Origin of the sequence: Sphingomonas anseongensis, assembly GCF_023516495.1 — a bacterium.
GTDB classification, from domain to species: Bacteria; Pseudomonadota; Alphaproteobacteria; order Sphingomonadales; family Sphingomonadaceae; genus Sphingomicrobium; species Sphingomicrobium anseongensis.
The window spans coordinates 1-55,347 of sequence record NZ_JAMGBC010000001.1 but is presented as its reverse complement, the minus strand read 5'-3'; the positions used below and the strand labels follow the sequence as shown (position 1 = coordinate 55,347).

At 64.1% G+C, this 55,347-nt stretch carries 57 protein-coding genes and 1 tRNA gene (1 of these 58 only partly in view); 36 read left to right on the top strand and 22 right to left on the bottom strand.

The features are described 5' to 3' along the window. Together LZ519_RS00290 and LZ519_RS00285 are read left to right on the top strand one after the other, a co-directional pair. Positions 1-222, top strand: partial view of a tetratricopeptide repeat protein gene (locus LZ519_RS00290; protein WP_249866755.1) — the end only. The gene continues 1,308 nt to the left of window position 1, outside the view; 222 of the gene's 1,530 nt are visible here — the last part of the coding sequence; the start codon falls outside the window, past its left edge; the stop codon is at positions 220-222. Positions 223-329: 107 nt separating this feature from the next. Further along, positions 330-1,862, top strand: a complete 1,533-nt coding sequence (locus tag LZ519_RS00285) for a tetratricopeptide repeat protein (protein ID WP_249866754.1) — start codon at positions 330-332, stop codon at positions 1,860-1,862. On the opposite strand, the gene LZ519_RS00280 is transcribed toward LZ519_RS00285, so the two are convergent. Together LZ519_RS00280 and LZ519_RS00275 are read right to left on the bottom strand one after the other, a co-directional pair. Continuing rightward, positions 1,859-2,917 (bottom strand): bifunctional transcriptional activator/DNA repair enzyme AdaA, encoded by a 1,059-nt coding sequence (locus tag LZ519_RS00280; RefSeq protein ID WP_249866753.1) that lies wholly within the window; start codon positions 2,915-2,917, stop codon positions 1,859-1,861. The genes LZ519_RS00285 and LZ519_RS00280 overlap by 4 nt on opposite strands. After that, on the bottom strand, positions 2,911-3,372 hold the full coding sequence (locus tag LZ519_RS00275; RefSeq protein ID WP_249866752.1) for a DUF1203 domain-containing protein: 462 nt from the start codon (positions 3,370-3,372) through the stop codon (positions 2,911-2,913). Before LZ519_RS00275 ends, LZ519_RS00280 begins: the two co-directional genes overlap by 7 nt. Positions 3,373-3,568: 196 nt before the next feature. On the opposite strand from LZ519_RS00275, the gene LZ519_RS00270 reads away from it, so the two are divergent. The 11 genes from LZ519_RS00270 to LZ519_RS00220 all read left to right on the top strand — a co-directional run bounded on the left by LZ519_RS00270 (position 3,569) and on the right by LZ519_RS00220 (position 15,159). Next, the gene (locus LZ519_RS00270; protein ID WP_249866751.1) at positions 3,569-4,123 is read left to right on the top strand and encodes a F0F1 ATP synthase subunit delta; all 555 of its coding nucleotides are present in this window, start codon (positions 3,569-3,571) and stop codon (positions 4,121-4,123) included. 9 nt (positions 4,124-4,132) lie between these two features. Then, positions 4,133-5,662 carry a F0F1 ATP synthase subunit alpha gene (atpA, locus tag LZ519_RS00265; RefSeq protein WP_249866750.1) on the top strand — a complete coding sequence of 510 codons (1,530 nt, stop codon included), beginning with the start codon at positions 4,133-4,135 and terminating at the stop codon, positions 5,660-5,662. A gap of 1 nt (position 5,663) precedes the next feature. Next, positions 5,664-6,542: a F0F1 ATP synthase subunit gamma gene (locus LZ519_RS00260; RefSeq protein WP_249866749.1), complete on the top strand. Its 879-nt coding sequence runs from the start codon at positions 5,664-5,666 to the stop codon at positions 6,540-6,542. 24 nt (positions 6,543-6,566) lie between these two features. After that, positions 6,567-8,081: a F0F1 ATP synthase subunit beta gene (atpD, locus tag LZ519_RS00255; RefSeq protein ID WP_249866748.1), complete on the top strand. Its 1,515-nt coding sequence runs from the start codon at positions 6,567-6,569 to the stop codon at positions 8,079-8,081. Next, positions 8,082-8,267, top strand: coding sequence for an eL24 family ribosomal protein (locus tag LZ519_RS00250; RefSeq protein ID WP_249866747.1), 186 nt, complete (start codon positions 8,082-8,084; stop codon positions 8,265-8,267). Then, the gene (locus LZ519_RS00245; RefSeq protein ID WP_249866746.1) at positions 8,267-8,530 is read left to right on the top strand and encodes an ATP synthase F1 subunit epsilon; all 264 of its coding nucleotides are present in this window, start codon (positions 8,267-8,269) and stop codon (positions 8,528-8,530) included. Before LZ519_RS00250 ends, LZ519_RS00245 begins: the two co-directional genes overlap by 1 nt. A 103-nt stretch (positions 8,531-8,633) precedes the next feature. Beyond that, positions 8,634-10,151, top strand: coding sequence for a TadA family conjugal transfer-associated ATPase (locus LZ519_RS00240; protein ID WP_249866745.1), 1,518 nt, complete (start codon positions 8,634-8,636; stop codon positions 10,149-10,151). Positions 10,152-10,302: 151 nt separating this feature from the next. Continuing rightward, positions 10,303-10,704: a BlaI/MecI/CopY family transcriptional regulator gene (locus tag LZ519_RS00235; RefSeq protein WP_249866744.1), complete on the top strand. Its 402-nt coding sequence runs from the start codon at positions 10,303-10,305 to the stop codon at positions 10,702-10,704. Next, complete coding sequence (locus LZ519_RS00230; RefSeq protein ID WP_249866743.1) at positions 10,701-12,200, top strand: M56 family metallopeptidase; 1,500 nt, start codon at positions 10,701-10,703, stop codon at positions 12,198-12,200. Before LZ519_RS00235 ends, LZ519_RS00230 begins: the two co-directional genes overlap by 4 nt. An 11-nt stretch (positions 12,201-12,211) precedes the next feature. Further along, the gene (locus LZ519_RS00225) at positions 12,212-13,405 is read left to right on the top strand and encodes a YncE family protein (RefSeq protein ID WP_249866742.1); all 1,194 of its coding nucleotides are present in this window, start codon (positions 12,212-12,214) and stop codon (positions 13,403-13,405) included. After that, positions 13,402-15,159: a serine hydrolase domain-containing protein gene (locus LZ519_RS00220; protein WP_249866741.1), complete on the top strand. Its 1,758-nt coding sequence runs from the start codon at positions 13,402-13,404 to the stop codon at positions 15,157-15,159. The genes LZ519_RS00225 and LZ519_RS00220 overlap by 4 nt, the downstream gene beginning before the upstream one ends. A 6-nt stretch (positions 15,160-15,165) precedes the next feature. Here the strand turns inward: LZ519_RS00220 and crcB are convergent, their stop codons facing one another. The 3 genes from crcB to cpdR form a co-directional block, all read right to left on the bottom strand. Then, entirely contained in the window at positions 15,166-15,549 is a 384-nt protein-coding gene (gene crcB, locus LZ519_RS00215) for a fluoride efflux transporter CrcB (RefSeq protein ID WP_249866740.1), read from the bottom strand. A gap of 13 nt (positions 15,550-15,562) precedes the next feature. Beyond that, positions 15,563-15,637 (bottom strand) — tRNA-Val (locus LZ519_RS00210). Positions 15,638-15,732: 95 nt separating this feature from the next. After that, on the bottom strand, positions 15,733-16,110 hold the full coding sequence (gene cpdR / locus LZ519_RS00205; RefSeq protein ID WP_249868814.1) for a cell cycle two-component system response regulator CpdR: 378 nt from the start codon (positions 16,108-16,110) through the stop codon (positions 15,733-15,735). A gap of 101 nt (positions 16,111-16,211) precedes the next feature. Here cpdR and LZ519_RS00200 point away from each other — a divergent pair, with 101 nt between their 5' ends. Further along, positions 16,212-17,045 (top strand): N-formylglutamate amidohydrolase, encoded by an 834-nt coding sequence (locus LZ519_RS00200; protein ID WP_249866739.1) that lies wholly within the window; start codon positions 16,212-16,214, stop codon positions 17,043-17,045. A gap of 164 nt (positions 17,046-17,209) precedes the next feature. Here LZ519_RS00200 and LZ519_RS00195 read toward each other — a convergent pair whose 3' ends face one another. Beyond that, positions 17,210-18,004 carry a SapC family protein gene (locus LZ519_RS00195; RefSeq protein ID WP_249866738.1) on the bottom strand — a complete coding sequence of 265 codons (795 nt, stop codon included), beginning with the start codon at positions 18,002-18,004 and terminating at the stop codon, positions 17,210-17,212. Between the two features lie 208 nt (positions 18,005-18,212). Between LZ519_RS00195 and LZ519_RS00190 the strand changes: the two genes are divergently transcribed. Continuing rightward, positions 18,213-18,644, top strand: a complete 432-nt coding sequence (locus tag LZ519_RS00190; protein ID WP_249866737.1) for a hypothetical protein — start codon at positions 18,213-18,215, stop codon at positions 18,642-18,644. Positions 18,645-18,739: 95 nt separating this feature from the next. Then, positions 18,740-20,116: a DEAD/DEAH box helicase gene (locus LZ519_RS00185; protein ID WP_249866736.1), complete on the top strand. Its 1,377-nt coding sequence runs from the start codon at positions 18,740-18,742 to the stop codon at positions 20,114-20,116. On the opposite strand, the gene tgt is transcribed toward LZ519_RS00185, so the two are convergent. The 8 genes from tgt to LZ519_RS00145 all read right to left on the bottom strand — a co-directional run bounded on the left by tgt (position 20,113) and on the right by LZ519_RS00145 (position 26,373). After that, the gene (gene tgt, locus LZ519_RS00180) at positions 20,113-21,219 is read right to left on the bottom strand and encodes a tRNA guanosine(34) transglycosylase Tgt (protein ID WP_249866735.1); all 1,107 of its coding nucleotides are present in this window, start codon (positions 21,217-21,219) and stop codon (positions 20,113-20,115) included. The genes LZ519_RS00185 and tgt overlap by 4 nt on opposite strands. Beyond that, on the bottom strand, positions 21,216-22,253 hold the full coding sequence (gene queA / locus LZ519_RS00175) for a tRNA preQ1(34) S-adenosylmethionine ribosyltransferase-isomerase QueA (RefSeq protein WP_249866734.1): 1,038 nt from the start codon (positions 22,251-22,253) through the stop codon (positions 21,216-21,218). The genes tgt and queA overlap by 4 nt, the downstream gene beginning before the upstream one ends. A gap of 8 nt (positions 22,254-22,261) precedes the next feature. Beyond that, on the bottom strand, positions 22,262-22,912 hold the full coding sequence (locus tag LZ519_RS00170; RefSeq protein ID WP_249866733.1) for a peptidylprolyl isomerase: 651 nt from the start codon (positions 22,910-22,912) through the stop codon (positions 22,262-22,264). Positions 22,913-22,925: 13 nt separating this feature from the next. Next, the gene (gene coaD / locus LZ519_RS00165) at positions 22,926-23,417 is read right to left on the bottom strand and encodes a pantetheine-phosphate adenylyltransferase (RefSeq protein ID WP_249866732.1); all 492 of its coding nucleotides are present in this window, start codon (positions 23,415-23,417) and stop codon (positions 22,926-22,928) included. After that, entirely contained in the window at positions 23,418-24,332 is a 915-nt protein-coding gene (locus tag LZ519_RS00160) for a polyprenyl synthetase family protein (protein WP_249866731.1), read from the bottom strand. After that, complete coding sequence (locus LZ519_RS00155) at positions 24,322-24,567, bottom strand: exodeoxyribonuclease VII small subunit (RefSeq protein ID WP_249866730.1); 246 nt, start codon at positions 24,565-24,567, stop codon at positions 24,322-24,324. Before LZ519_RS00155 ends, LZ519_RS00160 begins: the two co-directional genes overlap by 11 nt. Positions 24,568-24,599: 32 nt before the next feature. After that, positions 24,600-25,283, bottom strand: coding sequence for a DUF1013 domain-containing protein (locus LZ519_RS00150; RefSeq protein WP_249868813.1), 684 nt, complete (start codon positions 25,281-25,283; stop codon positions 24,600-24,602). A 109-nt stretch (positions 25,284-25,392) separates the two neighbouring features. After that, on the bottom strand, positions 25,393-26,373 hold the full coding sequence (locus tag LZ519_RS00145) for an NAD(P)H-quinone oxidoreductase (protein ID WP_249868812.1): 981 nt from the start codon (positions 26,371-26,373) through the stop codon (positions 25,393-25,395). A 69-nt stretch (positions 26,374-26,442) separates the two neighbouring features. Between LZ519_RS00145 and LZ519_RS00140 the strand changes: the two genes are divergently transcribed. Next, positions 26,443-26,643, top strand: coding sequence for a DUF1192 domain-containing protein (locus LZ519_RS00140; protein WP_249866729.1), 201 nt, complete (start codon positions 26,443-26,445; stop codon positions 26,641-26,643). 141 nt (positions 26,644-26,784) lie between these two features. Further along, positions 26,785-29,109, top strand: a complete 2,325-nt coding sequence (gene clpA, locus LZ519_RS00135) for an ATP-dependent Clp protease ATP-binding subunit ClpA (protein WP_249866728.1) — start codon at positions 26,785-26,787, stop codon at positions 29,107-29,109. 33 nt (positions 29,110-29,142) lie between these two features. Here the strand turns inward: clpA and LZ519_RS00130 are convergent, their stop codons facing one another. After that, entirely contained in the window at positions 29,143-29,613 is a 471-nt protein-coding gene (locus LZ519_RS00130; RefSeq protein WP_249866727.1) for a hypothetical protein, read from the bottom strand. A 46-nt stretch (positions 29,614-29,659) separates the two neighbouring features. Next, a complete protein-coding gene (locus tag LZ519_RS00125; protein ID WP_249868811.1) occupies positions 29,660-30,310 on the bottom strand; it encodes a helix-turn-helix transcriptional regulator in 651 nt (216 codons plus the stop codon). 110 nt (positions 30,311-30,420) lie between these two features. Between LZ519_RS00125 and LZ519_RS00120 the strand changes: the two genes are divergently transcribed. The 7 genes from LZ519_RS00120 to LZ519_RS00090 all read left to right on the top strand — a co-directional run bounded on the left by LZ519_RS00120 (position 30,421) and on the right by LZ519_RS00090 (position 37,210). Further along, positions 30,421-30,774, top strand: a complete 354-nt coding sequence (locus LZ519_RS00120; RefSeq protein WP_249866726.1) for a hypothetical protein — start codon at positions 30,421-30,423, stop codon at positions 30,772-30,774. Between the two features lie 8 nt (positions 30,775-30,782). Further along, positions 30,783-31,208: a DUF2231 domain-containing protein gene (locus LZ519_RS00115; RefSeq protein WP_249866725.1), complete on the top strand. Its 426-nt coding sequence runs from the start codon at positions 30,783-30,785 to the stop codon at positions 31,206-31,208. A gap of 106 nt (positions 31,209-31,314) precedes the next feature. Then, positions 31,315-33,393, top strand: coding sequence for an alpha/beta hydrolase family protein (locus tag LZ519_RS00110; RefSeq protein ID WP_249868810.1), 2,079 nt, complete (start codon positions 31,315-31,317; stop codon positions 33,391-33,393). Between the two features lie 75 nt (positions 33,394-33,468). Next, positions 33,469-35,187, top strand: coding sequence for a M28 family metallopeptidase (locus tag LZ519_RS00105; protein WP_249866724.1), 1,719 nt, complete (start codon positions 33,469-33,471; stop codon positions 35,185-35,187). Then, positions 35,184-35,696 carry a CinA family protein gene (locus LZ519_RS00100; RefSeq protein ID WP_249866723.1) on the top strand — a complete coding sequence of 171 codons (513 nt, stop codon included), beginning with the start codon at positions 35,184-35,186 and terminating at the stop codon, positions 35,694-35,696. The genes LZ519_RS00105 and LZ519_RS00100 overlap by 4 nt, the downstream gene beginning before the upstream one ends. Before the next feature lie 13 nt (positions 35,697-35,709). Further along, positions 35,710-36,345, top strand: coding sequence for a glutathione S-transferase family protein (locus tag LZ519_RS00095; protein WP_249866722.1), 636 nt, complete (start codon positions 35,710-35,712; stop codon positions 36,343-36,345). A gap of 4 nt (positions 36,346-36,349) precedes the next feature. Further along, the gene (locus tag LZ519_RS00090; RefSeq protein WP_249866721.1) at positions 36,350-37,210 is read left to right on the top strand and encodes a dienelactone hydrolase family protein; all 861 of its coding nucleotides are present in this window, start codon (positions 36,350-36,352) and stop codon (positions 37,208-37,210) included. Positions 37,211-37,270: 60 nt separating this feature from the next. On the opposite strand, the gene LZ519_RS00085 is transcribed toward LZ519_RS00090, so the two are convergent. From LZ519_RS00085 to ppk2, 3 genes are all read right to left on the bottom strand, one after another. After that, entirely contained in the window at positions 37,271-38,026 is a 756-nt protein-coding gene (locus tag LZ519_RS00085; RefSeq protein ID WP_249868809.1) for a Bax inhibitor-1/YccA family protein, read from the bottom strand. Positions 38,027-38,187: 161 nt separating this feature from the next. Continuing rightward, on the bottom strand, positions 38,188-38,847 hold the full coding sequence (locus LZ519_RS00080) for a DUF4956 domain-containing protein (protein ID WP_249866720.1): 660 nt from the start codon (positions 38,845-38,847) through the stop codon (positions 38,188-38,190). A gap of 18 nt (positions 38,848-38,865) precedes the next feature. After that, on the bottom strand, positions 38,866-39,693 hold the full coding sequence (gene ppk2 / locus LZ519_RS00075) for a polyphosphate kinase 2 (protein WP_249866719.1): 828 nt from the start codon (positions 39,691-39,693) through the stop codon (positions 38,866-38,868). Positions 39,694-39,864: 171 nt separating this feature from the next. On the opposite strand from ppk2, the gene thpR reads away from it, so the two are divergent. From thpR to LZ519_RS00035, 8 genes are all read left to right on the top strand, one after another. Next, a complete protein-coding gene (thpR, locus tag LZ519_RS00070) occupies positions 39,865-40,410 on the top strand; it encodes an RNA 2',3'-cyclic phosphodiesterase (RefSeq protein ID WP_249866718.1) in 546 nt (181 codons plus the stop codon). Positions 40,411-40,552: 142 nt separating this feature from the next. Continuing rightward, positions 40,553-41,110, top strand: coding sequence for a hypothetical protein (locus tag LZ519_RS00065; protein ID WP_249866717.1), 558 nt, complete (start codon positions 40,553-40,555; stop codon positions 41,108-41,110). A 104-nt stretch (positions 41,111-41,214) separates the two neighbouring features. Next, on the top strand, positions 41,215-41,661 hold the full coding sequence (locus LZ519_RS00060; RefSeq protein ID WP_249866716.1) for a hypothetical protein: 447 nt from the start codon (positions 41,215-41,217) through the stop codon (positions 41,659-41,661). Next, entirely contained in the window at positions 41,658-44,159 is a 2,502-nt protein-coding gene (locus LZ519_RS00055) for a TcfC E-set like domain-containing protein (RefSeq protein ID WP_249866715.1), read from the top strand. Before LZ519_RS00060 ends, LZ519_RS00055 begins: the two co-directional genes overlap by 4 nt. Further along, positions 44,156-44,854: a fimbria/pilus periplasmic chaperone gene (locus LZ519_RS00050; RefSeq protein ID WP_249866714.1), complete on the top strand. Its 699-nt coding sequence runs from the start codon at positions 44,156-44,158 to the stop codon at positions 44,852-44,854. Before LZ519_RS00055 ends, LZ519_RS00050 begins: the two co-directional genes overlap by 4 nt. A 188-nt stretch (positions 44,855-45,042) precedes the next feature. Continuing rightward, complete coding sequence (gene uvrA / locus LZ519_RS00045) at positions 45,043-48,024, top strand: excinuclease ABC subunit UvrA (RefSeq protein WP_249866713.1); 2,982 nt, start codon at positions 45,043-45,045, stop codon at positions 48,022-48,024. A gap of 56 nt (positions 48,025-48,080) precedes the next feature. Then, positions 48,081-50,507, top strand: a complete 2,427-nt coding sequence (locus LZ519_RS00040; RefSeq protein WP_249866712.1) for an SIR2 family protein — start codon at positions 48,081-48,083, stop codon at positions 50,505-50,507. A 166-nt stretch (positions 50,508-50,673) separates the two neighbouring features. After that, positions 50,674-50,871 (top strand): hypothetical protein, encoded by a 198-nt coding sequence (locus LZ519_RS00035; protein ID WP_249866711.1) that lies wholly within the window; start codon positions 50,674-50,676, stop codon positions 50,869-50,871. 14 nt (positions 50,872-50,885) lie between these two features. Here the strand turns inward: LZ519_RS00035 and LZ519_RS00030 are convergent, their stop codons facing one another. Together LZ519_RS00030 and LZ519_RS00025 are read right to left on the bottom strand one after the other, a co-directional pair. Beyond that, entirely contained in the window at positions 50,886-51,539 is a 654-nt protein-coding gene (locus LZ519_RS00030) for a lipocalin/fatty acid-binding family protein (protein WP_249866710.1), read from the bottom strand. 83 nt (positions 51,540-51,622) lie between these two features. Beyond that, on the bottom strand, positions 51,623-52,156 hold the full coding sequence (locus tag LZ519_RS00025; protein ID WP_249866709.1) for a dihydrofolate reductase family protein: 534 nt from the start codon (positions 52,154-52,156) through the stop codon (positions 51,623-51,625). Between the two features lie 111 nt (positions 52,157-52,267). Between LZ519_RS00025 and LZ519_RS00020 the strand changes: the two genes are divergently transcribed. The 3 genes from LZ519_RS00020 (at position 52,268) to LZ519_RS00010 (ending at position 54,622) form a co-directional block, all read left to right on the top strand. Beyond that, the gene (locus LZ519_RS00020; protein ID WP_249866708.1) at positions 52,268-53,014 is read left to right on the top strand and encodes an Hcp family type VI secretion system effector; all 747 of its coding nucleotides are present in this window, start codon (positions 52,268-52,270) and stop codon (positions 53,012-53,014) included. A gap of 101 nt (positions 53,015-53,115) precedes the next feature. Then, entirely contained in the window at positions 53,116-53,829 is a 714-nt protein-coding gene (locus LZ519_RS00015) for a type VI secretion system tube protein Hcp (protein ID WP_249866707.1), read from the top strand. Between the two features lie 142 nt (positions 53,830-53,971). Next, complete coding sequence (locus tag LZ519_RS00010) at positions 53,972-54,622, top strand: hypothetical protein (protein WP_249866706.1); 651 nt, start codon at positions 53,972-53,974, stop codon at positions 54,620-54,622. 43 nt (positions 54,623-54,665) lie between these two features. Here the strand turns inward: LZ519_RS00010 and LZ519_RS00005 are convergent, their stop codons facing one another. Continuing rightward, positions 54,666-55,178 (bottom strand): superoxide dismutase family protein, encoded by a 513-nt coding sequence (locus LZ519_RS00005; RefSeq protein WP_249866705.1) that lies wholly within the window; start codon positions 55,176-55,178, stop codon positions 54,666-54,668. Positions 55,179-55,347: the final 169 nt, after the last annotated feature.

Genomic DNA, 55,347 nt, shown 5'->3' with positions numbered 1-55,347 from the left:
CCTCAGGATGACACGCTCCGGCTGATGGCCGTCAGGCAGCTCCTAGCCGAAGGGAGGCTCGAGGAGGCCCGCAAGGACTTCGGGCCGCTGGCTTCAAATCCGCACGCGGACAGCTTCCGCAGCACTGCAAAAGCAATCGTCGTCGCGATGCACGCCTCCGACGCCTCTACGGCCATCGCACTGATCGATGCCTGGAACAGCAAACATCCCGATGATGATTAAGGTATTTGGCGTCGCGTAGGCTGGTGCTGCTAAGTCGAGCAATTTCATCGCCTTGAAGCGCGCGCGATAGCTGCTTAGGCTGCGCCCCGCCGAGAATGGGGGAGTTCATGTACCGTATGTTTTTGGCCCTGGCGGCGCTCGTCGCCAGCGTTGCCGCGAGCGCCGAGCCCGTGTGGCAGGCGGCTGAGACCAAGCATTTCGTTATCTACAGCAAGAGCTCGAACCAGCGGATCGAGGAGCTCGCCACCGACCTCGAGAAGTATGACAAGCTGCTTCGCATGGCGACCGCGATCGACGAGGAGGTGAAGCCGGTTAGGGTCCGTATCTACGAAGTCGACGACATGAGCGACGTCCAGAAGGCACTGGGCATGGACTACACCACGGGGATCGGCGGCTTCTACACCAGCAACTCGCTCGGCCCGTTCCTGGTGACCCCGCGCAAGACCGGGCTGGAGCCAGAGCACTTCACTCCCGAAATCGTCCGCCACCACGAATATTCGCACCATTTCATGCTTCAATATTTCCCGGCCACCTATCCGGGTTGGTACGTTGAGGGCTTCGCCGAGCTGATCGGCTCTAGCAAGGTCATGGACGACGGGCGGATCGGCTACGGAATGCCGGCGCGGACCCGGGGGAACGACATCGCTGTCGACTGGGTCCCGCTCCAGGAGCTGATGACCAATGAGTCTGTCAAATATCTCGATACGTACGGCCAAGGCTGGGCACTCACCCACTTCCTCACCTTCGACAAGGAGAGGTCGGCGCAGTTTCGGCAATATCTTGCGCAGCTAACCGCCGGAAAGAGCTTCGCCGAGGCAGCGAAGGTCTTCGGCGATCTCAACGAGCTCGACCGCGAAGCCAGGCGCTACGTCACCGCCGGCACCTTCACCTACCGACCGGTCAAGGTCGAAATCGCAAAGCCGGTCATCATGTCCATGCGGCGGCTGTCGGCTGGCGAAGCCGCGCTGGTCCCGCAGGTCATTTCCTATGACGACGACGACCTGGACGCGATCAAGAAGACCGGCGTGCGCCAGCATGAGCTCGCCCGGCGCGAGCGCAACCTGCAGCGGATTCGGCAGGTCGTCGCACAATATCCCGGCGATCCGTTCGCGCTGCACTTCCTGGCCGAGGCGGAATATGCGTCAGGCAATTACGCGCAGTCAGAAGCTGCGGCGGACCGCCTGCTCGCGATCCGACCCAACGATGTCGATGGCCTCGCCCGCAAATCGCTTGCCATGTCCATGGGGCTGGCGACGCTTAGTGCCGGCAAGGCTTCCGCGGCGGCCGCGGCTCGGGCGCTGGCGGTGAAGGCCAACCAGCTCGATCACGACAATCCGCTTCCGTTGCTCGCTTATTATCAGAGCTTCCACGAAGCGGGCGAGAAGGCGCCAAAGCTGGCGACGGAAGGGCTGATGCAGGCGGTGTCGACTCTTCCGGCAAATACCAGCGCCCGGGAGCTGCTGGTCGACGAACTGGCCTCCGAGCATCGCTGGAACGAGGCTATGGCCTGGCTCGCGCCGATCGCCAACGACCCGCACGATTCACCGCTTCGCGACAGCGCCCGGGACAAGATGGACTGGCTGAAAAAGCAGCTCGCCGCCGATCCGAAGACGAAGCAGGCGGAGCAAGCGGCGAACTAGAGTGGGAGGCGCTCCTGCGCTTCCCGCGCGATCACGCCTTCGGCGGCCAGCAGCTTTTTCTTGTTCGGGAGCCCGCCGCCATAGCCGCCAAGGGTTCCGTCGCTGCGGATGACTCGGTGGCAGGGAATCAGGACCGAGACGTGATTGTCGCCGTTGGCCGTGCCGACCGCTCGAACCGCCTTCGGGTGGCCGATTGCAGCGGCGATCTGGGCGTAGCTGCGGGTCTCACCGAGCGGGATCTTCCGAAGCTCGCGCCACACCGCTTCCTGGAAGGCCGTGCCTGCAACGTCGATGGGAAGCTCGGGTGCCGCCGACGGGCGCTGCATCGCGACAAGCGCGCCCTCGATCAGCTCGCGCATTCCGCCTCCGTCCTCGACGATCGTGGCATTAGGAAACAGCCGGCGGAGCGAGGCTTCGCTGTCGTTGAACGTCAGCCTGCAAACGCCTTTTGAGGTCGCCGCGATCAGCATTGGCCCAAGCGGACTGTCGAAGGTCGTCCAGCGGATCGTTTCGCCGCGACCGCCGTCGCGCCACGCCGACGGAGTCATTCCCATCCGTTCCTTTGCGTCCGCATAGAAGCTGCTCGGCGCTGAATAGCCCGAATCGTAGATCGCATCGGTCACTCGCCCATTCTCCTTGAGGTTCTTTTCGGCGCGTTTCGCACGAAGCGCGCGGGCATATTCGGCGGGGGATACTCCGAGGTCCCGCTTGAACAGCCGCTGGAAGTGGTGCGGGGCGTAACCTACGGCCGCTGATATCTCGTCGAGAGTCGGTGCTTCTTCGGCCGCTTCGATAAGCTTCACCGCTTTGGCCACGGCCTCGCGGTCGCGGCTCACCTCGTCGGGCTTGCAGCGCAGACAGGCGCGGTAGCCGGCAGCGCTGGCCTCGCTTGCGGACGCGAAAAACTCGACGTTTTCTCGCTTGGGACGCTTGGCCGGACAGCTCGGCTTGCAATAGATGCCGGTCGTCTTGACGGCGCCGATCACTCGGCCGTCCCAGCTTCGGTCCCGTCGCTCGAATGCGGCCCAGGCTTCCTGGTCAGCAATCATCAGCATCTGTCGATCCTCGCCGAAAAGCAGCCGCGGGCGGCGTTGTGCGCATGAATGTAGGCGATGTCCGGATTGTCGAACAGCTTGCGAATGCCGGAATCCGCCTCTCCCGGCTGCGTGATCAAGGCATCCGCCATCATGCCGTCGGCGTCGAATGCCCGGAGCGAGAGAATGCGCGGCTCGAACACCGGCGGCACCTCGTCGACATATTCCCCCTGCGGCGCATCGGCGACGAAGATCGCGTGGGAGGCGCGGTATGGGTTGGCGACGTCGTGGCTGACGTGGTTGAAAAGGATGACCGTCTCGCCGATCTCTCGGTCGAGCAGGCTGACCCGGCACGGAAAGCTCGGCTTCGTTGTGACCGTCATGCGTCGCATGCCGCGGCTCTCCAGCTCCGCGTCAGAAAGATCGAAGAGTGGGCGATAGGGCGTCGGATCCAGTCCGGTGATTCGGTATGTCATGCGCCGCTTTTACGTTCGCGCGCTGCAGCCCGCTTCCGACAGCTTGCGTTCAAACCAAATCTAGTGGTCTACCCGCCTTGCATCGCCCTGCACCCGCTGCTACGGGCGCGCCAACCCATGAGGGGCGTGCAGCTAACTGGCTGACAAGCGCCCCATTTTCGCATGGGGGCAATTCCAGTTCTGGAGCTTTGGGCGCGTGGAGACATCCGGCGGCATTCAGGCCAGCTTAGCAGGACGATACGCGTCCGCGCTGTTCAGCCTGGCGCGCGACGAAAAGCAGATCGATGCGGTAAGCCGCAGCCTCGATTCGCTCGGCTCGGCGCTCGTCGATTCCCGTGAGTTCGCCCAGCTCGTAGCCTCGCCGCTCGTCGACCGCGGCGACGCTGGCAAGGCGTTCGCTGCGGTGGCCGCCCAGCTGAAGCTGGACCCGATCACCGCCAATTTCCTTGGAGTGCTCGCCAGAAACGGCCGCAAGGGCAGGCTGGCCGAGGTGGTCCGGCTATTCCGGAGGCTGGCAGCGGATCATCGCGGCGAGACGACCGCCGAAGTTGTCTCCGCGCGCCCCCTGAGCGACAACCAGATCGCCGCTCTCAAGGCAAAGCTGAAGTCCCGCGCCGGCCGTGACGTCACGGTCGATGCCAAAACCGACCCCACCATCCTGGGAGGCCTGATCGTCAAGCTTGGAAGCGAGATGATCGACGATTCCCTGAGGACCAAACTCAACAGACTCGCCCAGGCGATGAAAGGCTAAGGCAAGACGATGGATATCCGCGCCGCTGAAATTTCCCGCGTCATCCGCGACCAGATCGCGAATTTCGCAGCCGACGAGGAGGTCGCCGAGGTCGGCACCGTCCTTTCCGTCGGCGACGGAATTGCGCGCATCTACGGCCTCGACAACGTCCAGGCCGGCGAGATGGTCGAGTTCGAAAACGGCGTTAAGGGCATGGCTCTCAACCTCGAGGCCGACAACGTCGGCGTGGTCATCTTCGGCTCCGACGAAGACATTCGCGAAGGCTCCAGCGCCAAGCGTACCGGCACCATCGTCGACGTTCCGATCGGCAAGGGCCTGCTTGGCCGTGTTGTGGACGCTCTTGGCAACCCGATCGACGGCAAGGGTCCGATCCAGTCCACCGAGCGCAGCCGGGTCGAGGTCAAGGCGCCGGGGATCATCCCGCGCAAGTCGGTCCACGAGCCGGTGCAGACCGGGCTCAAGGCGCTCGACGCGCTGGTCCCGATCGGCCGCGGCCAGCGCGAGCTGATCATCGGCGACCGCCAGACCGGCAAGACCGCCGTCGCGATCGATGCCTTCATCAACCAGAAGAACATCAACGCGTCCGGTGACGAAAGCCAGAAGCTCTACTGCATCTATGTGGCAATCGGGCAGAAGCGTTCGACCGTCGCCCAGATCGTCCGCCAGCTCGAAGAGAATGGCGCGATGGATTACACGATCGTCGTCGCCGCGACCGCTTCCGAGCCGGCTCCGCTGCAGTTCCTGGCCCCCTATGCCGGCTGCGCGATGGGCGAATATTTCCGCGACAACGGAATGCACGCGGTCATCGTTTATGACGATCTGTCCAAGCAGGCCGTCGCCTATCGCCAGATGTCGCTCCTCCTTCGCCGCCCGCCGGGCCGCGAAGCCTATCCGGGCGACGTTTTCTATCTTCACAGCCGCCTTCTCGAGCGCGCCGCCAAGATGAACGAGGACAATGGCTCCGGTTCGCTGACCGCGCTCCCGATCATCGAGACCCAGGCGGGCGACGTTTCCGCCTACATCCCGACGAACGTCATCTCGATCACGGACGGCCAGATCTTCCTTGAGACGGATCTGTTCTACCAAGGCGTCCGCCCGGCGATTAACGTCGGCCTGTCGGTCAGCCGAGTCGGCTCGGCCGCTCAGACCAAGGCGATGAAAAAGGTCGCCGGGTCGATCAAGCTGGAGCTCGCCCAGTATCGCGAAATGGCGGCGTTCGCGCAGTTCGGTTCGGACCTCGATGCCTCGACCCAGAAGCTGTTGGCTCGCGGCGCCCGCCTGACCGAGCTTCTGAAGCAGCCGCAGTTCAGCCCGATGCCGGTCGAAGAGCAGGTCGCGTCCATCTATGCCGGCACCAACGGCTTCATCGACACCATCGATGTCGCCGCGGTCACCCGCTACGAGGCAGCGATGCTGAGCTTCCTTCGCTCCGAGCATCCGGAAATCCTCAAGACGATCCGAGACACCAAGACGCTCGACGACGATACCGCCGCCAAGCTCAGGGACGCGCTCACCGGGTTCGGGAAAACGTTCGCATAAGATGGCTTCCCTCAAGGCCCTCAAGCTCCGCATCGGCTCGGTCAAGTCGACGCAGAAGATCACCAAGGCGCTCAACATGGTTGCGGCGTCGAAGCTTCGGCGCGCCCAGCAGAATGCGACCGCCGCGCGGCCTTATTCGGAGCGGATGCGCTCGGTTGTCGCTTCGATCGCGGGCAAGGTCGTCGTCGGGCCAGAGAGCCCGAAGCTGCTTGCCGGGACCGGCAAGGACGACAGCCACCTGATCATCGTCGTCACCAGCGACCGAGGTCTTGCCGGCGCATTCAACAGCAACATCGTGCGCGCCGTCCGCCGCAAGGCCGACGAGCTGATCAACGGCGGAAAGACCGTCCGTTTCTACATCGTCGGCCGCAAGGGCCGCCCGGTTCTCCAGCGGCTCTACCCCAAGGCAATCATCGGGCAGTACGACACGACCGAGATGAAGAACCCGGGCTACGAGGTTGCATCGGCAATCGCCGAGGAAATCGTCGATCGTTTCAACAGCGGCGACTTCGACGTGGCCCACCTCGCCTACGCCAACTTCCGCTCGACGCTGGTTCAGGAGCCGACCGTCGACCAGATCATCCCGGTCGCCGCCGGAGAGGCCGGCGAGGCCCAATCTGGCAATGCGATGGTGGAATATGAGCCGGAAGAAGAGGAAATCCTCTCGGTTCTCCTGCCGCGCAACATCGCCGTTCAGATCTACCGGGCGCTGATCGAGAACCAGGCCGGCTTTTACGGATCGCAGATGACCGCGATGGACAATGCGACCCGCAATGCCGGCGACATGATCAATCGCCTCACCATTCAGTACAACCGCACCCGCCAGGCCGCGATCACGACCGAGCTGGTCGAAATCATTTCCGGCGCCGAAGCGCTCTAGAGTTTGAAAGAGGACCGCAAGACGATGGCTACCGCCGCCCCCGCAAAGCCCCGCACCAAGAAGCCCGCCGGTTCGGCCGAGAAGCCGAAGGCGCCGGTGCAGACGCACAATTTGACCGGCAAGGTCGCCCAGGTCATCGGCGCAGTCGTCGACGTCTCATTCGAGGGAGAGCTTCCGCCGATCCTCGGTGCGCTCGAGACCGACAATCATGGCAACCGCCTGGTTCTGGAGGTGGCACAACACCTCGGAGAGAATCTTGTGCGTACGATCGCCATGGACTCGACGGAGGGCCTCACCCGCGGCCAGGACGTCCGCGCCACCGGTTCCCAGATCCGGGTCCCCGTCGGCCCCAAGACTCTCGGCCGGATCATGAATGTCATCGGCGAGCCGATCGACGAGCGCGGGCCGATCGGCAGCGACACCACCGCTCCGATCCACGCGGAAGCTCCCGCCTTCGTCGACCAGTCGACCGAAGCAAGCATCCTCGTCACCGGAATCAAAGTCATCGACCTCCTCGCTCCCTACGCCCGAGGCGGCAAGATCGGCCTGTTCGGCGGCGCCGGCGTTGGCAAGACGGTGCTCATCCAGGAGTTGATTAACAACATCGCCAAGGGCCACGGCGGCGTGTCCGTCTTCGCCGGAGTTGGCGAGCGCACCCGCGAGGGCAACGACCTCTATCACGAGTTCCTCGAGGCCGGCGTTATCGCCAAGGACAAGGACGGCAACCCGACTCCGGAAGGCTCCAAGGTGGCGCTCGTATTCGGGCAGATGAACGAGCCGCCGGGAGCGCGCGCACGCGTCGCACTGTCCGGCCTCGCCCAAGCCGAATATTTCCGCGACGTCGAAGGGCAGGACGTGCTGTTCTTCGTCGACAACATTTTCCGCTTCACCCAGGCGGGCTCGGAAGTGTCGGCCCTTCTCGGCCGCATTCCCTCGGCAGTCGGCTATCAGCCGACCCTGGCGACCGACATGGGAACGCTCCAGGAGCGGATCACGTCGACCAACAAGGGCTCGATCACCTCGGTTCAGGCCATCTATGTGCCTGCCGACGATTTGACCGACCCTGCGCCGGCGACCTCGTTCGCCCACCTGGATGCGACGACGACGCTCAGCCGCGCGATCTCGGAGCTGGGCATTTACCCGGCCGTCGACCCTCTGGATTCGACGAGCCGCGTTCTGACGCCGGCGATTGTCGGGCAGGAGCATTACGAGACTGCCCGTGCCGTCCAGGAGACGCTGCAGCGCTACAAGAGCCTGCAGGATATCATCGCCATCCTGGGCATGGATGAGCTCAGCGAAGAAGATAAGCTGGTCGTCGGCCGCGCCCGCAAGATCCAGCGCTTCCTCAGCCAGCCGTTCCACGTCGCCGAAGTTTTCACCGGAATCCCCGGCAAATTCGTTCAGGTCGAGGACACCGTCCGCTCGTTCAAGGCGGTGGTGAACGGCGAATACGACCACCTGCCGGAGAGCGCCTTCTACATGGTCGGCGGGATCGACGAGGCGGTGGCCAAGGCCGAGAAGCTGGCGCAGGAGGCCTGATTGAGCGGGGAGCTGCGCCTGGAGGATTGCGTCAACGACACCTGCCCCTGGTCGGGCAAGCCGGTCAGCGACGACAGCCTGACGCGCTATCGCGGGCAGGTCGTGGGCTTTTGTAACACCGGCTGCCGCGACAAGTTCGAGGCAGCGATCGGCGCTTTTGACAACGCGATTAAGGCTAAGGGCTGATGGCCGACCTGCACCTGGAACTCGTCACGCCGGAGAAACTGGTGATGAGCGAGGACGTCTACATGGTCGTCGTCCCCGGCACTGAGGGCCAGTCCGGCATCATGGCGGGGCACGCTCCCTTCATGACCGTATTGAAGGATGGCGACGAGGTGGCGGTCTATCGGACCGCGGGATCTCAGCCTGAGAAAATCCCCGTCAGCGGCGGCTTTGCCGAGATGAGCGCCAACGGCCTTACGATCCTCGCCGAGAAGGCCGGCGCCTGACTAGTCCCATCTTGGGACAAATTTCTAAACGCGGTTAGCTTTTCCTAAAACATTCGACCGTAAGCCCGACCGTGGTCTTTCCGCGAATTATGTCGGGGTTGTAATGAACGCATTCGGCAAGCGAGGCAGTCTAGCTGCGGGTCAGCGGTCGAGCTTCGGCGTGGCCAAGCCGATGAAGGGCAGCCCGGGTTCAGGCTCCGCAGCGCCGGACGGTGGCGAGCAATTCCCACCCGTCGAAGAGCTCGAGCCCGTCGTCGAGGGTGAACCGTCCGAGCCGCACATTCCCGGCGGAGCGATGGACCGCCTCACCGCGCGGCAAAACGCGAGCGGCGAAGCGGCAAGCAGCAAGACCGAAGGTTTCGAAGCCTCGGTGCACAAGATCAAGGAGCAGGTGCTCCCCCGCCTCCTCGAGCGGGTGGACCCGGAAGCGGCGGCAACGCTCAGCAAGGACGAGCTTGCCGAGGAATTCCGTCCGATCATCTCGGAAGTGCTCGCCGAACTTAAGATCACGCTCAACCGGCGCGAGCAGTTCGCCCTCGAAAAAGTCCTCGTCGACGAGCTCCTGGGCCTCGGCCCGTTGGAAGAGCTTCTGGCCGACCCGACCGTCAACGACATCATGGTCAACGGTCCCAGCCAGACCTTCGTCGAGCGCAAGGGCAAACTCGAGCTCGCGCAGATCCAGTTTCGCGACGAGGAGCATCTGTTCCAGATCGCCCAGCGGATCGTCAATAAGGTCGGCCGCCGCGTCGACCAGACGACTCCGCTCGCCGACGCACGCCTCCAGGACGGAAGCCGCGTCAACGTCATCATTCCGCCGCTGTCGCTTCGCGGCACCGCCATCTCCATTCGTAAGTTTTCCGAAAAGCCGATCACCATCGACATGATGCGCGGCTTCGGATCGATGTCCGAAAAGATGGGCACCGTTCTGAAGATCGCCGGCGCCAGCCGCATGAACGTCATCATCTCCGGCGGTACGGGCTCGGGTAAAACGACGATGCTCAACGCCTTGTCGAAGATGATCGACCCGGGCGAGCGAGTGATCACGATCGAAGACGCGGCCGAGCTTCGGCTGCAGCAGCCGCACTGGCTGCCGCTCGAAACCCGGCCCGCCAACCTCGAGGGCCAGGGCGCAATCACGATCCGCGACCTGGTCATCAACGCCCTGCGTATGCGTCCCGACCGCATCATCCTGGGCGAGATTCGCGGCAGCGAGTGCTTCGACTTGCTCGCTGCCATGAACACGGGCCACGACGGTTCGATGGCGACGCTTCACTCCAACTCCCCGCGCGAATGCCTCGCTCGTATGGAGAACATGGTGATGATGTCGGACATCAAGATCCCCAAGGAGGCGATCAGCCGCCAGATCGCGGATTCGGTCGACCTCATCGTCCAGGTGAAGCGCCTCCGCGACGGTTCGCGCCGCACGACCAACATCACCGAAGTGATCGGCATGGAGGGCGACGTGATCGTCACCCAGGAGCTGTTCAAGTTCGAGTATCTCGACGAGAGCGCGGACGGGAAGATCGTCGGTGAATATCGCTCGATGGGCCTTCGTCCGTACACCCTGGAGAAGGCCAAGCAGTTCGGCTTCGACCAGCCGTACCTGGAGGCTTGCCTCTAGGCATTGCCTGGGCGCGGCTGACGCCCTCGGTACCGGACATCCACGCTCTCCCGCGGGATCGCTGCAATCGCGCAAGCAAATCATCCATTGCTAACTGATTAGCATAGTGCTAATCGATTCGCATGCGGCCGCTCGCCGCTGGGAGTCCCCGATGGTTCGAGGTCACTCGTCCGATCCTGCGGCCCGGCTGGGCAAGCGCGAGCGCCAGATCATGGACATTCTCTACAGCCTCGGCCGTGCCACCGTCGCCGACGTGCTGGAAGCGCTTCCGGACCCGCCCTCCTATTCGTCGGTACGCGCGATGCTCCGGTATCTGGAGGACAAGGGCCAAGTGCGCCACGACGTCGACGGCCCGCGCTATATCTACGCTCCGACCGCCGCCAAGACAGAGGTGCGCAAGTCGGCGCTCGGGCACGTTGTGAAGACCTTCTTCGACGGGTCGATCAGCAGCGCCGTCGCGACACTGATACAGGCCGGCCCGCTCAGTCCAGAAGACCATGAGAGGCTGACAAAGCTGCTCGACGAAGCGGCCAGCAAGGACAGCCAGAAATGATCGCCGGCAGCCTCGTCGAGCTGCTCATCCGCTCTGCGGCGCTGCTTGCGATCGCCTGGACAGCGGCCGAAGCGGTTCGCCGGTCGGGCGGTTCGGCGGCGATGCGGCATCTCACCTGGATGCTCGGCTTCGCCGGGGTTGCGATGCTGCCGCTCCTTGCGGCCGTCCTGCCGGCGCTGCCGCTGCCGATACTGCCCCCGGTGCCGGCGATTTCCACTTCCCCGGCGGAAGTAGCGCTCGTGGCCACTCCCATCGAGGACTCAGGCGCCTCAGCCGCGAGCCTGCTTCAGATCGTCTATTTCGGAGTGATGCTCGGGCTGGTCGCACGGCTGGCGACAGGCCGATTCCTCCTCCGCCGGATCTGGAAGCGTGGCCGCCCGCTCGGCAAGCCACGCCAACTCAAGCTCGTCGCTCAGCTCGCGTCGGCCTTGGGCGTTCGCAGGCCGGTCGAGGTGCGCATTAGCGACGAGGCAATCATTCCGATGACCTGGGGCACGTTCCGGCCGCGAATCCTCCTTCCTGCAACGACAGTCGACTGGAACGCCGAGCAATGGCGCGTGGTCCTGCTTCACGAGCTGGGGCACGTCACCCGCCGCGACAGCGCGGGCCGGACTGCGGCCGCCGTGATCTGCGCCTTCTACTGGCTCAATCCCGTCGCCTGGATCGCCGCCGATAGAATGCGGCGGGAGCAGGAGCATGCCTGCGACGACCTCGTCTTGTCCCACGGCGCCGAGGCGACCGTTTACGCCCGAAACCTCCTGGTCGCGGCACGGTCGTTCCACAGCTGCGGCCGCTGCTTGGCTCCGGCGATGATCGGCAAGTCGGATCTCGAATCGCGGCTCATCGCGATCGTCGGCGACGTCCCGCGGCGGCGTCCGGGCGGAAGTTTCGTGACCGTCGGCGCGGCGATTGGCTTGGTCATGGTCAGCCTGGCTGCCGCGGTGCTGCCGGTCGCGTCGACGATCGCCGAGCCCCCGCCGGTCGGCCATGCACCACCTTCGCCGGCTAATCTTGTCCAAGCCGAGCAGATTGCCGTCTCGCCGCCGGTGCTCGCCAAGCCCGCGCAAGCCTCGGTCCAGCCGATCCCGCAATCCATGCCCTCACGCTTCGCTCGATCAGCGTTTCTTGCCGAGGCTGCGGTGCAGAGCGGCACTCAGCAGGCGATTCCCCAAGAAGCGGTCGACCTGGCGAACTATGACGCAGCGTTGCGCAGCTATCACGCGCGACTTGCCGATTATCACGCGCAGCTGGCCGAATATCGCTCGAGGGTCGCCGATTATCGACAGCGCGTCGAGGAATATGAGCGGGCGAAGGACCGCTATCGCGCCGAGGTCGCGGAATATGACCGCCTCGTCGCGATTGTCCGGGCGATGCCGCGCGGCGATCCCAACAGAATCTTCCCGGTAGCTCCGGTGGCGCCCGTCGCACCCGTGGCCCCTGTCGCCCCTGTCGCGCCGGTGGCTCCCGTGGCGCCGGTGCATCCGACGACCGCCTGATGAGGCGACTCATGTATGGGCGCATCCTTCTGGCTCTGACCCTGGTTTTGGCAATCGCGGCGGCTCCCGCGGCGACCCAAGCACAAAGCTGCACCGCCAAGGTCCGCCGCTCGGAGGTCGCCCTGCCGATGGGCGCCTTCGCCATGGTCGAAGTCCCCGGAACATGCCAGTTGCTCGCCACTCTCGGCACGGACGACGATAAGCAGGGCGGGCTTGCTCTCATCGACCTTCGCGATTCGAAACCGGTGCTCGTCCGCACCGTTCCCCTGGCCACCGCCGCTTATGGGCTGGTGCTGTCGCACGACCGCCGCCTGGCTGTCGCAGCGGGCGGCGATCGAATCTATGTTTTCGATGTTCGCGCACTGGTTGCGGGCAAGACCTCCGGCCTCGCGGCAACGCTCAAATATGCCGATCACCCAGGCACGGTCTCGCTGGCATTCACGGCCGACGAGAAGCTCCTGTTCGCGAGCGACGAGCAAGCGGGGAAAATCACTGCGCTCGATTTCTTCGCAATGCGCAAGTCCGGCTTCAGCAAACCGAAAGTCGTCGCTTCGATCGCCGTCGATTATGCGCCGACGGTGCTTGCGGCCTCGCGGGACGGCCGGTTCCTCTACGTGCCGGTGCAGGGCCTGTTGCGCCGCCACAATCCGCCGATCGCTTGCCGGTCGGAGGGCGGGAAGCACCCGACGCCAATCAATCCGGTGGGCGGGATTCTCACTGTCGACGTCGCGAAGGTCAGCAGCGATCCGGACCATGCAGTCGTCAGCCGCGCTTATGCGGGCTGCTCGCCTGTCCGGCTGGCGCTTTCGAGAGACGGCCGCACGATGTGGGTGACGAACAGGCTCGGCGACACTGTCAGAGCTTTCGACGTCGCCAAGCTGGCTGCCGATCCGCAACATTCGCAAATTGCCATCGTCAACGTCGGCCATCAGCCGATCGGCGTTGCGCTCCTGGACGGCGACAGGATCGTCGCCGTCGCTAACGCCTGCCGCTGGGACTGCCCTGAGGGACCGAAAACTGTCAGCGCGTTCATCGCGGCCGATGCACTGCGCGGTGCGGGCAGTCCCAGATCGACCGAGGTCGGAGCGTTTCCGCGTGACCTGGGCGCGTCCGCCAACGGCGAAGCCCTATACGTGTCAAACTTCGGATCAAAGTCGATCAGCATCATTCCCGCATCCCAGCTTTTGAAGGAGGCCGGGCAATGAAGTTCGTCAGTCCGCTCATGGTTGCGCTGCTGCTGTCGTCGGGTACCGCCGAGGCACAGAGCTCGACCAGCCAACCCACGAGTTCGCCGGATCTCACAGGCCTGTGGGTAGCTGAAGTCCGCAACGGGCCAGATATCCGCGGCACTTTGATCCTAATTCCTCGCGGTGGCGGTCTGACGGCCGACATCGCCGGCTTCACCGTTGCAGTGAAGCAGCAGGGCAAGGCGCTTTCCTTCGATCTGCCGGACGGCAAGGGCAGCTTCCGCGGCATCCGGAGCGGCCGAACGATCGACGGCCAGTGGATTCAGGCAACGACGATGAGCAGCGCGACGCGCTATGCGGCGCCCGTCGCACTTCGGCTCGACGAACGCGGGAATTGGCGCGGCCAGGTCGTCCCCGATGACGACCACATGACCTATTACCTGCCGGTCAGCCGCGGCGCCGATGGGCGCTATTCGACCTACTTGCGTAATCCGGAGCGCAACCAGGGCGTCTTCATCGGGGTCAGCTCTGCGGAGTTGGACGGCGACGTGGTGCGCCTCATCGGCACCCGCCGCGGCCAGAAGAAGGAGGAGGTCATAGCGACCGGCCGCCGCGACCCCGAAACCGGAATCCTGTCGATCCCGATCCAGGGAACGACGTTCGATTTTGCTCCGGACACGACGGTCAGCAGCCCCTTTTATCCGCGCGGCAAGACCCCCGAGCGATATCATTACTCGCCGCCCGTCCAGCTGGACGACGGCTGGCCGGTTTCGACACTCGAGAAGGAGGGGATCGATCGCGCGGCCATCGAAAGGTTCGTGCAGAAACTGATCGACATGCCGCAGGACGGTGTGAGCACGTCACAGGTCCACAGCCTGCTGATCGCACGTCACGGCAAGCTCGTGCTCGAGGAATATTTCCACGGCTACGACCGCGACACGCCCCACGACCTGCGGTCCGCATCGAAGAGCTGGACCAACGCCCTCATCGGCGCGGCCATGCAGTCAGGCGTCCCGATCCGGCTCGATACACCCGTCTATCAGACAATGCTGGGCTCGGTCCCCGCGGACCTCGATCCGCGCAAGAAGAGCATGACGCTCGAACACCTCATCTCGATGACGGCGGGGTTCGATTGCGACGACAGCGGCGATCGACCGGGCGACGAGGACGTGATGCAGCAGCAGAGCGAGGAGCCGAACTGGTACCGTTACGCCCTGAACGTCCCGATGGCTTGGAACAGCGGCGACAAGATCGTCTATTGCAGCATGAAGCCCAACCTTGCCGGCGGAATGCTCGAGAAGATCGCTCGCGAGCCCCAGCCCGAAATGTTCTACCGGCTGCTCGCCAAGCCGATGCACATGAGCAACTACCATCTGTTCCTGCAGCCGACCGGCGAAGCCTATGGCGGCGGCGGCCACCGGTTCACGTCGCGCGATTTCAGCAAGCTGACCCAGCTCTACATGAACAACGGCAAATGGGAGGGGCGCCAGATCGTCAGCCCGGAATGGGTGCGCAAATCGACGGCGCCCCTGAGGGTGCTATCGCCGACCAGCGGCCAAACCTACGGCTATCTTTGGAACTCGGTCACCTACGACCTCAACGGTCGCAAGCTGTTCGCCTACTTCCCAGGCGGCAACGGTGGCCAGGTCGCGATGGGGATTCCCGACCTGGACCTCGTCATCACCTTCACCGGCGGCAATTACGCCGACGCAGTGCTCTTCCGGTCGCAGCGGGAATTCGTGCCCAAGGACATACTCCCCGCGGTTCATTGACGGGCGTCAGGGCAGATGTCCGCCGGTCCGGAACAGCGCCAGGCCGACGAAGACTGCAGCGATGCTGATGATGACGGACGTAAGGACGTAGGCGGCGGCCTGGCCGTAGGCGTGGCGTTCGATCAGCACGGCCGTATCGAGGCTGAAGGCGGAGAAGGTGGTGAAGCCGCCGAGAACCCCGGTCGTGAGGAACAGCCGCATGTGCTGGCTGACGCCGGTGCGGTAGGCAAAATAGCCCGCCAGCAACCCCATCGCGAAGGATCCGGCCAAGTTGACGAACAGGGTCCCGAGCGGAAAGCCGTAGCCGAACAGTCGCGCCGCGCCGACGTTCGCGCCGTGGCGCAGGGCTCCGCCGATTCCGGCGCCCAGGAAGACGATCAAATACAGCATCGACTGGGAAAAATGGTGGGCGTGGCAAGGATTGAACTTGCGACCCCTGCGATGTCAACACAGTGCTCTACCACTGAGCTACACGCCCACTCGGGGGCCATTTAGGGGTGGCTTGCGGGGGGCGCAAGCGCTGCGGCGACTAAAGGTGACGGCGGCGCTCTCCAGACGCGGCCGAGCACGGCCTTAGAGGCGGCCGTGCTGGTCCTCGGTCTGGAAGATGCGGTCGACTTCGGCCACCAAGTCCTTCAAATGGAAGGGCTTTGACAGCATCTTCGCTTCCGGCGCGGCGCGACCGCTCTGGAGCGCAACCGCGGCGAAGCCGGTGATGAACATGACGCGGATGTCCGGGTCGATGGCCGACGCCTTCTGCGCGAGCTCAATTCCGTCCATTTCCGGCATCACGATGTCGGTCAGCAGAAGATCGTAGCGATCGCTCTCGAGAAGCGGCATCGCCTCGGTGCCACAACCCACGGAATCGACATCATATCCGACGCGCTGAAGGGCGCGCTGCAGATATTCGCGCATCGACGTATCGTCTTCGGCGAGCAGGATTCGCGGCATGGACTCCATCATGCGCTGTTAATTCGGCTTTTGCCAGAAGCGAATGAGCGTCCCGAGCGTTGCAGCCGCTCTACGTCGGTCCTAAACTGGGACACTTGTCAGTGCCGTCTCTCTCTCCCCCGATCGTCCATCCGCTGCGCGGCCAGCTGCCCGTCCTGCTGTCCATCCCGCACTCCGGCCGAGACTATCCGGAATGGCTGGTTGACTTGTCCCGCCACGGCCGCCAGTCGCTCCAGTCTCTCGAAGATCCATTCGTCGATCGCCTTGCCTGGCGAGCAATCGGAAGCGGCGTCGGGGCGGTGATTGCGCAGGCGGCAAGGGCGGGCGTCGACTGCAACCGCGCCGAAGACGAGATCGACCCGGCTCTGGTTCACATCCAACGGCATTCACGCCCAACCGCAAGGGCCCGCGGCGGGCTTGGCATCGTCCCCTCGCGAACCGCGACACACGGCCAGCTTTGGCGTCAGCCGATCCAGCGCGACGAACTGGAGCGGCGGCTGGACGAGGCATACCGACCCTATCACCGCGCCGTGGAGGATCAGTTGTCGCTGCTTCTGGACCGCTTCGGTTGCGCCCTCCTCCTCGACTGCCACTCTATGCCTCCGTCGAAGAATTGCGCGGACGTGGTGTTGGGCGACCGGTTCGGGCGCAGCGCTGCGCCGTGGCTGACGGCGCAGGCCGTGGCGGTCGCGACCCACTGCGGCTTTGCAGCGGCGGTCAACGACCCGTTCGCCGGCGGCCACGTCGTCGAGCGGCACGGCCGGCCGCAGAACGGGGTTCATGCGCTCCAGATCGAGATCGACCGGCGCTGCTACCTCACTTCGTCCGGCGAAGCCGGTGCCAGGTTCGACGAGGTGGCCGGGCTAATCGAAACGCTTGCCCAGCGGCTCGGGTCGGAGATGCTCGAGCGAAGGCTGCCCGCGGCGGCCGAATGAAAAACGCCGCCCCGGTTGAAGCCGAGGCGGCGCAGTTCAGGGAGGAACGCGCCCAAACAAGCGGGCGCGCAAGCCGGGCAGCCCGTGAAGGGGAAACGCGGGCGCCTGGCTGAACCCAGATGGTGAGGCGCGCTAGCAGGTCAATTCGACCCGCCGCAAACAGATCACGCTTCGGCGGGCTCGCGCTGGGGGACTGCCATCGGGCCTTTCCCCTGGGCAACCTGGCGCGCGAAGATCTCGCGGACCTGCGACAGCGAGAAGAGGTGCGCATAGATGAGAGCGAGAAGCCCGCTCTGGTTGTACTTGCGAAGCTCGTCGCCGCGCAGGTTCCTCAGCTTCTCCTCGTCGACCATGCGGAAGCCCCGATAGATGAACGGCTGGGCCGCGCCTTCGGGCTGGATGGCAACTTCGCCGTCCATCAGCAGGTCGCTCTTCACCAAATCCTCGATGAAGGCGCCGGTGCGCTGGCCGGCAGCCTCGAACTGCTCGCAAAACTCGAGGATCGCCTTGGTCGCCTTGCTCGGCTGGCCGTCTTCCTCGAACAAGGGCTCGCCGTCCTCGAACTCGCCCACCGCACCGACCGTCGGGTCGAAGCAAAGCGAAAGCTCGTCGCTATCCGGCGTCAGGCGCGCCAAAAGGAACGGATAGCGGCGGATATAGGCCGGGACGTAGAGGTTCGCCTCGAGAGCGACGCCATTGTCGTCCATGAACGCGTTGACGCCCTCAGTCAGGCCCATCAGCGCCAGCGGCACCGGATTGTCGCCGACCGCGAAGATAATCGGATAATGGCGGGCGAGCAGCGTGAACTCGTCCACCGTCGCAGGGATCGCGTGGGTCGTGCCGATCACTGGCGACTTTTCGATCGAGCGAATCTTCATCTTGCGGTGAACGTTCGAGTTCAGCGGCTCGAGCGCGTGGTAGAGGAGGGGCAACTGCTGGTTCGGCGCTTCGGTCGCCATTGCAAATGTCCTTGAGGCTAAAGTTCGTCGGTGCCGCGGCGAAGTCGTACTCACTGCCGCGAGCGGTGATGGGATTCGACATCCGGCCGGAAATCCGCCGCCGCCTTATGCAAGGGGCGGAATTTTCGCAACTGTTCTTCGGGGCGGAGGGCCTGGGCGCACAGTTCATTAAGGGTTCAACGCTTTGCTGCGAGGCGGGTATTCCTCCATGGGGCTTAGCGAAGTGACGGTCACCGCCATACTGACATTGCTGCCGATGCTGCTCGGCCTCGCCATGGCGGGCGACCTGCAGGTGCGCAGCATCGTCGTCGAGGACCAGATCATCATGCGGGTGCCGGTTCGGCCGCCGCCGCCACAGGTCCGCTGGGTCGAGCACAAGGGGCCCAAATGCATCCACGCCGACAAGATCAAGGGCGCCTTTCTGTCGGGCAACGATCATGTCGACTTCATACTGGAAGGCCGGAAGCTGCTTCGGGCCGAGCTCGACGAGACCTGCCCTGCCCTGGATTTCTACGGCGGCTTCTATTTGAGCTCGAGCGACGAGCGGGTCTGTGCCCGGCGCGACGTCGTCCGGTCGAGGATGGGCGCGACCTGCGGGATCGAGCGGTTTCGCGAGCTGAAGGCGAAAGTCCGCCGCTAGCACCCGGCTTTCCTTGAGTTTTCGGCGCGAAGGCGTCATAGCCGGGTGAAGGCTCGGGGGCTCCCCGTGACGCCTGACTTTATCCGGATTTTTGAATGACTTTTGCCGATCTCGGCCTTTCCGACCAGTTGCTTCGAGCAGTCAAGGACAGCGGCTATACCGAGCCGACCCCCATCCAGCGCGGCGCCATACCCGCGGTGCTGATGGGCAAGGACCTGGTCGGGATCGCCCAGACCGGCACCGGCAAGACCGCCGGCTTCGTCCTTCCGATGATCGACATCCTCGACCATGGGCGGAGCCGCGCGCGTATGCCGCGGTCGCTGATCCTGGAGCCGACGCGCGAGCTCGCCGCCCAGGTGGCCGAGAATTTCGAGAAATATGGGAAGAACCACAAGCTTTCGATGGCTCTCCTCATCGGCGGCGTTCAGATGGGCGACCAGGTAAAGGCGCTGGAAAAGGGAGTCGACGTCCTGATCGCGACGCCGGGCCGGCTGATGGACCTGTTCGGCCGCGGCAAGATCATGCTCAACGACTGCAACCTGCTGGTCATCGACGAGGCCGACCGGATGCTGGACATGGGCTTCATTCCGGACATCGAGGAAATCTGCACCAAGCTTCCCAAGCAGCGGCAGACCCTGCTGTTTTCGGCCACCATGCCGCCGCCGATCCAGAAGCTGGCGGCAAAGTTCCTGACTGACCCGAAGCAGGTCGAGGTCGCGCGCCCGGCCACCGCGAACGTCAACATCGACCAGCGGTTGGTCCAGGTGAAAGCGGCCGACAAGCGCGAGGTGCTCCGCAAGCTGCTCCGCGAGGAAGGCGTGAAGAACGCCATCATCTTCTGCAACCGCAAGACGACAGTGCGCGAGCTGACGACCAGCCTCAAGCGGGCGCATTTCCACGCCGGGCAGATCCAGGGCGACATGGACCAATCGGACCGGATCGCCGAGCTTGACCGCTTCAAGAGCGAGGAGATCAACATCCTGGTCGCCTCCGACGTCGCGGCCCGAGGGCTAGACATCAAGGGCGTCAGCCACATCTTCAATTTCGACGTTCCGTGGCAGCCGGACGATTATATTCATCGCATCGGCAGGACCGGGCGAGCCGGCGCCAAGGGAATCGCGATCACGCTTGCAACGCGGGAGGATTCGGACTCGATCGCGGCCATCGAGAAGTTGATCGGCACCAAGATCGCGAAGCTCGGGGCCCCGGGCGGCGAAGCTCCGTCCCAGCCTGAGAACAAAGCTCAAGCGCCCGAAGCCAAGCCGGAGAAGCAAGAGGCGGAGCCGAAGGCCAGGCGCGAGCGCCGCAGGGAACGGCCCAAGGCCGAGCCGGCCGAAAGGCGGTGCGAAGAGCCAAAGGCTGCAGCGCCGGCGGCCGAAAAGGCCGAGGAGCCGCGGCCGAAGCAGAAGGTTGAGGCCGACCCCGAGTGGAACGGGCCGATGCCGAGCTTCCTGAACGTCCGCGCCAGTTAGGCGGAGCCGTATTTCGGGAGAAAGATCTCCGCGAAGTTGCCCAGCCGCTGATCCGCGATCGCATCGCGCATCGCCTGCATCAGCCGCTGGTAGAACCAGAGATTATGTTCGGTCATCAGCATCGCGCCCAGGATTTCGCCTGAGCGGACGAGGTGGTGGACGTAGGCGCGCTCGAAGCGGCTGCAGGTGGGGCATGGGCAGCCAGGCTCGATCGGACTCCGGTCCTCGGCGAAGCGGGCGTTGCGGATGTTGATCGGCCCGTCGGCAGTGAACGCCTGGCCGGTGCGGCCGGAGCGCGTCGGAAGCACGCAATCGAACATGTCGACGCCGCGGAGCACCGCTTCGACCAAGTCGTCAGGCTTGCCGACCCCCATCAGGTAACGCGGCCGGTCGGCTGGAAGCATCGGCGCCGCGAAGTCCAGCACCCTGCACATGGCCTCCTGCCCTTCGCCGACGGCGAGCCCGCCGATCGCATAGCCGTCGAAGCCGATTGCCGTCAGGGCCTCGGCGGACTTGCCGCGAAGCTCCTCGTCGAGGCCGCCCTGCTGGATTCCGAACAGCGCGCCATCGCCGGTGAACGCGGCTTTGGAGCGCTCGGCCCAGCGCATCGAGCGCTCCATCGCCGCCGTTTGATCCTCGCAGCCGGCGGTTGCGGGAAGCAGCTGGTCGAACGCCATCGCGATGTCGGAGCCGAGCAGGTTCTGGATCTCCATCGAGCGTTCGGGCGAGAGCATGTGGCGCGAGCCGTCGAGGTGACTGGCAAACGCCACGCCCTCTTCCGTCACCTTCGTGAGGTCGGAAAGGCTCATCACCTGGTAGCCGCCGCTGTCGGTCAGGATCGGACGGTCCCAGCCCATGAACCGGTGAAGCCCGCCAAGCCTTGCGATCCGCTCGGCGCCGGGGCGAAGCATCAAATGATAAGTGTTGCCTAGGATGATGTCGGCTCCGGAAGCGCGAACCTCGTCCGGCTTCATCGCCTTGACGGTCGCGGCGGTGCCGACGGGCATGAAGGCCGGAGTCCGGATCTCCCCGCGCGCCATCGCGATCGTTCCGGTGCGGGCGGCGCCGTCCGTGGCGTGTATCGAAAAGGAAAAGGCGCTCACGCGCGCCGCTTTGGCAGCAGCAGGCTGGAATCGCCATAAGAGTAGAAGCGATACCCCTGCGCAATCGCGTGGGCATAAGCGGCCTTAATGACGTCGAGGCGCATCAGCGCGCTGACCAGCATGAAGAGGGTGGAGCGTGGAAGGTGGAAGTTGGTCATCAAGCCATCCACCGCCTTGAATCGGTATCCGGGCGTGATGAAGATCGCCGTGTCGCCTTCAAAGGGCTGGATCGTCCCGTCTTCGTCCGCGGCGCTCTCCACCAGTCGAAGCGAAGTGGTGCCGACCGCGATCAGCCGGCCGCCCGCGGCCCGGGCGCAATTCAGACGGTCCGCAGTGGCCGCGTCGATCCTGCCCCATTCGGAGTGCATCACATGGGACGAGGTGTCGTCGGCCTTCACCGGAAGGAAGGTCCCGGCGCCGACATGAAGCGTCAGCGTTTCGCGGACCACGCCGCGCGCATCGAGCGCGTCGAGCAACCGCTTGGTGAAATGAAGCGCCGCCGTCGGCGCCGCTACCGCGCCTTCTTCCCGGGCGAAGATCGTCTGGTAATCGTCACGATCGGCTTCGTCCGCGGGCCGCTTGGACGCGATGTAGGGCGGCAACGGCATTCTTCCGGCACGCTCGAGCAGCAGCTCGACGGGCTCGTCGCCGTGGAACTCGACCAGGATGCTACCATCGTCGGCGCGCTCGACGGCCGAGGCCGAGACATCGCCTTCAAAGTCGATGCGATCACCCGGGCGAACCCGTTTGGCGTTGCGGACGAACGCCCACCAGCTTCGCGGGCCCTCGCGCTTGTGGAGAGTCACTCCGACCCGAGCCTCACCACGCCGGCCTTCCAGCTGGGCGGGGATGACCTTGGTGTCGTTGAACAGGAGCACGTCCCCCCGCCTCAGCAGGTCCGGAAGGTCGAGGACCGAGCGGTCAGAGATGTCGCTTCCTTCGACGAGCAGCAGCCGCGCGGAATCGCGCGGGCTGGCCGGCCTCAGCGCGATTCTGTCGGTTGGAAGGTCGAAATCGAAGAGGTCGACGCGCACTTGGCCGCCTAGTTGCCGGGCGTCGACCCTTGCGCCGGAGCGGGAGCCGGAGCTTGTGCGGCGGGCGGAACAGCGGCGGCCGCGGGAGCCGAACCGTCGCCGAGGCTGGCGTGGACGATCTTGGTCGGCGCAGCTGGCGGCTCGCCCGGAGCGATCCTGTCGACGACATCCATTCCTGAAATCACGCGCCCGAACACGGTGTAGTTGTGGTCCAGCGAGCCCTTGGGCCCGAACATAATGTAGAATTGGCTGTTGGCGCTGTCCTCCGGCTCGGCACGGGCCGCGGCGACCGTTCCGCGAAGATGCGGGAGCGAGTTGAACTCGGCTTTCAGATCAGGAAGCTTGGAGCCCCCCTCCCCCGTGCCCGTCGGGTCGCCGCCCTGCGCCATGAAGCCCGGAATGACACGGTGGAAGATCGTGCCGTCATAGAAGCCCTGCCTGACGAGAGTCTGGATTCGGGCGACGTGGTTGGGCGCCGCGTCAGGCCGGAGCTCGATCACGACCGTGCCGCCGTTGGACAGCTGGAGCATCAGCTTGTTCGCGGGATTGGCGACCACTTCTGCCGGCGCGTTGATCGGAAGGACGCTCGGCGCCTCCACGGGGGCCGGCTTGGCTGCAAGCAAAGCGAACGCAAACAACGGGAGCGCGAGCAATTTCATCGGGATATTCTCTTCAGCTTCGGCCCAGCCGACGGGCGACGTCGGCGGCGACCGCGGGGGTGACGAACTTGTCGATCGCGCCGCCATAGCGCGCGATCTCCTTAACCAGCCGTGACGCGATCGGCTGGAGCGAGACCGCAGCCATCAGGAACACGGTTTCGACCGTGCTGTTGAGCTGCTGGTTCATTCCCGCCATCTGGAATTCATACTCGAAATCGCCCGCTGCCCTGAGGCCGCGGATGATGATCGAGGCGCCCTGCGCCTGGGCGAAATCCATCAGCAGCGAATCGAAATCGACGACCTCGATCTTGCCGTTGGCGATTCCGGCCGTCTCGCGCTGGACCATGTCCAGACGCTCTTCGAGCGAAAACATCGGCTCCTTCGACGGGTTGGTCGTGACCCCGATCACCAGCCGGTCGACCAGGTGGGTTGCGCGGCGGACGATGTCGAGATGCCCCAGCGTCACGGGGTCGAACGTTCCGGGATAAACCCCCACTCGCTCCATCTACCGGTCCCGCTCGATCGCGAAGCGGGCAATCGCCCGCAGCATGTCGGCTTCTTCGCCATGGTCGGAGAGATGGTCAATGGCTTGTTCGACGAGGACCCGCGCCTGCTGACGCGCCCGATCCGGACCGACGAGCGAAACGAAGGTCGCCTTGCCCTTCCCCGCGTCCTTGCCGGTCCGCTTGCCGGCAGCGGCTTCGTCGCCGGCGAAATCGATAAGATCGTCGGTGATCTGGAACGCCAGGCCAATGTTGCGCGCATAGCCGCGGTACGGCGTGCGCGCGTCGCGGGCGAGCCGGGTCACGATGCACGGCGCTTCCACCGCATATTCGATCAAGGCGCCGGTCTTCAGCTGCTGGAGCCGGGTGACCGCGTCCAGGTCGAGCGGCTGCCCCTCGGCGGCAAGGTCCATCATCTGCCCGCCCGCCATTCCGTTCGGGCCGGAAGCGCGAGACAGTTCGAGCACCAGCTCGGAGCGCACATGGGGGTCGCGGTGGGTCGCCTCGTGAGCGAGTATCTCGAAGGCGAGGGCGTGGAGGCTGTCCCCGGCGAGCACCGCGGTCGCTTCGCTGAACGCCTTGTGGACGGTCGGCTTGCCTCGCCTGAGATCGTCGTCGTCCATCGACGGAAGGTCGTCATGGATCAGAGAGTAGACGTGGATCGCCTCGATTGCGGCTGCAATCCGCAGCGCCTGGTCTTCGTCGATCCCGAACAGCCGCGCCGCGGCCAAGGTCAGGAGGGGGCGAAGCCGCTTCCCGCCGCCGATCGCGGCATGGCGCATTGCCGCATAAAGCTGGTCGCGGCTGTCACCCGGAGGTTGCAGCAGGGACGTAAAGAAGTCGTCGATCCGGGCGGAAACCCGGTCCGCTTCGGCTTCTAGATCGAGCCCGGCGACATCGACGAGTTCAACCGACATCGAAGGGCTTGGCCCCCGCCGGCTTGCCGTCGCTTCCGAACGCGATCTGCTCGATTCGAGCCTGCGCAGCCTTCAGCCTCGCTTCGCAATGGCGCTTGAGCTTGTCGCCTTCCTGGTAGAGCTCGATCGACTGGTCGAGCGGCGCTTCGCCCTTCTCAAGCGTGCGGACGATCTCCTCGAGCCGCGCGAGCGCAGCCTCGAAGCTCAGCTCGCTGGAGGGCTCGGGCGTGTCCATGGCTAAGAGGATGAGCCTCTAAGTGCCGCGAATCAACGCTTGAACGGGTCGCGAATGCCCGGGACGATCTCGTCCACGGCGGTCGTTTCGCCGGCCTCCGCTGCTGCAAGCGCGGCCTCGGCGTCGCGGACATGCCGCTCGCGCTCGGCACGGAGCTCGTCGATGAGTGCGCGGCGGTCCTCCTCGAAATTCTCGTCCTTGGGAGCTGCTGCGCCAGCTGCCTTCTGCGCCTTGGCAACCGCCGCATCGAGCTCGCGCTGCGAGGTCAGGCCCAGCGTCACCGGATCCTTTGGCGTGATGTTCGCCATGTTCCAGTGAGTCCGGTCACGGATGGCGGCGATCGTGGTTCGAGTCGTCCCGATCAGCCGGCCGATCTGGCCGTCACTAAGCTCGGGATGGTTGCGGATAATCCAGGCGATTCCGTCCGGCTTGTCCTGCCGCTTCGAAAGCGGCGTGTAGCGCGGGCCCTTGGTCCGGCGGACCTGGTCGGGCGCCTTCTGGATCTGGAGAGCGTAATCGGGATCCTTCTGGCCCTTCTCGATCTCTTCGTGGGTCAGCTCGCCCGAGCGGATCGGGTCGCGGCCGGTCAGCTTGGTCGCCGCGGTATCATCGGCGATCGCCTGCACCTCGAGGATGTGAAGGCCGCAGAAGGCGGCGATTTGCTCGAACGTCAGGGACGTATTCTCGACCAGCCAGGAAGCGGTCGCATGGGGCATCAGGGGCTGGGCCACTGGGAAATCTCCGGCAATCAGAAATGAATAGGGCCGCCCCTCGCGGAGCGGCCGTGTCGGAACGATCTACTCCTGCAACGGCTGATCGGCAAGATCAGGACGAAAGGTCGAGCACAATCTTTCCGATATGATCACCCGCTTCCATGCGAGCGTGCGCCTTGCCCGTCTCGGCCAGCGGGAAAGTCGAATCGATGACCGGCTTCAGCCGACCGCCTTCGACATAGGGCCAGACGGTGCGCGCGATCTCGTCGGCGACCATCGTCTTGAACTCCACCGAGCGCGGGCGGAGCGTCGATCCGGTCAGGATCAAGCGTCGGCGCATCACTTCCGGAATTGCGATTTCCGCCCTCGCTCCGCGCTGAAATGCGATCGAAACGTGCCGGCCATCGTCGGCAAGGCAGGCGATGTTGCGCGGAAGATAGTCGCCGCCGACCATGTCCAGCACGACCTGGACTCCCTTGCCGGTGAGTTCGCGCACCGCTTCGACGAAATCCTGCGTGCGGTAATTGATCGCGCTATCTGCGCCGAGCTCCTCCGCCCGGCGGCACTTGGAGTCGCTTCCGCACGTCACGATCGTCGTCAGGCCGAACAGCCTCCCCAGGGCAATGGCCATGGTCCCGATCCCGCTCGTGCCGCCGTGGACGAGGACCGTGTCGCCGTCCGCGGCGAACCCCCGCTCGAACAGGTTCGACCAGACCGTGAATAGGGTTTCCGGCATCGCCGCAGCTTCGACCAGCGACAGGCCTTCCGGAACCGGAAGGCAGGTGCCGGCCGGAGCGATGCAATATTCGGCATAGCCGCCGCCCGCTACCAGCGCGCAGACCTTCTGCCCGAGGAGCTGCTCGGCCCCCTCGCCCGCAGCGACGACTTCGCCGGAAATCTCGAGGCCGAGAATGTCCGGAGCACCGGGGGGCGGCGGATAGAGGCCGCGGCGCTGGAGGACGTCCGGCCGGTTCACTCCGGCCGCAGCGGCCCGGATCAGCACCTCGCCTTTGCCGGGCGCGGGCACCGGCCGCTCGACCAGAGCGAGCTCCTCGGCTCCATCCGGCTGCGGCGCGACGACGGCTTTCATCATGGCTGGAATGCTGCTGGTCACGGCGCAGCGGCTTATTGACTTGGCATTGTCACGGGTCAACTTGGGCCCATGGACCTCGACGAGCTATTTCCGAGCAAGCCAGGCGACCCGCTGACCGAGCTGAAAAAGCAGGACCTCGACCCGCTTTCGATCGAGGAACTTCAGGAGCGAATCGAAGCACTGAAGGAAGAGATCGCTCGGGTCGAAGCCCATATCGAGCGGGTCAACACCCACCGCTCCGCCGCCGAAGAGCTTTTCAAAAAGTCCTAGCGTTCACCCGCCGCACAGCCGGATTGACCCATAAACTGGGGATAAGCGGGCACGCGCCCCTTGATTGGGCGTTCCTCGCATATGACATTGTTGTCTCGAGAGCCCGGGGCTCACCCCGGTGCGGTGGGAGTATCAATCTAAATGCCTAGTTTCGCTCGCGAACTCGAAGAGACCCTGCACAATGCGCTCGGCGAAGCCAGCCGCCGCAGGCACGAGTATGCGACCCTTGAGCACCTTCTGGTCGCGCTGATCGACGACGAGCATGCGTCGAAGGTGATGACCGCCTGCGGAGTGAACCGCGACGAGCTTCGGGCGTCGGTGAAGCACTATCTCGACAACGAGCTCGGTGCGCTGATCGCCGACACCAGCACCGACCCGACCCCGACGAGCGGGTTCCAGCGGGTGGTCCAGCGGGCGATCCTCCACGTCCAGTCCTCCGGCCGCGACGAAGTGACTGGAGCCAACGTCCTCGTCGCCCTCTTCTCCGAGCGCGAGAGCTACGCGGTCTATTTCCTGCAGCAGCAGGACATGAGCCGGCTCGATGCCGTCACCTACATCAGCCACGGGGTCGGCAAGGGGGAAGCGGCGGCCGAGCAGCGCTCACCCGAAAACAACGAGGAAAAGAGCGACAAGGAGGGCAAGAAGGAAAGCGCCCTCAAGCAGTTCACCGTCGACCTCAACGAAAAGGCCCGCAATGGGAAGGTCGACCCGCTGATCGGGCGCATGCCGGAGGTCGATCGGACGGTTCAGATCCTCTGCCGCCGTTCGAAGAACAATCCGCTCTACGTCGGCGATCCCGGCGTGGGCAAAACCGCGATCGCGGAAGGCCTCGCCCGCAAGATCATCGAGGGCGACGTTCCGGACGTCCTCAAGAAAGCGACGATCTATGCGCTCGACATGGGCGCGCTGCTGGCGGGCACCCGCTACCGCGGCGATTTCGAGGAGCGGCTGAAGTCCGTCGTTTCCGAGCTCGAGAAGCTTCCCGACGCAATCCTCTTCATCGACGAGATCCACACGGTGATCGGCGCCGGAGCAACCTCCGGCGGAGCGATGGACGCATCGAACCTCCTCAAGCCCGCGCTTTCGTCGGGCGCGATCCGCTGCATCGGATCGACGACCTACAAGGAGTTTCGCAACCATTTCGAGAAGGACCGAGCGCTACTTCGCCGGTTCCAGAAGATCGACGTGAACGAGCCGACGGTCGAGGACACGATCAAGATTCTCGCGGGTCTTCGCTCGTCGTTCGAAGGCCACCACAACGTTCGCTACACGCCCGACGCGATCAAGAGCGCGGTCGAGCTGAGCGCCCGCTACATCCATGACCGCAAGCTTCCGGACAAGGCGATCGACGTGATCGACGAGGTCGGAGCGATGCAGATGCTGGTTCCGCCGAGCCGCCGGAAGAAGGTAATCACGCCCAAGGAGATCGAGGCGGTGGTCGCGACGATGGCGCGAATCCCGCCCAAGTCCGTCTCGACCGACGACAAGAGGGTGCTCGAGAACCTGGACGCCGACCTGAAGCGCGTCGTGTTCGGCCAGGACATGGCGATCGAGAAGCTGGCAAGCGCGATCAAACTTTCCCGCGCCGGGCTTCGCGATCCCGACAAGCCGATCGGCAACTACCTGTTCAGCGGGCCGACCGGCGTCGGCAAGACCGAGGTCGCCCGCCAACTGGCGTCGATCATGGGAATCCCGCTCCAGCGCTTCGACATGTCCGAATATATGGAACGCCACGCCGTCAGCCGGCTGATCGGCGCTCCTCCGGGCTATGTCGGCTACGACCAGGGTGGGCTTCTGACGGACGCCGTCGACCAGCATCCGCACAGCGTGCTTCTGCTCGACGAGATCGAGAAGGCGCACCCGGACCTGTTCAATATCCTGTTGCAGGTGATGGACCACGGCAAGCTAACCGACCACCATGGCAAGACCGTCGATTTCAGGAACACGATCCTGATCATGACGACCAATGCCGGAGCGGCCGACATGGCGCGCGAGTCGATCGGCTTCGGCGCGGCCACCCGCGAGGATGCGCAGGAGGATGCGGTCAAGAAGATGTTCACTCCGGAGTTCCGCAACCGGCTCGATGCGATCGTTCCGTTCGCCTACCTGCCGCCGGCTGTCGTCTCGCGAGTGGTGGACAAGTTCATCCTCCAGCTTGAACTTCAGCTGGCCGACCGCAACGTCCACATCGACCTCGACGACGAGGCCCGCAAATGGCTGGTCGCTCGCGGATACGACAAGCTGTACGGCGCTCGCCCGATGGGCCGCCTGGTGCAGGAGAAGATCAAGCAGCCGCTTGCCGAGGAGCTTTTGTTCGGCAAGCTGGTGAACGGCGGCGAGGTCAATGTCCGGATCAAGGACAATGCGCCCGCCTTCGAGATCACTCCAGCGGCGCCGAAAGCCAAGCCGAAGTCGAAGAAGAAGGCGCCCAAGAAGGCAAGCGGAGACGCTCCGGCCGCCGAGTAAGATCGGGCGCGGGTCACTGGCCCGCGCCGACGCTCAGTCCTTGTCGTGGATAACGATCTTGCCTTGCGAGCCTTTGGCCGCGGGCGCCACCTGGATCGTGAAGTCGCTTCCGTCTTTCGACTTGCCCGTGATCGTGTCGCCGTTGAGGGCTGCTTCAACGCCCTTCTTCTTGAACTCGGCGACGTAATAGGAGCGGACCTCGTCGGGCGAGGCTGGCGCCCTGAATCCAAGGTTCACGGTCGCACCCTTGTCACCGGCAAAAACACTGAAGCCGTTCACCGAGCTTCCGGGCATCAGCTTGACCCCGTCAATGTCGACGTCGCCGCTGTGCATCATCCCGGCAGGGACCTTCAGCTTGCCGCCGACGACCGGCAAGTCGAACTCGACGTTGCCGCCATCGTCAGCCTGAATCACCACATTCTCATCTCCCTTCGCCGGGGTCTTCGAATGCATGTCACAAGCGCCGAGCAACGGCAGCAGGATGAGAAAAGCGGATCGGTTCATAGCGGCCTCCTGTGTTATCTAGATAACACAGTTTCGAGCCTGCGCGTCAAGGATTCGATCCAGGGCTTTTGGGGGATTGGAAAGCGAACCGGCAGGAGCTCCCGCCGAGCGCCATGCAACGGCGATGGTCGACGTCCTTTCCCGACAGTGCACGAAGTAGCGAGAGGTCGACCTCGCAGACGGCGCTGTTGGCCATAGCGAGATCGTGGAACACGCAATTATGCGCCTCGATCTCCGGCCCGTCCTCGCCTTCGACGACGCTCGACTGGTAGCCAAGCTCGCGCATCAGCCCGGCGATCACCGCGGGGTCCGCATTCGGCCCCGCCTTGTCGGCGAGGCTGGCGGCGAGCGATCGCCCAATCCGCTCCATCGACCTGTGGAGCTCGGCCGCCGGTACGTGGCGGGTAAGCTCGGCGAGGAACTGGCGGGCGAGTAGCGCATATTGCCGGGGGAATGTCGCCTTGCCGGCGGCGCTCAGCTGGAAGCCCTGCGACGGCCGTCCCTTCGTCGGGATCGCCATGGCGCGCTCGACCAGCCCCTCGCGCTCGAGCGCCATCACATGCTGGTGGGTCGCATTGCGGGAAATCGCGAGTGAGGCGGCCAGCGCCTGGACCGGCAACGGCTTTTCCGACTTGAGCAGAAGCTCGAGAATTCGGTCGCGGCTTCGCGCCGGCTCGGTATCGGAAGCTGGAGGCACTTCGCTCAATCTAGCCTTACTCCCCGCCATGGCAACTTTGTAATCCATAACGTTGACAAAGCAGCTGCGCCGGCGGCACAACCGCGCGGGGCTCAACAGAGGGGAACGTCATGCTGAATATTGCGATTCTCGTTTTTGCCATCGGCGCCGTGGGCGGCCTGGTGCTGGCCAATTCCGTTCTTCGCGGGAAGCTTGCACCCTGGGGCCTTTCGCTGCTTCACGCGGCGCTTGGAGCGACCGGCCTGGTGCTCACCGGCATGGTCGTTCTCGGCGGCGGCGATTACGCGACGGGCGTCGTACCGATCGCGCTTCTGATCCTGGTCGTCGCTGCTCTGGCCGGCTTTTACCTTGCTTCCGTCCATCTTCGCCAGGCGACCCCGGCAAAGGGCGCCGTTGTGGCGCATGCGAGCGTTGCGGTAATCGGCTTCCTGTTGCTGGTCTGCGGCGCATTCCACTTCATCTGATCCGCACGATGTTGGGTCATCCCGTCCATCCGGCGCTTGTCCACTTCCCGCTCGGCCTGTTGCTTTCGTCGACGATAGCGGACCTGGCCTGGGTCGCAGGGATGACCCAGGATACGCACATCGCCGCGGTGCTGATGGCGGCCGGTCTGGCCGGCGGGCTGCTGGCGATGGCGGCGGGAATGGCCGACGTCATCCGGCTCGACCAGGCGCTGGTCCCGCATGCGATGAAGCATGTCGGAGCCGTCGGCCTCGCGTGGATCGGCTACGGTGTCGCGCTTTACCTGCGGCGAGCCAATCTTTCCGCGAATTTCGATCCAGGTACGGCGAGCCTCGTCATGAGCTTCGTCAGCGCGGCGCTGCTCGGCTTCGGCGGCTGGCTCGGCGGCAGGCTGGTCTACACGTTCGGGGCGAATGTGGAGAAGCGGCCGGCCTAGCCGACGCATCGGGCTTGCCGAGCGCCGCCGAAAGGTGAATCGTCCGGCCCACGTTCCGGAGGGGGAGATTCACGTGACTTCGATTCGCTTTGTTTCGCCGCTGGCGATGCTTCTTGCCGCGACCGCGCTCGGTGCGCCGGCGCTTGCAGCGCCCGCGACGGCGCCCAACCGCTATTTCACCGGCGGCGACCTGTTCAATCTCGAGGTTGCGACCGATCCGCAGATCAGCCCCGACGGGCGAACCATCGCTTACGTTCGCGAATCCAACGACATCATGACCGACAAGGCACGGCGCACCATCTGGCTCGTCGACGCGGCGACGGGGCAGCAGCGCCCGCTGGTCGCCGGAAGCGGCTCCTATTTCTCGCCGCGATGGTCGCCGGACGGAACTCGGCTCGCCTACGTCGCCGCTGAAGGCGCAAGCCCGCAATTGTTTGTCCGCTGGATGGGGAGCGGCGAAAGCGCTCGGATCACCGGCCTTCCCGACAGCCCCGGGGCGATTGCCTGGTCGCCGGACGGACGCCGGATTGCTTATTCGATGTTCGTCCCCGACGACGGACCCAAGCTCGGCAAGGCGCCGGACAAGCCGGAAGGCGCCAAATGGGCTGACCCGCTCGAGATCATCGATGCGGTCACCTACCGGGCCGACGGCGCCGGTTACCTGAAGCCGGGCTATGAGCAGATCTTCTGGGTGCCGGCCGATGGAGGAGCTCCGACCCAGCTGACCTTCGGTGCGACCAATGCGGGCGGCCCGGTTTCGTGGACGCCCGACAGCCGGTCGATCCTGTTCAGCGCCAACCTTTCGAAGAACTGGGAGCGCGAGCCGGTCAACAGCGAAGTCTATCGCATCGGCATCGACGGCGGAGCGCCGGTCGCCCTAACGGACCGCCAAGGACCGGACGCAAGCCCGGTCGTGTCGCCTGACGGACGCCGCATCGCTTATGTCGGGTTCGACGACCGCCAGCTCGGCTACCAGAACACGCGCCTCTACGTGATGAACATCGATGGGTCGGGCGAGCAGGTGCTGACCTCTTCGCTCGACCGCTCGGTCGGCGGGCCGCAATGGTCGGCGGACAGCCGCTCCGTCTATGTCGCGGTCGAGGACCAGGGAACCAACAAGGTTGAGCGGGTCGGCCTCGACGGCTCCATCCGCACCGTCGCGACCGGCCTGACCGGAAGCGAGATCGACCGCCCCTACGCCGGTGGCGATTTCAGCGTCGCCAGGAACGGCGCCGTCGCAGTCACCGTTGGCGACGCCTTGCACCCGTCGGATATAGGAATCGCCAGCGGAAGCGGCGTTCGGAAGCTGACCAGCCTCAACTCCAGCCTGCTCGGATCCAAGGCGATGGCGGAGGTCAGGAAGATTCCGGTTACGTCGAGCTTCGACCAGCGACCCATAGACGCGTGGATGGTCACTCCGCCCGATTTCGACCCGGCGAAGAAATATCCGCTGGTCCTGGAAATCCACGGCGGGCCGTTCGCTGCCTACGGGCCGAATTTCTCGACCGATGACCAGCTCTACGCGGCCGCGGGCTATGTCGTGCTCTACACCAACCCGCGCGGCTCCACGTCCTACGGGGAGGAATTCGCCAATCAGATCGACAAGGCCTATCCCGGCCACGATTATGACGACCTGATGAGCGCGGTCGACGCGGCTATCGCGACCGGAAGCGTCGATCCGAACAATCTGTTCGTGACCGGCGGATCGGGCGGCGGAGTGCTGACCGCGTGGATCGTCGGAAAGACCGACCGCTTCCGCGCCGCGGCCACCCAGAAGCCTGTCATCAACTGGACCAGCTTCGGCCTAACCTCCGACGGCGCCATCTATTACGCGCCCTACTGGTTCGCGAAGAAGCCATGGGAAGACCCGATGGGTTATTGGGCGCGATCGCCGCTCAGCCTGGTCGGCAACGTGAAGACCCCGACGCTCGTCGTCGTCGGAAGCGAGGATTACCGCACGCCCGACAGCGAGGCCGAGCAATATTATACCGCGCTCCAGATCCGCGGCATTCCCACCGCTTTCGTCAAGGTGCCGGGCGCCAGCCATGGCGGAATCGCGTCGCGCCCAAGCCAGGCCGCCGCCAAGGCCAGTGCGATCCTCGCCTGGTTCGACCGCTTTCGCCTGAAGGGCGCGGCGACGACTGCCTCAAGCGACTCCGGGGGTTCCATCCCAGGCGCTCGCTAACTAACGTTAGGTCTGCATCTAGCTCCGGCTCCTTCCGCTGGGGCGCGCGTTGTGCGCTCATCTTTGGAGAGATCAATGACTTGTTCCAGCTTCCGCTTGCTCGCGGCGAGCGCGATCGCGCTTACCTCCGTTCCCGCAATCGCCCAGCAAATGGGCCCCTTCGACCCGGCGAGGCTGTCGGCGATCGACAAGACGATCTCTGACGATTCGTTCGAAGGCCGGGGCCCGGCGACCCGGGCCGAAACAAAGACGATCAATTACATCGCCGACGCCTTCAAGGCCGCCGGCGCCCAGCCTGGCGGCGACATGGTGAACGGCCAGCGCAGCTGGTTCCAGAACGTCCCGCTCCTCCAGTCGAGCTGGAGCGACAGCCCGAAGATGACCCTTTCGCTGCCGGGCAAGGACGTCCCGTTGACGCAGGGCGAGCAGATTGCGGCCCGGGCGCCGATGACGGGCGTGAAGGGTCTCGACCTCAATCACGTCCAGTTGGTCTTCGCCGGCTACGGAGTGAAGGCGCCCGAACGCAACTGGGACGATTTCAAGGGCCAGGACATGCACGGCAAGATCATGGTCGTGCTGGTCAACGACCCTGATTTCGAAGGCGGCGAAGGCGATTTCGGCGGCAAGGCCATGACCTATTACGGCCGCTGGACCTACAAATATGAGGAAGGCGCCCGGCAGGGCGCCGACGGCGTGCTCGTGATCCACGAAACCGAGCCGGCAAGCTATGGCTGGAACACGGTCAAGAATTCTAACACGAACACGATGTTCGACATCGTCCGCGACAAGCCCACAGCAGAGCATCCGCCCCTGGAGGGCTGGATCCAGAAGGGCTTGGCCGAGCAGATCTTCGCGGCGTCCGGCACGACTTTCGAGGCGATGAAGGCGGCGGCGAAGAAGAAGGACTTCAAGCCGGTCCCGCTGAAGGCGGCCCTGTCACTGAACGGCGCCGCCAACGTCGGCGTGATCACCTCTCACAATGTGGTTGGCTGGCTTCCGGGAAAGACACATCCGGACGAGACGGTCATCTACAGCGCGCACTGGGACCATCTGGGCATCGGCAAGCCCGACGAAACGGGCGACACGATCTACAATGGCGGCCTCGACAATGCGACGGGCACCGCGCAGCTGATCGAGCAAGCGCGGGTCTTTGCACAGGAGCCGCGCACCGACCGCTCCATCGTCTTCCTGGCAGTGACTGCCGAGGAGAAAGGGCTGCTTGGATCCGAATATTACGCTCAGAACCCGCTCTTCCCAGCAGCCAAGACCGCTGGCGTCATCAACACGGACGGCGGCGCTATCTATGGCCCGGCGAGGAATTTCACGATCTCGGGCAACGCGAAGCTCGAGCTTCTCGACATGCTGGTCGCTGAAGGGAAGAAGCAGGGCCGATACTACACGCCGGATCCGCATCCGGAGGCCGGTTATTTCTTCCGCTCGGATCACTTCTCGTTCGCCAAGGTGGGCGTGCCCGCAATCAGCTTCGGCGACGGCAACGACCTCGTGAATGGCGGCACCAAGCGGGGCGAGGCGCTGAGCAAGGAATATACCGACAAGCACTATCACCAGCCGAGCGACGAATGGTCGGCGAGCTGGGACTTCCGCGGCATGGCCGAGGACGCGAACCTTCTCCACAACCTCGGCCGCGATCTCGCAAATTCGCGCGACTGGCCGAACTGGAGCCCGGACAGCGAGTTCCGAGCGGCCCGCGACCGCACCGCCGCCGAGCGCGGCGAGACGGCCGCTCCTGCCGCTTCGGTCACTCCGCCGCCGGCGAAAGGCGATCGCGGATGAGCGAAACGCTCGAGCCCGCTCTTCCGGACGACCTGGATGAGCGGGCGGAGCGCCTGATGCACGCGTTGTGCGACCGAGGCTGGAAGATTGCGACCGCGGAAAGCTGCACCGGCGGAATGCTTGCCGCGCTTCTGACCGACATCGAGGGCGCGGGCCACGGCTTCGAACGCGGCTTCGTCACCTACACCAAGGATTCGAAAGCCGAGCTGCTCGGGATCGATCGCGGCCTTCTCGACAATAACGATGCCGTGTCGGAAGCGGTCGCCCGGGCGATGGCCGAAGGCGCACTCGAACGCTCGTGCTCCGACGTCGCGCTCGGCGTGACCGGCTTTGCCGGACCCGCTGGCGATGGGCACGAGGAGGGCCTGGTCCACATGGCGCTTGCCCGCCGCGGCCAAGCGACGCGCCAGCGCGTCGAACATTTCGGGCCCGCCGGCCGCGGCCCGGTGCGAATCAAGGCCCTGCGCTGTATGCTCGAAATGCTCCAGGAGTCGCTGGACGAGAGCTGACAGGAGGCCTGCCATGTCCGATCTGGTTTTCTACACCAATCCGCAGTCGCGCGGACGGATCGTCCGCTGGATGCTCGAGGAGGTCGGCCAGCCCTACGACACCGAAATCATCGGCTATGACCAGATGAAGAGCGAGCGCTATCTGGCGGTCAACCCGATGGGCAAGGTGCCCGCAATCAAGCACCGCAGCCATGTCGTCACCGAATGCGCGGCGATCTGCGCCTATCTCGCCGATGTCTTTCCCGGAGCGGGACTTGGCCCTCGCGACGACGAAAAGGCCGATTATTATAGGTGGCTCTTCTATGCCGCCGGCCCGGTCGAGGCCGCGGTTTCGAACCAGGCCATGGGCTGGGTCCCGACGCCCGAGCGTGAGCGCATGTTCGGCTATGGCAATTTCGACAAAGTCGTCGCCTTGCTCGATGAGCTGTTCAGCCACCGCAACTATGTCTGTGGCGATCGCTTCACGGCCGCCGACGTCTATGTCGGCTCGCAGGTCATGTTCCCGCTGCAGTTCGGAATGCTTCCGGAGAAGGACAGCTTCCTTCGATACCGCGACCGGCTGACCACTCGGGACGCTTATAAGCGCGCGACCGAAACCGACGATCGCGCACAGGCACAGATGCAGCCCGCCCAGCCGCAGCCGGCGTAGCGCCATGGACCCGCAGACCCGCCACCAGGCGATCGACCTCTATGACCGCTTCACCCATGAGGGCATGGACCGTCGTGTCTTCATTCGCCGGATGGCTGCCATTGCCGGGAGCGTCGCCGCGGCCGAAGCGCTGATCGGATCGATCGCCGCCTCCCCTGCCGCTGCTGCGATTGTCCCGGCCGACGACAAGCGGCTGACGACGCGCGTGCAGAAGCTCGCCAACGGTTACAGCGCCTACGTCGCCGAACCGCGCACGCGTTCGCTGAAGCCCACCGTGATCGTCATCCACGAGAACCGCGGCCTCAACGAGCATATCCGCGACGTCACTCGCCGAATTGCGCTTGCCGGCTACCGGGGGGTGGCTGCCGACTTCCTCTCGCCCTCCGGCGGCACGCCGTCCAACGAGGATGCAGCGCGCGACGCGATCGGCAAGCTCGACCTCGCCAAGTCCGTGTCGGACGCGGTTGCTATAATCGATGAGCTCTCGAAATCGAGCCGGGGCGGAAAGGTCGGCGCCGTCGGATTCTGCTGGGGCGGTGGGTTCGTCAACCGGCTGGCGGTCGCGGCCGGCGACAAGCTGGACGCCGGCGTTCCCTATTACGGACCTGCTCCCGACCCCGCCGAAGCGCCGAAGGTCGAAGCGGCGATGCTGATCCATGACGCCGGGCTGGACGATCGAGTCAACCGCACGTCCTTTCCCTGGGTCGAGGCGCTTCGGGCGACGGGGAAAACCGTCCGCTTCTATCTGTACGACGGCGCTAATCACGCCTTCAACAACGACACCTCGGTGGAACGCTACGACAAGGCGGCTGCAACCCTGGCGTGGGGCCGAACGGTCGCTTTCTTCAAGCGTCACCTGGCCTAGGCCATAATGAAAAAGGGCCGGCGTTTCCGCCGGCCCTTCCGTTTCGCTTAAGGCGTCCGCCTAACGGCGGTTGCCCATGAACTGCAGCAGGAACATGAACATGTTCACGAAGTCGAGATAGAGGTTCAGCGCCCCCATGATCACGACTTTGCCCATCATGTCGCTTCCGGCGACATAGGCGTACATGCTCTTGATCTTCTGCGTATCGTAGGCGGTCAGGCCCGCGAACAGCAGCACGCCGATGGCGCTGATTGCCATCATCATCGCCGCGGACTGCAGGAACAGGTTGATCAGCATCGCGACCAGCAGCCCCACCACGCCCATGATCAGGAACGTGCCCATTCCCGAAAGGTCGCGCTTGGTCGTGTAGCCGTAAAGGCTCAGCCCGGCGAAGCCGGCGGCCACCGCGAAGAAGGTCTGGGCGATGGAGGTTCCGGTGTAGGCGATGAAGATTGTCGACATCGACAGGCCCATCACGGCCGCAAATGCCCAGAAGAGCATCTGCAGAGTCCGGGTCTGCATCCGGTGGAGCCCGAAGTTCATCGCCAGGATGAAGCCGAGCGGCGAAAGAGTGATCAGCCAGCCCAGCGGGCTCATCCCGGTGCCGGCCTGGTTGAGAAGCACGCCCTGGGCATAAGGCGCGAACAATAGCGCCACGATGCCCGTCAGAAGGACGCCGGACGCCATATAATTGTAAACTGACAGCATGTAGGACCGAAGGCCCGCATCGCGCGCGGCGCGCGGAACACCGACTGTCGCCGTGTTCACACCGCCACTACTGTTCGTAGTGCTGCGCGGGTCAAACTGGTTCTGCATCATTTCTCCTATCGGACGGGCTAAGGGCCCGTGCTCCCGAAGCCAATATCGGCAATGCCAGAGGGCGTTTCAAGCAAAACCGGACAAGGCGTGCCAAACGATAACTCGCCTTGGCCGCCCCGGTTGTTTCGGATCCGGCCCGATCTGTCGCTCGGCAAGCGTTATTTCTTCTTTTTCTTCGGCGGTTCCGGAGGCGCAGAATGGTCGATCCCGTCGAAGTCGGCGAGATAGCGCTTCATACCCGCTTTCTCGCCATATTCCGCCATCCACAGCATGGTGAAGCAGTAGCTGAGCATGATGCTCATGACTGCGGCCAGTTCGACGGCGCCGATGCCGGCCGAGAGCCCGATACCGACCGCGAGCAGGATGAACAGGGCGTCGCCTGAGCTCTTGAGGGAGTTCCTGAAGCGCACCGCGCCGGCAATGCCTGCGAGCGAAAAGGCGAGGGCTAGGGAGTTCTGGACGACGATGACAATTCCGGTGACGACCATCGGAAGCACCAGGATCGTGTGCACCAGCGACTGGTCATATTCCTCGCCGCTCCGCACCGCCATGTAGACCCAGCTGACTGGCAGCGAGCAGAGGAACGCGCCGATGATCGCGACAATGAGCCAGAACAGGCTCTGGCCGAGGTTCGCCACATGCTGCGCGTGGATTGCATCTCCCTGGAGCGGGTTCTTGCTCGGCTGGCTGATGAGCTGCTCGACGCCGCCTACGGGCAGGTAATTCCTAAACTCCGGCCATATCTGCACGGCGACGAACACGATTACGGCGATCGCAACATAATATAGCGTCAGCCTCCCAAGCAGCTTCGTCCCCATGTCTTTTCCTCCCCCAAATCAACCGTAAGCGGATTCTCCGTCTGCCTCTCGCGGCGCACTTTCGATCGGATAGGCCGGAATCGGCTGGATAACTCGATAGCGCTCCTTCAGCGGCTCCCCTGGGAGCGGCGGCCATTCCATTTCCTTGACAGGCAGATCCGTGTCCGGGATCCGATCCAGGAAATCGCGAAGCAGGGTCAGGCGGCCGAGCGCCTGATCGTTGAATTCGACCAACGTCCACGGCGCGAATTCAGTGTGGGTCGCCTCCAGCATCCGCTCGCGCGCTTCCGTATAGGAATCGTAGCGGGTGCGGGCCTGCACATCGATCGACGACAACTTCCACCGCTTGAGTGGATTAAGGAGGCGGTTCTCGAACCGCTCTTCCTGGCGATCCTGGTCGCAGCACAGCCAATATTTGAAGAGCAGGATTCCGTCGTCGACCAGGTGGCGCTCGAACTCCGGGACCGCCTTCAGGAACCCTTCCGTTTCCTCCTGCGAGCAGAAGCCCATGACCGGCTCAACCCCCGCCCGGTTGTACCAGCTGCGATCAAAGAGGGTGATCTCGCCCTTGGCCGGAAGGTAGGGAATATAGCGTTGGAAATACCATTGGCCGCGTTCGCGATCGCTCGGGGACGGGAGCGCTGCAACCCGGCACTGGCGCGGATTGAGGACTCGGGCGATTGCATCGATCGAGCCGCCCTTACCGGCCGTATCGCGCCCTTCGAATACGACGACGATGCGCTGTCCGGTTTCCGCGAGCCACCGCGCCATCCGCGCGAGCTCCTTCAGCAGCGGCTTCGCCAGCTGCTCATATTCCGGGTAAGTGAGTTTCTTGAACTCGCTCATCCGAGCCTCCCCCGCCAGCGTATGTGGCATCTCGGCGCATGATGGGCAATCTCTCCCGCAATCGGATCGTGCTTAGGCGATTGCGAGGGGGCGACTTATGGCAAGCCGCCGCCGCTGCGGCGCGACCGTGAGGAGTTCGCGCCGCTTTAGGCGTTTCGGTACAAGGCTCGAATGCACCGGCTGTTCGTCGCAATCCGGCCGCCCGAGCCGATCCGCGATCTCCTCATCGACGCAATGGACGACAGTCCGGAGCTTGGTTGGGTCAGCGACGACAATCTTCACCTGACCCTTCGCTTCATCGGGGAGGTGGAACGTCCGCTAGCCAACGACGTGGCGGACTCCCTTGGACGGATCGCATTCCCCGGGTTCGAGTTGAAGATCAGCGGCATCGGACGCTTCGATCGCCGCAACGGAGGCACGTTGTGGGCCGGCGTCGAGCCTCGGAGGCCGGTCGCCGAGCTAGCCGCCAAGATCGATCGCGCGTGTGTACTGGCCGGGCTCGAGCCCGAACGGCGAGCCTTTCATCCGCACGTTACGCTCGCCCGCTACCGACGCGATGGCCGGGTCGAGGCCGACGCGTTCGAGCAGCGCCACGCAACTCTGGCTTCGACCGTTTTCGAGGTCGACAGGTTCATCCTGTTCGAAAGCCACCTGTCGCGCCACGGCGCGCACTACGAGGAGGTGGCAGCTTACCCGTTAAAGTTAAGTGATTGTTAGTAAATTGCGTTAAATCGGCCACAGTTAACGATTGGCAGATAACGTCCGATAAATTGTAGGCTCGCCAGGCCACGGATAAATACGGCCTACCCAATTCGCTCCATAGTGGATGGATCGAATTTACTCGGTGGGGGAATTAGAGATGGCAATCATGAATTGGAGGCGCTTCGGCGCCGCCGCGAGCCTCGTGCTGCTCGCGTCCTCGACAGGGGCTCAGGCGACGCCGCAACAGGGAAGCCTCGGCGCCACGTCGCAGGGAAGCGTCCTGGTCACGGCCACCGTTCCTGCGCGCGTGCAGATTACCGGACTGACGGATCTCAACTTTGGAACGCTCGACCCGACGACGGCGGCTTCCAGCTCGGAGAACGTCTGCGTTTGGAGCAACACCTCGACGAAGGGCTACAACGTTACCGCGACCGGCGACGGCGGCGGCACCGGCAACACGTTCAAGCTCGCAAGCGGGGCCAACAAGCTCGACTATACGGTCGAGTGGGCGGGAACGTCGGGGGCGGTCAGCGGTCAGGCACTGACCACGAACGTGGCCAAGACCGGCTTTACGTCGAACGCAACCGCTCCGAACTGCTCCGCTTCGACCAGCGCAACGATGTTCGTGAAGTTCAGCACTGCGCAAATGCAGGCGGCCGTCGGGTCTGCGACGGCCTACACAGGCACTCTCACTCTGGTGGTCGCGCCAGAATAACGGTGGGCTGGGTGGCTGACGGTCTCTTCGCCACCGCTAACAATCGGGAACGAAGCGGCCTCGTGCCGCTTCGCTGTCGCTTGCGTAGCGGCTTGTGCGCGCTCTTGGCCCTGTGCTCGGGGCCGGCGCTTGCGCAGAGCAACAACGTCCGCATCTCGAAGCTGAGCGACGTAACACTTCCGCTGATCACGGACCTGACTGTCGATGCCATCAGCCCCCAAAGCGTGTGCCTGTTCAGCAGCACCGCGACAAAGGGTTACCGCGTCACGGCCAGCGGCACGGGAGCGGGCGGGGCATTCACCCTTGCTTCGACGTCCTCATCGCTGGCTTACGCCGTTGAGTGGAATAACCTGCCCGGGCGCAGTTCGGGAACGCAACTCACTGCCAACCTGCCGCTTACGGGGTTGGTCAGCACCGCGACCCAGCAGGCCTGCAACAGCGGTCCGCCGACATCGGCGAGCCTGATCGTGATCCTCACCTCAGCGGCGCTCTCGACCGCAAGAGCCGACACTTATCAAGGGACTCTGACGCTCGTCATTGGCGCGGAATGAGCCGGCTTCCCGCTCGAACGTGGGCGCTTGCTACAGCACTGGCGCTGGCACTCGCTGCATCGCCCGCCTTCGCCTCCGCCGCAAATAGCACTGGGACCGGTGCGACGGACTCAAGCAACGGAAGCGAGTTCCTGTTCGCCAGCACACCGCCGGGCTTCGACGATCTGGCGCAACCGCGCGAAATCCTCGTCGACGTCTATTTCGGGGGAAAAAGGGTCGGCGACGCGATTGCGACGGCGAGGCCCGGTTTCATTCAGTTCCGCGATCCGCAGAAGGTCGCCTCGCTTATTCCGCACCTGAGCAGCCCCACCGACTTGGGCAACGCTCTTGCGGGTGACCTGCAAAGTCATGCCGACCTCGTCTGCGGACAGATGAAATCCCACGACTGCGGCTCGCTCGAGACGGGAGCGCCTGGAGTGATCTTCAACGAAGGCCGCTTCCGGGTCGATATATTCGTACCGCCCGCAATGCTCAGCGAGGTCCCGGTTTCCGAACAGAAATATCTCGATGCACCTGACAGTGTCCCGTCGCTGACCAGCGTCGTTGGGCTGAGCCTGTCCGGATCGTCCGGGGACCGCACGACCTACAACGTCCAGAATCGGACCATCCTGGCCGTCGGGCCCGGACGTCTTGTCTCGGACTTATCCTATGCGTCGCGCCAGGGGCTGGTCGTCGACGATCTCGTCGCCGAGATGGACCGCGACCAAGTGCGCTACTCCGCGGGGCTGTTCTGGGCGCCCGGCCTCGACATTACCGGTCGCAGGCGGATCGCAGGCGTCGGGTTCGGAACCCAGTTCGATACCCGCGCCGATCGCGATGCTCTAAGCGGCACGCCGCTCGTGCTGTTCCTATCGCAGCCGGCGCGCGTCGAATTCCTGATCGACGGGCGCCTCGTCGGCTCGCGCAGCTATGACGCAGGCAATGACGTCCTCGACACCAGCGGCCTTCCGGACGGATCCTATCCGCTCGTCCTGCAAATTCACAACGCGGACGGCACGGTGCGCGAGGAGCGTCGCTTCTTCGTCAAGGCGCCGCAGATCGCGCCGATCGCCCAACCGCTCTATTTCGGCTACGTAGGAATGCTCGCGAACACGCGGCTCGATCGGCCGATCAGCCTCTCCGACACGCTCTATTACCAGGTCGGAACCGCTCGTCGGCTCAGCCAGGCGATCGCCGTCGACCTGTCGCTGATCGGAACTCAGCACAAGCAGATGGTGGAAGCCGGCGCCTGGCTGCTCAACGACATCGGACAGTTCCGCGCGGCAGGCCTGGCCTCCGCCGATGGAGACAAAGCCGTCCTTCTGCAGGGTAACTCCAGCGGCCGGGGCCGCTTCAATTTCTCGTTCGACCTCCGCCGCGTGTGGAGCGAGGATGGCCGCCCGTTGATTCCGACGGCGACTTTCATTGACAGCTTCGCCGGAGGCCAGCCGACGGGCGCCCAAGTGGGCGGGTCCTACACCCAGGCGAGCGGAAGCGTCGGCTATGTGATCGGACGAGCATACCTGTCGGTCACGGGTTCGCTTCGCAAGGATGCCGATCATCGTTCCGACTACAGCTTCGGACCAAGCGTGACTTGGCCGCTGCTTACTCGGAACGGCTTCCAGCTCACCTTTCAGGCCGACGGACAAAGGACACGAACAACGACGGCCGGATTTGCCGGGCTTCGACTGGTGTACACTGGAAAACATGTATCCGTCCTCGGCGACGCTGGCCTCGGATCCGTCCACAGCCGGGACCATGGCGTCCCATCGAGCACGCGCATGTTGGGGGGGCTCTCCGCCAATTATATTTACTCGGACAGCAACCGAACCGATATTTCTGCGGGCGCCGGCATCCAACGGGCGCCGGACTCCACCGTCGCACACGCCGGCGCGACTGCTTTCACCCGTTATGGAAACGTTCGCGCCGACATTCTCGACAGCATCGAGGGCAGCGGCGGCGTTCAATATGGCGTCGCACTTCAGACGGCCATCGCGGTCGGCGGTGGAACGGTCGGCCTGGGCTCTCGCGACCTCGAAGACGGCGCCGTCATTATCGCGGTCGATGGTCAGGCCGGCGATGCCCTCTTCGACGTATTCGTCAACAGCATGCCGTACGGGCATGTCCGATCAGGCGGACAGCTTCCGATCCATTTACAGTCCTACCGATCCTATCAGGTCCGGGTGCGGCCCCCGAGCGGAGCACCTGTGAGCTTCGATAACGGCGATCAGCAAGTCACTCTCTATCCGGGCACGGCGCGGGTCCTCCGCTGGACAGCCCGTTCCTACTTCACCGCTTTCGGACAGGCGGTCGGTAAAGACGGACGGCCGATCGCCAACGCAATGGTTCAAGCTCCGCATTCGATCGGGGAGACGGACGACAACGGCTATTTTCAGATCGACACCGCAAATGGAGACCGGCTCAAGGTGACCCATGGCGGAGATCATTGCGAGATTCAGGTAACTGCGGCGAAGCCCGCCAACGATTTTGCGCCACTCGGGAAAGTGATTTGCCAATGACCTTCGGACGATATTTGCGCCGCTGGACCGCGCTGCTTGTGGCGACCTGTGCAATGCCGCTTGCGCCCGCGCACGCCGACCTCGTGCTCAGTCAGCTCATCATAGAGCTCGAGCCGGGCAAAGCATTGCGCCAGGACGTCGAAGTCTGGAACAACTCTCCGGACCGGACCTATGTCGCTGTCGAGCCGAAAGAGGTCGTCAATGCCGGCACGGCTGCGGAGACTCGTCGCCAGGACCCGGATCCTGCCAAGCTCGGCCTCCTCGTCTCGCCTGCACGGATGATCCTGGAGCCGGGCGAACGGAAGCTGATCCGGATCGCCGAACTCTCCGTGCCCCCCGAGCGCGAGCGCGACTATCGCGTGACGGTCAAGCCGGTCGTGGGTACGATTTCGTCGACCAAGTCCGGGCTCAAGATCCTTGTCGGATACGACGTCCTCGTGCTCGTCCGGCCGTCTCAGCCGCACGCCAAGGTCGTCTTTACCCGATCTGCGGACAAAGCGACTTTTCGCAACGACGGGAACGTCAGCGTCGAGATGATCGACGGCCGCCAATGCGACTCCACAGGGCGGGACTGTTCGGAGCTTCCCGGCAAGCGTCTCTATCCCGGTGCCGAATGGGCCGCTGACCTGAAGCCCGGCCACCATGCGGAATATACGATCCGCTCGCCCGACCAGAACGTGCGCAAGGTCTTCTAGCCCGCTGCCACTGGCGCCCCCTTGATCGGCTTGGCCGCAGGTCGCTGAAAAACGGCTCGCAATTCGGAGGAACAATTACCATTTGGGCTGCGTAGCGTTGACCGCCTCACGGCGCACGCGTAAACCAAGAACATAGGCGGAACAAACTCACCCATGCTGGCCCATATTTCGAAGCATAGGTCTACCGTATGCTGACCCACATAAGCGTCCGCGGCGCGCGCGAGCACAACCTCAAAGGGGTCGACGTCGAGATTCCGCGCGAGAGCCTGACGGTCATCACCGGCCTGTCGGGTTCGGGCAAGTCCAGCCTCGCCTTCGACACGATCTATGCGGAAGGCCAACGGCGCTACGTCGAGAGCCTCTCCGCCTACGCGCGCCAGTTCCTGGAGATGATGCAGAAGCCCGACGTCGAGCATATCGACGGCCTGTCGCCCGCCATCTCGATCGAGCAGAAGACGACGTCGAAGAACCCGCGCTCGACCGTAGCCACCGTCACCGAGATCTACGATTACATGCGGCTGCTGTGGGCTCGCGTCGGCGTTCCTTATTCGCCCGCGACCGGCCTTCCGATCGAGGCGCAGCAGGTCAGCCAGATGGTCGACCGAGCGATGGCGCTGCCCGAAGGCTCGCGCCACTATTTGCTCAGCCCGGTCGTACGAGGCCGCAAGGGCGAGTACCGCAAGGAGCTGGCCGAGTGGCAGAAGGCGGGCTTCACCCGCGTCCGAATCGACGGCCAGTTCCACGACATCGAGGACGCGCCCGCGCTCGACAAGAAGTACAAGCACGACATCGAGCTGGTGGTCGACCGCGTCGTCATTCGCGAGGGTATCGAGTCACGCCTCGCCGACAGCTTCGAAACCGCGCTGAAGCTTGCCGACGGCCTCGCCTATCTCGACCCCGCCGATCCGCCGGCGGAGCCCGACGCCTCGCAATCGGGAATGAAGCTCGATTTCGGCGCACCCGGCCGCATCGTCTTTTCGCAGAAGTTCGCCTGCCCGGTCTCCGGCTTCACGATCGCCGAGATCGAACCGCGGCTGTTCTCGTTCAACGCCCCGCAGGGTGCCTGCCCCGCCTGCGACGGCCTCGGCGAGAAGCTCGTGTTCGACGAGGACCTGGTCGTCCCCAACCATAACCTCTCGATCGCCAAGGGCGCGGTCGTGCCGTGGGCCAAGTCGCAGCCGCCCTCCCCTTATTACATGCAGGTGCTGAGCTCGCTGGCTCGCGCCTACGACTTCACGCTCGACGTTCCGTGGCGCGACCTGCCCGAGCAGGCGCAGCGCGTGGTGCTCTACGGTACCGAAGGCCGCCCGGTCGTCCTTCGCTTCATGGACGGCCGCAAGAGCTACGAGGTGAAGAAGCCGTTCGAAGGCGTGCTCGCCAACCTTCAGCGCCGCTACAACCAGACCGAGAGCGCGTGGATGAAGGAGGAGCTGTCGCGCTACCAGGGCAGCCGTCCGTGCGAGGTCTGCCAGGGCGCCCGCCTCAAGCCCGAAGCGCTGAGCGTGAAGATCGCCGGCGAGCATATCAGCTCCGCCTCGCAGCGGTCGGTCACCGACGCGCTGAGCTGGTTCTCGACGCTCGACGAGAAGCTGACCCCGCAGCAAAGCGAGATTGCGCGCGCGATCCTCAAGGAGATCAACGAGCGCCTCGGCTTCCTCCACAATGTCGGGCTCGACTACCTCCACCTCGACCGCAAGTCGGGCACCCTCAGCGGCGGCGAGAGCCAGCGAATCCGCCTCGCCTCACAGATCGGCTCCGGCCTGTCGGGCGTCCTCTACGTCCTCGACGAGCCGTCGATCGGCCTCCACCAGAAGGACAACGATCGGCTGCTGGAGACCCTCAAGCGCCTCCGCGGCCTTGGCAACACCGTGCTCGTCGTCGAGCATGACGAGGAGGCGATCCGGACCGCCGACCACGTCATCGACATGGGGCCCGGCGCGGGCGTCCACGGCGGCGAAGTCGTCTGCTCGGGCACGCTGGACGACCTGCTGGCCTGCGAGGGAAGTATCACCGCCGACTATCTTTCCGGCCGCCGCGAGATCCCGATCCTCCACGCCCGCCGCAAGGGCAACGGCAAGGCCGTCACCGTCCACGGAGCGACCGCCAACAACCTCCGCGAGGTCACCGCCAGCTTCCCGCTCGGAACCTTCACCTGTGTCACCGGCGTCAGCGGCTCGGGCAAGTCGTCGCTGACGATCGACACGCTCTACGCAGGCGCCGCCCGCGCCCTCAACGGCGCCCGCATAATCTGCGGCCCGTGCAGCAAGATCACCGGCCTCGAGCATCTCGACAAGGTCATCGACATCGACCAGTCGCCGATCGGCCGAACCCCGCGCTCCAACCCGGCGACCTACACCGGCGCCTTCACCAACATCCGCGACTGGTTCGCCGGCCTGCCCGAGAGCAAGGCGCGCGGCTACAAGCCCGGCCGCTTCTCATTCAACGTCAAGGGCGGCCGCTGCGAGGCGTGCAAGGGCGACGGCCTCCTGAAGATCGAGATGCACTTCCTCCCCGACGTCTACGTCACCTGCGACGTCTGCCACGGCAAGCGCTACAACCGCGAAACTCTGGAGGTGAAGTTCAAGGGCAGGTCGATCGCCGACGTGCTCGACATGACGGTCGAGGACGCGGCCGAATTCTTCAAGGCGGTGCCCGGCATCCGCGACAAGATGCGGATGCTCCAGGAAGTCGGCCTCGGCTACATCAAGGTCGGCCAGCAGGCGACGACGCTATCGGGCGGAGAGGCGCAGCGGGTGAAGCTGTCGAAGGAGCTGTCGCGGCGGGCCACCGGCAAGACGCTCTACATACTCGACGAGCCGACCACGGGTCTCCATTTCGAGGACGTGCGCAAGCTCCTGGAGGTGCTCCACCGCCTGGTCGAGCAGGGCAATACGGTGGTGGTGATTGAGCACAACCTCGACGTCATCAAGACTGCCGATCATGTGATTGATCTTGGCCCGGGCGGAGGCGTCAACGGCGGGAAGATCGTGGTGACCGGAACGCCGGAAGATGTCGCAGCTGAGCCGAAGAGCTTCACCGGCCAGTATCTGAAGCCGCTTCTGGAGCGCGCGTCGGTGCAGCCGGTGAAGGCGGCGGCTCAGCCAGCGAAGAAGGCGCGCCGCAAGCGCACGTCAGACGAGGATCAGCCCGACCTCATCGCGGCGAAGTAGCGTGCCTCGGCTTGCAAAGCACCCTGATAGATGCATGTTGATACGAGGGGGCTAAGTTGGATCTCCAAGACGCGGCACGTCGAGTTCACTTGCAGCGAAGCGTTGCATTTTTCGGTGCAGGCTTCTCTCGAGCCGCGACTAATTACAACGGCAAGAGTTTGGCGGATGCTGGGGAATTTGCCGAAGCTCTCTCAAAGGCTGCAGGTGAAGAGGAAATACTGCCGCTTCGGCTGGCGGCTCAGATTTACCAAGAAAAAAAGTGTCAGCCTGACATTCGTGACGTCATCAAAACCCAGTACCGCGCCGCCAATATTTCTGACGACCAACTGCTGATTGCCAGCCTGCCGTGGATGCAGATCTACACGACCAACTATGACGACGTCATCGAGGTCGCGCGTCGAAAAGCTGGGTTGGACGCCAACTCCGTAACGGTTCTGGACAGACCCCGGGATCACGCCGGATATACCGCCATTGTTCACCTTCATGGATTCGTAGAGCGGATCACAGATTCGGACTGGGAGTCGTCGTACGCGCTTACCGACAGGCAATACGCGGCTGATATTCTGTCTCAGTCGGGCTGGCCGGAACGTTTCCGCAGTGATGCGGCCTACGCAGACTCAATATTCTTCTTTGGTTATTCTCTAGCCGACCTCGATATCGCGCGTCTGCTTTATCGCGACCCATCCTTGCGCGAAAAAACCTTCTTCGTGATCGGAGCTAACGCAGGTCGTGCGACGCAACTGACCGTCGCTCCGTATGGCAATGTCATTGCGCGCGATATCAGTGATGTCGGGGCTGAATTTCCCGATGCCGAAGACGTCGAAGCAGCTCGAGCCGCTCCATACCTCGCGAGTCTTCAGGAACTTAAGCTCGATGTCGCGAGCCAACAGGCCAGCAGAGATGAAATCGTCAATTTCTTGATTAAGGGCGACGTAGACGGGGCCTTTATTACCCGTGACTTGGTCAATGCGACGCACGATTATTACGTAGCGAGAGAGCAGATTGGTAACGCCGCGAAGGGTCTAGACGGCGGGCCAATGCGTATCTTGCTCCACTCCAAATTAGGCAATGGCAAAACTTGTGGTTTGATGGAATTCGCTCACTATTGTCTGGCGGAGGGAAGACGCGTCTTAGCTTTCAATGGCGACCCTGATGGGTTGCCCCATGATATCGACTATATCACGGGCCTCGGGTCTGTGGATCAGGAGAAGCTGGTTGTATTCTTCGAACATGGGTTCTCGTACGCGTCGCAAATCAAGTACCTGATCGAACGTTTCCCACTTGTATCCGTTGTGCTCACGGCCCGAAGTGCCGCACTGCAGACGAGAGTTGGCGATCTAACAGATGCTTTTGGAGAAGACTTCGAAGTCTATGATCTAGAGGGGCTGACCGAAGACGAGGCGCGGGATTTTGACGACATCCTCTATGCGAATGGGCTTTGGGGTTCACGACAGGGCGACCGGTTAGAAGCTCGGCTGGATTACATCACTCGATCATGCCGCTCCGATTTGGCGACGGTTCTCGTCGACGTCTGCCGATCATCAGACATTTTTCGCCGGGTTCGGAGGGAATTTGCCGGACTGGACGCGCAGCCGCCAGACATCAAGCGGTCGGTGATCGTGGCGCTTAGCGCTGCATATTCAGGCGTGCGGTTGAGTGTCGCCCAGCTGTGTGAGGTCGTACAATCTGATCTATTCAAATACGGCTCTTATCAATCGAATGAGATTATTCGCGAATTCGTGGACTTTGACCGCTTCGAAGTCTCGGTGCGTTCCCCTGCCTTCGCAAAATCCGTCCTCAACGAGGTGGTTCCGGATCACCTAATTCTCGAATTCGTACCCGAGATACTTAGACGATTGGACCGCCTTAGGGACGCTTCTGCGGTTTATAACGATCTTCTTAAAGCATTGATGAGGTTCGGTTTTATAGAAGGGATACTCACCGATGAAGACAAGGAGCGAAAGTTAGTTGCGTACTTTGAAGCAATACGCGCAAGTGGCGTAGGGATTAATAATCCTCAGTTCTGGCTACAATACGCAATCGCTTGCATGTCATTCGAGGATTTCGTCAACGCGGATTCGCATTTCACTACCGCATTCGGTCTAGCAAGCCGCTGGGGTGGCTACGACCCGTATCAAATTGAAAACCATTATGCTAAATTTCTCCTGCTATCTCGTGTACAGACTGGCCACTGGAACGACTATTTCGAGGCTTTGTCGGAGGCAAACGAAATACTTCAACGTCAAGTCAGGAACTTCCGTGAGGGATTCTATCCCTACAGGGTAGCGATCAATTACCTGGAATACGTAGAGACTCATCATGAGAAGTTCTCACGCGATCAGCTTGACCGCATTTCAGATTGGTGTGCACAGTTGATCAAGGTCTCTGATTCTGCACCGTCGGCAGTCAGGAAGTCGGTTTATTGGACGCGAGCGCGCAAGGCACTTGGAGATACTCGCGACTATATCGCGGAAGTCCGTTAGGTATGCCTTGATAGTGGACTTGGTGTCGCCCGTCCCGACATCCACCGCAGCAGCTCTCTCGTCACCCCCGTCACCTCCCGTTCAGCCGCGCGGGCGCTACTGCCGTTTCGTCCGCGTCGGCGGGCGAGTGCCAGGCGTCCCATCCGGGGGCGGAGAACGAAATCCCATGGCTGACGATTCCGACTATTTCACTCGCCGCGCAGTCGAAGAAGAGAAGTTTGCGGCGGCCGCGGCGTCCATCGCCGCCCGGGCGCGGCATGAGGAGCTGGCCTTGCTCTACTGGTCGCTCGCCAACGGCGCGGCCGCGACGCGCCTGCCCATAATCGCCGACGCAGTCATCCGGCCGGACGACATCGCGCTTTGACCGCGATGAGCGCGCTAGTGCTGCTTGGCCTGTCCCTGCGCGGCTGGTCCCGGCTGAACCGATAGCACCTGCACCGGCTGGCTTTGCACCGGCGCCGCGGCCTGCGGCACGGCGATCTGGATATCCTCATCCAGAAAGCCCTTAACGCCGCCGCCGGCCGGGATCTTCGCGCTGGTGCCGGTCATGAAAAAACCGGCGATTGGAACGAAGGCAATCGCCGCAACGACGCCCGCAGTCCCGGTCACGCCCTTGTCGTCGAAGTTTCCGGTAAGCCTGATGAGCCGGTCGCCTACGCGCACGCTCAACACCCGGGCGTTGATCCGCCCGGACTTGCCCCACATGCCCTTGCGCCGAAGGTCAGTGATTTCGCCGGTTGCCAGGCTCCCCGCCGGAATGACGACGAGATTGCCGAGTCTGACGTCGCTAGCGACCGACATGCGGAACTGCTGGCCGACGCGGAGCGCCTTGTCGTTGGAGTCGAGCCCTTCCTCGAGCCGCAGCGGAACCTCGGTTCCCGCACGAACGACGTTCGATGTCGGAGCCTGAATGATTACCGCCTGCGGCGCAGCCGGTGCGACGGTTGCGGCCGGTGCCGATTGAATGCTTGCCTGAGGCGCAACAGCCTGTGCGGCCGCAGCCGCGGCTAGCGCGAACAATGAAATAGTCATGGAAACTCCCCCTGCGACTCGCCGAGTGCGAGCGCGAGGAGACACTGGCTCAAGCCGTTGAATTTGCAAAGGGGGATTGGTGGTTAAGCGCGGTTCACCACCCGGTACCGCAGCAGCACACATCCGGGCTCGATGGGCCGCGCCTCGATGAGCTCGAGCTCCACACGCGTGCTAAGCTCCCGAAACGCGGGGATCCCGCCGCCGAGAAGCACCGGCTGGATGGAAAAGCCGATCTCATCGACCAGGCCGGCGTCGATCAGGGCGGTGCCGAGCTCGCCGCCGCCCATGACGAGGATGTCGCCGCCCTCCTCGCCTTTGATCCGCCGAACGAAGTCGGCGACGTCCTCGCTGACCAGCTCGCCATCCGCCCCGTCCGGCATCTCCGTCATCGTCCGCGAAAAGACGTAGGTGGTGACGCCCTTCATCGGCGGGCCGCCGCCCATGCGCTGCGCGAAGTCGAAGGTCTTGCGCCCCATCAGCATCGCGTCGACGCCGCGGAAGCTCTCCTTCATGATCTCCGCCACGTCATCGCTGTAGCGAAGCCAGTCGATCTCTTCGTTCGGGCCGGCGAGGAACCCGTCGAGGCTGATAGCGCCGCCGTAGGTGACCTTGCGCATGCGTCACTCCCCTTGCGCCACGCAGTATAAATCGGCGCGGGGGGAAGAGCGATTAGGAGCGACTCAGCGCTCGGGTGTAAGGGCGAAACCGCTCAAGCAGGGGAGGCTTTCATGATCTCCGCACGCCCGCGCCTGTCGCGCCTTTTGGCCGCAACCTCTATCCTGATTCTCGCTTCGTCCGCCACCGCAGCTCCGGTGCCGACGCCCCCGATAACGCCGAAGCCGGCGGGCCCGATGCCCGTGCCCTATCCGAACCCCGATCCGCCCACGACGCCGGAATGCCCGGCCTCCCTCTGCCCGAAGGCGGCGGCCGCGCTCCAGCTTGAGCCGGGCTCCGCGGCCATCGAGGTTCAGTCCTTCTCCTGGGGAGCCGTCGCCGAACGCGCCGACGCCGGCGACACCTCAGACCCGCAGGAAGGCGGCCAGGTCTATACTTCCGACCCGCAGGAAGGCGGGCAGGTTGCACGGACAAAGCCGAAGATCAGCGAGATCCCGGTGGTGAAGCTGCAGGACAAGTCGTCCGCGACCCTGTCCCGATCGGCGCCCGGCCACCATGAAAAGGTCCCGGCGCTGACGTTCGAACATGAGGTGACATCGCCGCGCGACGCGGCTAGCGGCCTTCCCACCGGCAAGCGCATGCACAAGCCCTTGCTCGCGCTCGCCGATCCGCTTCCCACGGGCACCGTCACGATCGTCGTCGCTCGCGGCGCCTGCGTGAAGGGCCAGCATATCCCGGAAGTGAAGTTGACCACCCGGAAGGCCAGCTATGACCTGAAGGACATTGACGTGCTGGATTGCGCCGCGGTCGGCGCGGATCAGGACAAGTGCACGCTGACTTACGCTTCGTTGGCCGAATAACGGCCCGGCAGCGCCCTGAATGACTGCGGCTCCGCTTCGGGATTAGGCGCGACTCAGCGCTCGGGTGTAAAATTGTATGCCCTCAAACAGGGAGGCATCCGATGACCCCCGCAAGCTCGCGCCTGTCGCGCTTGGTCATAGCAACCGCCGCCGCCGTCATCGCCGCCGTTCCCGCGCTCGCGGAACCGGCACTGCTGAAGCTCGGCGACGTCAAAGGCGAAGCCACCGACGACAAGCACAAGGGCGAAATCGAGATCGAATCCTTCTCGTGGGGCGCGGCCGCGGACCAGCCGCCGGATGTCGCAACTTCGGACCCGCAGGAAGGCGGGGAGATCGCGACCGTCGCTGGACACGCTGCCGCGGGCGACACTTCCGACCCCCAGGAAGGCGGCCAGGTCTATTCGGCGGACCCGCAGGAGGGCGGACAGGTCGCCGTTGCCGGAAGAAAGGCTGGCGGAACGCAGACTGAGACGCTGGAGAGGGCGACCAGCCGCGGCGAACGCGTGAAGTCGGTCATCCCCCAACAGTCGATTACGACTCCGCGCGATTCCGCCAGCGGGCTTGCCACCGGCAAGCGCCAGCACATGCCGATCCGGATGAGGCAAGGCAGCGTCGAACTCACCATGCCCGAGGGCGTGTGCGTCGCCGGCGCGCATTATCCCGCCGTCACTCTCCGCTCCGGCGACCAGGCCTATGAGATGCGTGACGTGACGGTTGCGAGCTGCACCCCGGTCGCCACCGCGAAGGGGAAGAAGGACAAGGCAAAGCTCGACTATATGGTGGTGAAGATGGAGACCGTTTTCATCACCGGCTGAGCGGCCGCTCGCCCTGCCCTGTCCGCCGAATATCGCCACATGAACGGCAGCCGCCGCGGCCGTTCAGGCACCCTACAAGCGTGTTGGCGCGTTATGGCAGCAACTCCCCGGCGTTTTCCGGTGGACCAACTAGGAAATCCCAATGAGATTTATCCATCTTCTCGCCGCCGGCGCGGCCACGATTGCCGTCGCCGCCCCGGCCAGCGCGCAGCAGGCTTACCCCTACCCCTACGCGCAGCCTGTCCCGCAGCCTTATCCGGGCCAGCCCGGCTACGGCTATGCGCAGCCCGGCTACGGCTATGCGCAGCCCGGCTACGCGCAGCCCGGCTACGCCCAGCCTTACGGCACCAACCCGATCGAGCAGATCGTCAACCAGCTGCTCGGAAACAACACACGCTATACCGTGTCGGACCGCACCGCGGTCAGCCGCTGCGCCTCCGCGGCGCTTTCCCAGGCGCAGGCGCAATATGGCGCCCGCAACGGGGCCTACGGGCAGCAGGGCTATGACCCGCGCTATGCGAACAACGGCTACAACAACGCCTGGTCGCAGATGCGCGTGAGCTCAATCACCGATGTCCAGCGCAGGCAGAACAGCACCCTTCGCGTCACCGGCCTGATCAGCACCGGCGCCTACGCCCAGCCTTATGGCAATGCCTACGGCTACCAGAACCAGGGCTATGCCGATCCGCGTTACACGCAGAGGGCCAACCTCAGCTTCCGCTGCAACGTCGACTATCGCGGAGCAGTGACCGGTGTTCGCATCAGCCGCGCGAATACGGCTTACCGCCGCTAACTTGTGATGGGCGCTCGCCTCGTGCGAGCGCCCATTTACTCGTCTAGCGCGCCGGGGCCAGCACGGCGCATGCGATCCGCGCGCCGCTGTTACCGCTCGGGTCGGTCATGTAATCGTCAGCCGTCGCGTGGATCACCAGCGCGGATCCATCTGCGTCGGCGAGCTCGGCGAGGCTCGCATGAGCCAGCACAAGCGTCTCATTCACCACTCCGCTCGACGACACCGTTACGTTGGGCATGTCGCCGGCGTGCGGCCCTTCCGGGTTGTTGAGCCCGTGCTTCCGGTTTGCCGGGTTCCAGTGCCCGCCCGCGCTTTCGAACTTAGGCGCGTCGCAGCGGCCGACCGCGTGCACGTGAACTCCATGGAGCCCGTGCGGTAGTCCTGACGCCCTGATCGCCAGGGTCACTCCCCCGGACGTCTGAGATGCAACGACGGTGCCGATCGACTGGCCGGCCGCGTCGACCAGCGCTACCGGCGGCGCCAACACCGGGACGTCGACCGCCGTGCAGGCGCTCATTGACAGGGCTGCGGCGATTGCTGGCAAGGTCTTGCGCATGACTCTCTCCTCCGAAACTTTGACCCAAGCGTCAGCGTACGCGGCGGGTCAAGGCTCCATCAGCGCAAAGAAAAACCGGCCCGGGGCGAACCCCGGACCGGTCATTCTTACTCGCTCGAGCCGAAGCTCGCTTGCCGTTTAGCCCCGCTCTGGAGCCGGCGGCGGCGGC

What these genes read in the sequence shown, in the direction of transcription:
- LZ519_RS00285 (WP_249866754.1), top strand. Translation starts at nt 330, where the DNA reads ATGTACCGTATGTTTTTGGCCCTGGCGGCGCTCGTCGCCAGCGTTGCC.
- LZ519_RS00280 (WP_249866753.1), bottom strand. Translation starts at nt 2,917, where the DNA reads ATGCTGATGATTGCTGACCAGGAAGCCTGGGCCGCATTCGAGCGACGG.
- LZ519_RS00275 (WP_249866752.1), bottom strand. Translation starts at nt 3,372, where the DNA reads ATGACATACCGAATCACCGGACTGGATCCGACGCCCTATCGCCCACTC.
- atpA (WP_249866750.1), top strand. Translation starts at nt 4,133, where the DNA reads ATGGATATCCGCGCCGCTGAAATTTCCCGCGTCATCCGCGACCAGATC.
- LZ519_RS00260 (WP_249866749.1), top strand. Translation starts at nt 5,664, where the DNA reads ATGGCTTCCCTCAAGGCCCTCAAGCTCCGCATCGGCTCGGTCAAGTCG.
- atpD (WP_249866748.1), top strand. Translation starts at nt 6,567, where the DNA reads ATGGCTACCGCCGCCCCCGCAAAGCCCCGCACCAAGAAGCCCGCCGGT.
- LZ519_RS00245 (WP_249866746.1), top strand. Translation starts at nt 8,267, where the DNA reads ATGGCCGACCTGCACCTGGAACTCGTCACGCCGGAGAAACTGGTGATG.
- LZ519_RS00240 (WP_249866745.1), top strand. Translation starts at nt 8,634, where the DNA reads ATGAACGCATTCGGCAAGCGAGGCAGTCTAGCTGCGGGTCAGCGGTCG.
- LZ519_RS00235 (WP_249866744.1), top strand. Translation starts at nt 10,303, where the DNA reads ATGGTTCGAGGTCACTCGTCCGATCCTGCGGCCCGGCTGGGCAAGCGC.
- LZ519_RS00230 (WP_249866743.1), top strand. Translation starts at nt 10,701, where the DNA reads ATGATCGCCGGCAGCCTCGTCGAGCTGCTCATCCGCTCTGCGGCGCTG.
- LZ519_RS00225 (WP_249866742.1), top strand. Translation starts at nt 12,212, where the DNA reads ATGTATGGGCGCATCCTTCTGGCTCTGACCCTGGTTTTGGCAATCGCG.
- LZ519_RS00220 (WP_249866741.1), top strand. Translation starts at nt 13,402, where the DNA reads ATGAAGTTCGTCAGTCCGCTCATGGTTGCGCTGCTGCTGTCGTCGGGT.
- crcB (WP_249866740.1), bottom strand. Translation starts at nt 15,549, where the DNA reads ATGCTGTATTTGATCGTCTTCCTGGGCGCCGGAATCGGCGGAGCCCTG.
- cpdR (WP_249868814.1), bottom strand. Translation starts at nt 16,110, where the DNA reads ATGCCGCGAATCCTGCTCGCCGAAGACGATACGTCGATGCGCGAATAT.
- LZ519_RS00195 (WP_249866738.1), bottom strand. Translation starts at nt 18,004, where the DNA reads ATGGCGACCGAAGCGCCGAACCAGCAGTTGCCCCTCCTCTACCACGCG.
- LZ519_RS00190 (WP_249866737.1), top strand. Translation starts at nt 18,213, where the DNA reads ATGGGGCTTAGCGAAGTGACGGTCACCGCCATACTGACATTGCTGCCG.
- LZ519_RS00185 (WP_249866736.1), top strand. Translation starts at nt 18,740, where the DNA reads ATGACTTTTGCCGATCTCGGCCTTTCCGACCAGTTGCTTCGAGCAGTC.
- LZ519_RS00170 (WP_249866733.1), bottom strand. Translation starts at nt 22,912, where the DNA reads ATGAAATTGCTCGCGCTCCCGTTGTTTGCGTTCGCTTTGCTTGCAGCC.
- coaD (WP_249866732.1), bottom strand. Translation starts at nt 23,417, where the DNA reads ATGGAGCGAGTGGGGGTTTATCCCGGAACGTTCGACCCCGTGACGCTG.
- LZ519_RS00160 (WP_249866731.1), bottom strand. Translation starts at nt 24,332, where the DNA reads ATGTCGGTTGAACTCGTCGATGTCGCCGGGCTCGATCTAGAAGCCGAA.
- LZ519_RS00155 (WP_249866730.1), bottom strand. Translation starts at nt 24,567, where the DNA reads ATGGACACGCCCGAGCCCTCCAGCGAGCTGAGCTTCGAGGCTGCGCTC.
- LZ519_RS00150 (WP_249868813.1), bottom strand. Translation starts at nt 25,283, where the DNA reads ATGCCCCATGCGACCGCTTCCTGGCTGGTCGAGAATACGTCCCTGACG.
- LZ519_RS00145 (WP_249868812.1), bottom strand. Translation starts at nt 26,373, where the DNA reads ATGATGAAAGCCGTCGTCGCGCCGCAGCCGGATGGAGCCGAGGAGCTC.
- LZ519_RS00140 (WP_249866729.1), top strand. Translation starts at nt 26,443, where the DNA reads ATGGACCTCGACGAGCTATTTCCGAGCAAGCCAGGCGACCCGCTGACC.
- clpA (WP_249866728.1), top strand. Translation starts at nt 26,785, where the DNA reads ATGCCTAGTTTCGCTCGCGAACTCGAAGAGACCCTGCACAATGCGCTC.
- LZ519_RS00130 (WP_249866727.1), bottom strand. Translation starts at nt 29,613, where the DNA reads ATGAACCGATCCGCTTTTCTCATCCTGCTGCCGTTGCTCGGCGCTTGT.
- LZ519_RS00120 (WP_249866726.1), top strand. Translation starts at nt 30,421, where the DNA reads ATGCTGAATATTGCGATTCTCGTTTTTGCCATCGGCGCCGTGGGCGGC.
- LZ519_RS00115 (WP_249866725.1), top strand. Translation starts at nt 30,783, where the DNA reads ATGTTGGGTCATCCCGTCCATCCGGCGCTTGTCCACTTCCCGCTCGGC.
- LZ519_RS00110 (WP_249868810.1), top strand. Translation starts at nt 31,315, where the DNA reads ATGCTTCTTGCCGCGACCGCGCTCGGTGCGCCGGCGCTTGCAGCGCCC.
- LZ519_RS00105 (WP_249866724.1), top strand. Translation starts at nt 33,469, where the DNA reads ATGACTTGTTCCAGCTTCCGCTTGCTCGCGGCGAGCGCGATCGCGCTT.
- LZ519_RS00100 (WP_249866723.1), top strand. Translation starts at nt 35,184, where the DNA reads ATGAGCGAAACGCTCGAGCCCGCTCTTCCGGACGACCTGGATGAGCGG.
- LZ519_RS00095 (WP_249866722.1), top strand. Translation starts at nt 35,710, where the DNA reads ATGTCCGATCTGGTTTTCTACACCAATCCGCAGTCGCGCGGACGGATC.
- LZ519_RS00090 (WP_249866721.1), top strand. Translation starts at nt 36,350, where the DNA reads ATGGACCCGCAGACCCGCCACCAGGCGATCGACCTCTATGACCGCTTC.
- LZ519_RS00085 (WP_249868809.1), bottom strand. Translation starts at nt 38,026, where the DNA reads ATGCAGAACCAGTTTGACCCGCGCAGCACTACGAACAGTAGTGGCGGT.
- LZ519_RS00080 (WP_249866720.1), bottom strand. Translation starts at nt 38,847, where the DNA reads ATGGGGACGAAGCTGCTTGGGAGGCTGACGCTATATTATGTTGCGATC.
- ppk2 (WP_249866719.1), bottom strand. Translation starts at nt 39,693, where the DNA reads ATGAGCGAGTTCAAGAAACTCACTTACCCGGAATATGAGCAGCTGGCG.
- thpR (WP_249866718.1), top strand. Translation starts at nt 39,865, where the DNA reads ATGCACCGGCTGTTCGTCGCAATCCGGCCGCCCGAGCCGATCCGCGAT.
- LZ519_RS00065 (WP_249866717.1), top strand. Translation starts at nt 40,553, where the DNA reads ATGGCAATCATGAATTGGAGGCGCTTCGGCGCCGCCGCGAGCCTCGTG.
- LZ519_RS00055 (WP_249866715.1), top strand. Translation starts at nt 41,658, where the DNA reads ATGAGCCGGCTTCCCGCTCGAACGTGGGCGCTTGCTACAGCACTGGCG.
- LZ519_RS00050 (WP_249866714.1), top strand. Translation starts at nt 44,156, where the DNA reads ATGACCTTCGGACGATATTTGCGCCGCTGGACCGCGCTGCTTGTGGCG.
- uvrA (WP_249866713.1), top strand. Translation starts at nt 45,043, where the DNA reads ATGCTGACCCACATAAGCGTCCGCGGCGCGCGCGAGCACAACCTCAAA.
- LZ519_RS00035 (WP_249866711.1), top strand. Translation starts at nt 50,674, where the DNA reads ATGGCTGACGATTCCGACTATTTCACTCGCCGCGCAGTCGAAGAAGAG.
- LZ519_RS00030 (WP_249866710.1), bottom strand. Translation starts at nt 51,539, where the DNA reads ATGACTATTTCATTGTTCGCGCTAGCCGCGGCTGCGGCCGCACAGGCT.
- LZ519_RS00025 (WP_249866709.1), bottom strand. Translation starts at nt 52,156, where the DNA reads ATGCGCAAGGTCACCTACGGCGGCGCTATCAGCCTCGACGGGTTCCTC.
- LZ519_RS00020 (WP_249866708.1), top strand. Translation starts at nt 52,268, where the DNA reads ATGATCTCCGCACGCCCGCGCCTGTCGCGCCTTTTGGCCGCAACCTCT.
- LZ519_RS00015 (WP_249866707.1), top strand. Translation starts at nt 53,116, where the DNA reads ATGACCCCCGCAAGCTCGCGCCTGTCGCGCTTGGTCATAGCAACCGCC.
- LZ519_RS00010 (WP_249866706.1), top strand. Translation starts at nt 53,972, where the DNA reads ATGAGATTTATCCATCTTCTCGCCGCCGGCGCGGCCACGATTGCCGTC.
- LZ519_RS00005 (WP_249866705.1), bottom strand. Translation starts at nt 55,178, where the DNA reads ATGCGCAAGACCTTGCCAGCAATCGCCGCAGCCCTGTCAATGAGCGCC.